47 protein-coding genes are annotated in these 48,545 nt (G+C 45.2%); 20 read left to right on the top strand and 27 right to left on the bottom strand.

All coding sequences use genetic code 11. The annotated features are described in order from the left end of the window. Window positions 1-94 precede the first annotated feature (94 nt). The gene (locus tag ACLFWI_RS02065; RefSeq protein ID WP_446411515.1) at window positions 95-709 is read left to right on the top strand and encodes a CpcT/CpeT family chromophore lyase; all 615 of its coding nucleotides are present in this window, start codon (window positions 95-97) and stop codon (window positions 707-709) included. Window positions 710-802: 93 nt separating this feature from the next. Here the strand turns inward: ACLFWI_RS02065 and ACLFWI_RS02060 are convergent, their stop codons facing one another. Next, window positions 803-1,171, bottom strand: a complete 369-nt coding sequence (locus ACLFWI_RS02060) for an STAS domain-containing protein (protein WP_006101536.1) — start codon at window positions 1,169-1,171, stop codon at window positions 803-805. 121 nt (window positions 1,172-1,292) lie between these two features. On the opposite strand from ACLFWI_RS02060, the gene ACLFWI_RS02055 reads away from it, so the two are divergent. Beyond that, window positions 1,293-1,472, top strand: a complete 180-nt coding sequence (locus tag ACLFWI_RS02055; protein WP_446411514.1) for a hypothetical protein — start codon at window positions 1,293-1,295, stop codon at window positions 1,470-1,472. Between the two features lie 467 nt (window positions 1,473-1,939). On the opposite strand, the gene hemF is transcribed toward ACLFWI_RS02055, so the two are convergent. Next, entirely contained in the window at window positions 1,940-2,974 is a 1,035-nt protein-coding gene (gene hemF / locus ACLFWI_RS02050) for an oxygen-dependent coproporphyrinogen oxidase (protein WP_446411513.1), read from the bottom strand. A 308-nt stretch (window positions 2,975-3,282) separates the two neighbouring features. On the opposite strand from hemF, the gene ACLFWI_RS02045 reads away from it, so the two are divergent. From ACLFWI_RS02045 to ACLFWI_RS02020, 6 genes are all read left to right on the top strand, one after another. Next, complete coding sequence (locus ACLFWI_RS02045) at window positions 3,283-3,765, top strand: SRPBCC family protein (RefSeq protein ID WP_446349601.1); 483 nt, start codon at window positions 3,283-3,285, stop codon at window positions 3,763-3,765. 220 nt (window positions 3,766-3,985) lie between these two features. Beyond that, the gene (locus ACLFWI_RS02040) at window positions 3,986-5,053 is read left to right on the top strand and encodes an Mrp/NBP35 family ATP-binding protein (protein ID WP_006101590.1); all 1,068 of its coding nucleotides are present in this window, start codon (window positions 3,986-3,988) and stop codon (window positions 5,051-5,053) included. A 111-nt stretch (window positions 5,054-5,164) separates the two neighbouring features. Beyond that, the gene (rodA, locus tag ACLFWI_RS02035) at window positions 5,165-6,424 is read left to right on the top strand and encodes a rod shape-determining protein RodA (RefSeq protein ID WP_446411512.1); all 1,260 of its coding nucleotides are present in this window, start codon (window positions 5,165-5,167) and stop codon (window positions 6,422-6,424) included. Between the two features lie 206 nt (window positions 6,425-6,630). Continuing rightward, window positions 6,631-6,816 carry an NAD(P)H dehydrogenase subunit NdhS gene (locus ACLFWI_RS02030; protein ID WP_446408340.1) on the top strand — a complete coding sequence of 62 codons (186 nt, stop codon included), beginning with the start codon at window positions 6,631-6,633 and terminating at the stop codon, window positions 6,814-6,816. Between the two features lie 224 nt (window positions 6,817-7,040). Next, on the top strand, window positions 7,041-7,709 hold the full coding sequence (locus tag ACLFWI_RS02025; RefSeq protein WP_446411511.1) for an HAS-barrel domain-containing protein: 669 nt from the start codon (window positions 7,041-7,043) through the stop codon (window positions 7,707-7,709). 200 nt (window positions 7,710-7,909) lie between these two features. Then, window positions 7,910-10,174: a CHASE2 domain-containing protein gene (locus ACLFWI_RS02020; protein WP_446411510.1), complete on the top strand. Its 2,265-nt coding sequence runs from the start codon at window positions 7,910-7,912 to the stop codon at window positions 10,172-10,174. Between the two features lie 111 nt (window positions 10,175-10,285). Here ACLFWI_RS02020 and ACLFWI_RS02015 read toward each other — a convergent pair whose 3' ends face one another. The 12 genes from ACLFWI_RS02015 to ACLFWI_RS01960 form a co-directional block, all read right to left on the bottom strand. Beyond that, window positions 10,286-11,089, bottom strand: a complete 804-nt coding sequence (locus ACLFWI_RS02015) for an EAL domain-containing protein (protein ID WP_446411509.1) — start codon at window positions 11,087-11,089, stop codon at window positions 10,286-10,288. A gap of 101 nt (window positions 11,090-11,190) precedes the next feature. Further along, window positions 11,191-12,666: an RNA-guided endonuclease InsQ/TnpB family protein gene (locus tag ACLFWI_RS02010; RefSeq protein ID WP_446411508.1), complete on the bottom strand. Its 1,476-nt coding sequence runs from the start codon at window positions 12,664-12,666 to the stop codon at window positions 11,191-11,193. A gap of 414 nt (window positions 12,667-13,080) precedes the next feature. Then, a complete protein-coding gene (locus ACLFWI_RS02005; RefSeq protein ID WP_446411519.1) occupies window positions 13,081-14,262 on the bottom strand; it encodes an aldo/keto reductase in 1,182 nt (393 codons plus the stop codon). Between the two features lie 589 nt (window positions 14,263-14,851). Continuing rightward, entirely contained in the window at window positions 14,852-16,642 is a 1,791-nt protein-coding gene (locus ACLFWI_RS02000; RefSeq protein WP_446411507.1) for an AAA-like domain-containing protein, read from the bottom strand. A gap of 242 nt (window positions 16,643-16,884) precedes the next feature. Beyond that, complete coding sequence (locus ACLFWI_RS01995) at window positions 16,885-17,655, bottom strand: LEVG family PEP-CTERM protein (RefSeq protein ID WP_446411506.1); 771 nt, start codon at window positions 17,653-17,655, stop codon at window positions 16,885-16,887. A 416-nt stretch (window positions 17,656-18,071) separates the two neighbouring features. Then, on the bottom strand, window positions 18,072-19,583 hold the full coding sequence (locus ACLFWI_RS01990) for a pentapeptide repeat-containing protein (protein WP_446411505.1): 1,512 nt from the start codon (window positions 19,581-19,583) through the stop codon (window positions 18,072-18,074). Window positions 19,584-19,868: 285 nt separating this feature from the next. Then, window positions 19,869-20,447: a general stress protein gene (locus ACLFWI_RS01985; protein ID WP_446411504.1), complete on the bottom strand. Its 579-nt coding sequence runs from the start codon at window positions 20,445-20,447 to the stop codon at window positions 19,869-19,871. 132 nt (window positions 20,448-20,579) lie between these two features. Further along, window positions 20,580-20,774: a hypothetical protein gene (locus ACLFWI_RS01980; RefSeq protein ID WP_446411503.1), complete on the bottom strand. Its 195-nt coding sequence runs from the start codon at window positions 20,772-20,774 to the stop codon at window positions 20,580-20,582. A gap of 12 nt (window positions 20,775-20,786) precedes the next feature. Next, window positions 20,787-21,545: a HEAT repeat domain-containing protein gene (locus ACLFWI_RS01975; protein WP_446411502.1), complete on the bottom strand. Its 759-nt coding sequence runs from the start codon at window positions 21,543-21,545 to the stop codon at window positions 20,787-20,789. Between the two features lie 102 nt (window positions 21,546-21,647). Beyond that, window positions 21,648-22,139 carry a GNAT family N-acetyltransferase gene (locus ACLFWI_RS01970; protein WP_446411518.1) on the bottom strand — a complete coding sequence of 164 codons (492 nt, stop codon included), beginning with the start codon at window positions 22,137-22,139 and terminating at the stop codon, window positions 21,648-21,650. Between the two features lie 396 nt (window positions 22,140-22,535). Continuing rightward, window positions 22,536-22,700, bottom strand: coding sequence for a hypothetical protein (locus tag ACLFWI_RS01965; protein ID WP_446407539.1), 165 nt, complete (start codon window positions 22,698-22,700; stop codon window positions 22,536-22,538). Between the two features lie 51 nt (window positions 22,701-22,751). Next, on the bottom strand, window positions 22,752-24,548 hold the full coding sequence (locus ACLFWI_RS01960) for a sodium:solute symporter family protein (protein ID WP_446411501.1): 1,797 nt from the start codon (window positions 24,546-24,548) through the stop codon (window positions 22,752-22,754). 287 nt (window positions 24,549-24,835) lie between these two features. On the opposite strand from ACLFWI_RS01960, the gene ACLFWI_RS01955 reads away from it, so the two are divergent. Beyond that, window positions 24,836-26,794, top strand: a complete 1,959-nt coding sequence (locus ACLFWI_RS01955; RefSeq protein ID WP_446411500.1) for a BamA/TamA family outer membrane protein — start codon at window positions 24,836-24,838, stop codon at window positions 26,792-26,794. Between the two features lie 528 nt (window positions 26,795-27,322). On the opposite strand, the gene ACLFWI_RS01950 is transcribed toward ACLFWI_RS01955, so the two are convergent. The 7 genes from ACLFWI_RS01950 to ACLFWI_RS01920 form a co-directional block, all read right to left on the bottom strand. Beyond that, window positions 27,323-27,676, bottom strand: coding sequence for a slr1659 superfamily regulator (locus ACLFWI_RS01950; RefSeq protein ID WP_446411499.1), 354 nt, complete (start codon window positions 27,674-27,676; stop codon window positions 27,323-27,325). A 58-nt stretch (window positions 27,677-27,734) separates the two neighbouring features. Continuing rightward, window positions 27,735-28,328, bottom strand: a complete 594-nt coding sequence (locus ACLFWI_RS01945; protein ID WP_446411517.1) for a DUF6272 family protein — start codon at window positions 28,326-28,328, stop codon at window positions 27,735-27,737. Between the two features lie 197 nt (window positions 28,329-28,525). After that, a complete protein-coding gene (locus ACLFWI_RS01940; protein WP_446411498.1) occupies window positions 28,526-28,786 on the bottom strand; it encodes a hypothetical protein in 261 nt (86 codons plus the stop codon). 30 nt (window positions 28,787-28,816) lie between these two features. Further along, the gene (locus ACLFWI_RS01935) at window positions 28,817-29,338 is read right to left on the bottom strand and encodes a hypothetical protein (protein ID WP_446411497.1); all 522 of its coding nucleotides are present in this window, start codon (window positions 29,336-29,338) and stop codon (window positions 28,817-28,819) included. A gap of 18 nt (window positions 29,339-29,356) precedes the next feature. After that, window positions 29,357-29,785, bottom strand: a complete 429-nt coding sequence (locus ACLFWI_RS01930; protein ID WP_446410227.1) for a hypothetical protein — start codon at window positions 29,783-29,785, stop codon at window positions 29,357-29,359. A 190-nt stretch (window positions 29,786-29,975) separates the two neighbouring features. Further along, a complete protein-coding gene (locus ACLFWI_RS01925) occupies window positions 29,976-30,158 on the bottom strand; it encodes a CsbD family protein (protein ID WP_446410228.1) in 183 nt (60 codons plus the stop codon). Between the two features lie 259 nt (window positions 30,159-30,417). Next, window positions 30,418-30,801, bottom strand: a complete 384-nt coding sequence (locus ACLFWI_RS01920) for a hypothetical protein (protein ID WP_446410229.1) — start codon at window positions 30,799-30,801, stop codon at window positions 30,418-30,420. A gap of 514 nt (window positions 30,802-31,315) precedes the next feature. On the opposite strand from ACLFWI_RS01920, the gene ACLFWI_RS01915 reads away from it, so the two are divergent. Together ACLFWI_RS01915 and ACLFWI_RS01910 are read left to right on the top strand one after the other, a co-directional pair. After that, a complete protein-coding gene (locus ACLFWI_RS01915) occupies window positions 31,316-32,440 on the top strand; it encodes a tetratricopeptide repeat protein (RefSeq protein ID WP_446411496.1) in 1,125 nt (374 codons plus the stop codon). A 643-nt stretch (window positions 32,441-33,083) separates the two neighbouring features. Further along, window positions 33,084-34,151 (top strand): tetratricopeptide repeat protein, encoded by a 1,068-nt coding sequence (locus ACLFWI_RS01910; protein ID WP_446411495.1) that lies wholly within the window; start codon window positions 33,084-33,086, stop codon window positions 34,149-34,151. 38 nt (window positions 34,152-34,189) lie between these two features. On the opposite strand, the gene ACLFWI_RS01905 is transcribed toward ACLFWI_RS01910, so the two are convergent. Together ACLFWI_RS01905 and ACLFWI_RS01900 are read right to left on the bottom strand one after the other, a co-directional pair. Continuing rightward, window positions 34,190-34,513 carry a DUF6812 domain-containing protein gene (locus tag ACLFWI_RS01905; RefSeq protein ID WP_446411494.1) on the bottom strand — a complete coding sequence of 108 codons (324 nt, stop codon included), beginning with the start codon at window positions 34,511-34,513 and terminating at the stop codon, window positions 34,190-34,192. Further along, complete coding sequence (locus ACLFWI_RS01900; protein WP_446409109.1) at window positions 34,513-34,755, bottom strand: hypothetical protein; 243 nt, start codon at window positions 34,753-34,755, stop codon at window positions 34,513-34,515. Before ACLFWI_RS01900 ends, ACLFWI_RS01905 begins: the two co-directional genes overlap by 1 nt. A 316-nt stretch (window positions 34,756-35,071) precedes the next feature. On the opposite strand from ACLFWI_RS01900, the gene ACLFWI_RS01895 reads away from it, so the two are divergent. From ACLFWI_RS01895 to ACLFWI_RS01880, 4 genes are read left to right on the top strand one after another with little or no spacing between them, the layout of a single operon-like run. Beyond that, window positions 35,072-35,722, top strand: coding sequence for a sigma-70 family RNA polymerase sigma factor (locus ACLFWI_RS01895; protein WP_446409110.1), 651 nt, complete (start codon window positions 35,072-35,074; stop codon window positions 35,720-35,722). Between the two features lie 20 nt (window positions 35,723-35,742). After that, window positions 35,743-36,684: a DUF1822 family protein gene (locus ACLFWI_RS01890; RefSeq protein ID WP_446411493.1), complete on the top strand. Its 942-nt coding sequence runs from the start codon at window positions 35,743-35,745 to the stop codon at window positions 36,682-36,684. A gap of 10 nt (window positions 36,685-36,694) precedes the next feature. Continuing rightward, window positions 36,695-39,034, top strand: a complete 2,340-nt coding sequence (locus ACLFWI_RS01885; protein WP_446411492.1) for a CHASE2 domain-containing protein — start codon at window positions 36,695-36,697, stop codon at window positions 39,032-39,034. Window positions 39,035-39,038: 4 nt separating this feature from the next. After that, window positions 39,039-39,806, top strand: coding sequence for a DUF928 domain-containing protein (locus tag ACLFWI_RS01880; protein ID WP_446411491.1), 768 nt, complete (start codon window positions 39,039-39,041; stop codon window positions 39,804-39,806). A gap of 71 nt (window positions 39,807-39,877) precedes the next feature. On the opposite strand, the gene ACLFWI_RS01875 is transcribed toward ACLFWI_RS01880, so the two are convergent. The 3 genes from ACLFWI_RS01875 to ACLFWI_RS01865 form a co-directional block, all read right to left on the bottom strand. Continuing rightward, entirely contained in the window at window positions 39,878-40,108 is a 231-nt protein-coding gene (locus tag ACLFWI_RS01875; protein ID WP_446411490.1) for a hypothetical protein, read from the bottom strand. 277 nt (window positions 40,109-40,385) lie between these two features. Continuing rightward, window positions 40,386-41,684 (bottom strand): phosphopyruvate hydratase, encoded by a 1,299-nt coding sequence (gene eno, locus ACLFWI_RS01870; protein ID WP_446411489.1) that lies wholly within the window; start codon window positions 41,682-41,684, stop codon window positions 40,386-40,388. Window positions 41,685-42,262: 578 nt separating this feature from the next. Next, window positions 42,263-42,502 carry a helix-turn-helix domain-containing protein gene (locus ACLFWI_RS01865; protein WP_446411516.1) on the bottom strand — a complete coding sequence of 80 codons (240 nt, stop codon included), beginning with the start codon at window positions 42,500-42,502 and terminating at the stop codon, window positions 42,263-42,265. 114 nt (window positions 42,503-42,616) lie between these two features. Between ACLFWI_RS01865 and ACLFWI_RS01860 the strand changes: the two genes are divergently transcribed. After that, on the top strand, window positions 42,617-42,847 hold the full coding sequence (locus tag ACLFWI_RS01860) for a peptide ABC transporter substrate-binding protein (RefSeq protein ID WP_446411488.1): 231 nt from the start codon (window positions 42,617-42,619) through the stop codon (window positions 42,845-42,847). 302 nt (window positions 42,848-43,149) lie between these two features. Beyond that, window positions 43,150-43,392: a hypothetical protein gene (locus ACLFWI_RS01855; protein ID WP_446411487.1), complete on the top strand. Its 243-nt coding sequence runs from the start codon at window positions 43,150-43,152 to the stop codon at window positions 43,390-43,392. A gap of 163 nt (window positions 43,393-43,555) precedes the next feature. On the opposite strand, the gene ACLFWI_RS01850 is transcribed toward ACLFWI_RS01855, so the two are convergent. Continuing rightward, window positions 43,556-46,438: a COG1470 family protein gene (locus tag ACLFWI_RS01850; protein ID WP_446411486.1), complete on the bottom strand. Its 2,883-nt coding sequence runs from the start codon at window positions 46,436-46,438 to the stop codon at window positions 43,556-43,558. A 684-nt stretch (window positions 46,439-47,122) separates the two neighbouring features. Between ACLFWI_RS01850 and ACLFWI_RS01845 the strand changes: the two genes are divergently transcribed. The 3 genes from ACLFWI_RS01845 to ACLFWI_RS01835 all read left to right on the top strand — a co-directional run. Next, window positions 47,123-47,347: a DUF433 domain-containing protein gene (locus tag ACLFWI_RS01845; RefSeq protein WP_446399107.1), complete on the top strand. Its 225-nt coding sequence runs from the start codon at window positions 47,123-47,125 to the stop codon at window positions 47,345-47,347. Then, window positions 47,344-47,544: a DUF5615 family PIN-like protein gene (locus ACLFWI_RS01840; protein WP_446411485.1), complete on the top strand. Its 201-nt coding sequence runs from the start codon at window positions 47,344-47,346 to the stop codon at window positions 47,542-47,544. The genes ACLFWI_RS01845 and ACLFWI_RS01840 overlap by 4 nt, the downstream gene beginning before the upstream one ends. 24 nt (window positions 47,545-47,568) lie before the next feature. After that, on the top strand, window positions 47,569-48,545 hold a 977-nt coding region (locus tag ACLFWI_RS01835; protein WP_446411484.1), incomplete at its 3' end, for a type I restriction endonuclease.

Raw genomic sequence — 48,545 nt, 5'->3', positions numbered from 1 at the left:
CCATCTTACCAGTTTATTTCCACCAGCCCAATTAGTATAATGTTTCTTGGCTTGATCCAACTCAATTTAGTCTGTTAATGTTAATCCTCGACTCATGACTCTACCGCCAGAACTGATTACCCTGGCAAGCTATATGGCTGGTCAATTTGACAACCAACAACAGGCGTTGGCTGAACCAGTCTGGTATGTTCACTTACACCTCTGGCAAAGACCCATTCCCTTATTTAGCGAAGATAGCCTCACCCTCTTTGCCGAACAAGCACCGATTACTAACCTCGATCGCCCCTACCGTCAACGGATTCTGCGGCTGTATCAAAGTGACCAATCCTCCACGGGGTTACAGGTACAGTATTATCAGATCAAAAACCCAGACGCCGTTCGCGGTGCAGGTTGCCACCCCGAATTGTTGCAGCAGCTTACCCGCGAAGATATTATAGGTTTACCCGATTGCCGTCTGAACGTGCAGATGCAGCAAATTGGTTTCAATAATTATGAATTTACCACCACTTCAGCCAGCGATCGCCCTTGTCGCTTTAGTTATCAGGGCAATAATTACCAAGTCTCTCTCGGCTTTGAAGTAACAGCCGATGAATTTCGCAGCTACGATAAAGGCATTGACCCTAGTACCGGAAAAACCACCTGGGGAGCCTTACTCGGTCCATTTCGATTTACCAAACGCCAAGACTTCGCTGGGAAACTGCTAATTTAATCGGTTGAGTTGCTGATTGGGTGGGGACTGTTCTCCTGTACAGGTTGTTTGGGAGTGAGTGAACGACCTACACTTTGGTATGAATTCCTTGCGTCAGGTTGCCATACTCCGAGGTACACCTTCCAAAGCTTCCTGCTCCGTTTCAAAAATTTCAAACACGGAGTCCATCATCGTCACTTCAAACACCAGTTTGGCTTCGGGATGGACATTACAGATGCGAAAGCTACCTTTGACCTTATCCGCATCGCGCATACCCGCGACTAGAGAGGTTAAACCCGAACTGTCAATAAAGTTAACCTGACTGAGATTAACCACCACATGGCGGCTGAGTTTGGAAATGCATTCTTGTAATTTCAGGCGAAATTGCCAAGCTGTGGTAATGTCCAGGCGTCCAATTGGTGCCAAAACAATAACTGTTGTACCATCTTTCGTCGTGTGTGTTTTTTGATCAATATGAATCATATAAAGACCTCCTTGAGCAGCAGTAGCTCCCCTTGACATCACAAGAGGAGCCATACAGGGTTTGGGTATCAATTCCGTTACTTAGGCGTTGGGTGAATTGTTGTTTCAACAAGTAACTTAATTGGGCAACCTACGCTACTTATCCATTACAGAAGACTTACCCAAAGTTCCCCAAAACTGGATATCCTTGGGAGTACGGGCTTGGTTACCAAGCTCCTACGGTTCCTGCTTCATTCTAGCCGTGATGGCACTTAACCAGTCCACAGGCTTAACATCGGGTTTAACTCACCTAGTGGGCTGACACAGCTAAAATTGTGGAATAGATTTGACGTTTAAACCGGGCGCAAGGATGATGCCCCTACAATTCTAATCCACCAAATAAGGTGTGCCACGCCACTATAAAGATTGCCATGGTGGTTTTTGCGTTAGCAATCTCTTCTGTATTGTACATACTCTCAAGTTAGGTCAGGACAAAGTGGACGCTATTTTTGTGCCAAATTTTGGTAAAGAGTTAAAACGGTGGTCAAGTATTTTCGCCAAACCCTTGTGAGAGTAGCGATCCAGAAAATTTTTACCCACAACTTTAAGCTTGCCAGTGTAGTTTCCTGTTTGGAAAAAACATTGTGGATGAATAGGTGAGGTGAATGGTGATAGGTGTTAGGTTTTTTAGCCGACACCCGACACCCGACACCCTTGCTCAACCGAGCTTTTCGCTCTAAGTTGACACCAATGCACTGCCCACCCGCCAAAAATTTAGTACCATTCGATTTAGGTTGAAGGAGTCCAGTTAGTCCAATCTTGAGGTTTGAGGAAAGTTTCGTACAGTTCAGCCTCTGGTGTATTCGGTTCGGGTTGGTAGCCATATTCCCAACGCACTAAGGGAGGGAGAGACATGAGAATCGATTCGGTACGCCCGTTCGTTTGCAAGCCAAAGATCGTTCCTCGGTCATACACCAAGTTAAACTCGACATACCGACCCCGACGATAAAGCTGGAAATTGCGTTCGCGATCGCTATAGTTCATATCCCGCCGCCGCTCGACAATTGGCACATAAGCTGGCAAAAAGGAATGACCGCACTCCTGCACCCAGGCAAACAGTTGTTCCCAGGTTCGGGGTTCTACCGCCCCCAGTTCCTTGCTATAAATGGCTGCTGCTTTTTCTGGGTGGGGACCTTTATACAATTCCCCGGTTCCGTCTTGATAGTCAAAAAACAGTCCGCCAACGCCTCGTGTTTCTTGACGATGTTTGAGATAGAAATATTCATCACACCAGCGCTTGAATACCGGATAGTACTCGCCGTGATGATTGTCACAAGCGGCTTTTAGGGTTTTATGGAAATGAGCCGCATCTTCGCCAAAGGGGTAGTATGGCGTTAAATCGGCTCCGCCACCAAACCACCAAACGGGTCCTGCCTCAAAGTAACGATAATTTAAGTGAACCGTAGGGATATAGGGACTGCGCGGATGTAGCACCATGGATGTACCCGTGGCATAGAAGCCATGACCTGCGGCTTCTGGACGTTGGGTTAAAATCGAGGGCGGTAGCTGATTTCCCCATACTTCAGAAAAATTAACACCCCCCTGTTCAAAGACAGCGCCATCCCGGATTACCCGAGAACGACCCCCGCCTCCTTCTTCCCGCTGCCAAGAATCTTCCTGGAACTGACCCGCACCATCAAGTTCTGCCAAGGACTCACAAATAGTGTCTTGGATCTGTTGCATGAATTGCTTCACTCTATCCCTAGAGTCAGTGGCAGGTAAGGAACGATTAGGATTGGTGGTCGGTGTATGAGCTGCGGTCATAATTTCAATAGTAAATACAGTATTACCTAAACCTGAAGGCTATGGTTAGGCATTTTAAGGGTTCTAGGCTCTATTTTAAAGGTTTATGGTGTCAACTATGCCAACTAATTGCTAAGTAGTCGGACTTTCATTAAAGTCGGGCGGTGGGGATGAGGGAAAAAGGAAGGGGCAATAGGGAACAGCAAGGATTTGAGGCTGGTTAAGATTTCTTAGGACAGGGGACAGAATTTATGTCCAGGTACTTAGCAATACCGTGTCTTGCCGAATTAAGATAAACAATGCTGAAGCGTCGCGATAGGAGGCGTGCTGTGATCCTAAATTTTTCCTTTAAGCTAATCGCAGGTCAAGAGGGGCTTTGGTGCAAATTTTCCCTCTTTCGGACTTATCGCGCCCTCAGTAATGCTCCAGTGGATGTTCTGTGGCAAAAATTAATCAATTTGGCAGATGTCTCCTGGAATCCTTTGCTCTGTAGTACAAATGCACCGAGAGGCTTAATCCCGAAACCGGGCTTGATTTACCAAGTGGTGACGCGCTTGATTCCGATTCCGGTACGAGTGTTTGTCGAACGGGTATTGCCCGGTGAATTAATTAGCGTCCGGATGCTGGCAATTCCGGGGGTGGAAAATCGAGTGACATATCGGGTGGAGTCAGGCTTGTGCGGGACGTATGTGTCCTTTTCGGTGACGATGCGGGGATGGTTATCCCCCTTACTATGGTGGTTTATTCGCCCCTATGCTGCCCGTGTCGCAGCTGAATTAGCTCAAGCGGCAGAACAGGGAGTGGTTGTTTAGAGGCGGAGATGGGGAGAGATAGGGGAGAGGATGAACCATGAACCATGAACCATGAACCATGAACCACGAACAATGAACAATGAACAATGAACCATGAACCATGAACCATGAACCATGAACAATGAACCATCAAAAATGAATGAGCAATGACCTGTAACCTATTAAGATGAATGAAGATGCTTGTCCCAGCACATTGTCACCCTAGGAACTTGTCCTGATTATGGTTGATACCCATTCAGTTTTAGACGTACTACGCCCCGTGCAAGACCCTGAACTGCAAAAGAGTTTGGTGGAATTGAATATGATCCGCAACGTGAAAATCGACGGCGGGACGGTTAGCTTTACACTGGTGTTAACCACACCAGCCTGTCCGTTGCGAGAGTTTATTGTGGAGGATTGCCAAAAGGCGGTGAAGCAGCTTCCGGATGTGGAAGAGGTTGTGGTTGATGTGACAGCAGAGACACCGCAGCAGCAATCGTTACCCGATCGCCAAGGGATTGATGGCGTGAAAAATCTGGTCGCGATTTCCAGTGGTAAGGGCGGTGTGGGTAAAAGTACCGTGGCAGTAAATGTGGCAGTTGCCCTCGCCCAGACGGGAGCCAAGGTGGGTCTGATTGATGCCGATATTTATGGACCCAATACCGCCGCGATGCTAGGATTAGCCGATGCCAAGGTGATGGTGCAACAGGGTCCTCAGGGAGAGGTACTCGAACCTGCCTTTAACCACGGCATTAAATTGGTGTCTATGGCATTTCTGATTGATCCCGATCAGCCAGTGATTTGGCGCGGACCGATGTTAAATGGTATTATTCGCCAGTTTCTGTACCAGGTGAATTGGGGAGAATTGGATTATCTGATTGTGGATATGCCACCGGGCACCGGAGATGCTCAGTTGACCTTAGCCCAAGCTGTACCTATGGCTGGGGCGATTATTGTCACAACACCACAAAATGTTGCCCTGTTGGACTCCCGGCGCGGTTTGAAGATGTTCCAGCAATTGGGGGTTCCGGTATTGGGCATTGTTGAGAATATGAGTTATTTTATTCCACCGGATCTGCCTGATCGCCAGTATGATCTGTTTGGATCAGGAGGCGGCGAAAAAACTGCTCAGGAATTAGGGATACCCTTACTGGGGTGTATTCCCCTAGAAATTAATCTGCGGCAAGGGGGCGATCGCGGCTTACCCATTGTCGTGGCTGAACCGGAGTCGGCATCAGCTCAAGCACTGATCGCGATCGCCAAGGCGATTGCGGCAAAAGTGTCTGTTGCTGCCCTAAGCCGCCATTGAACTAGCCGAGGATTTGATCAGGGATGATCCAAAATAGTTGGGAAAAATTCCTGAACAGGGTATCTTGAGAGCGCTAATTGCTAGAAACGTCAATCGCATTCCCCAACGATTATGTTCCAAAAGTCATTGTCCCGTACCCAAATGCGCTGGCTTATGTTCCTGAGCCGATGGCAGGAACTAGACTGGCAGCTATTATTTGTTACCATAAGTCTCACCTTCCTCGGTGGGGTAATGATTCGCAGCGCCGAAATGAATGAGGGGCTAACCGATTGGTGGTGGCACTGGCTCATTGGGGGTATTGGTTTAACGCTGTGTCTACTCATCGCGCGATCGCGTTACGAAATCTTACTCCAATGGCATTGGATGGTTTATGCGGTGACTAATATCGCGTTGTTTGCGGTGATGATTATGGGGACGACGGCAAATGGCGCACAACGGTGGCTGAATATCCTAGGCTTTCACGTTCAACCATCGGAATTTGCCAAAATTGGCTTGATTATCACCCTCGCCGCGATTATCCACTGGCAACCTGCTTCAACATTAAATGCGGTATTTCGCGTCTTAGCCATTGCGGCAGTTCCCTGGCTATTTGTATTTTTAGAGCCAAACTTGGGAACCTCATTGGTATTTGGTGCGATTACGATGGGAATGCTCTATTGGGGAAATGCTAATCCCGGATGGCTAATCCTATTCATGTCTCCCATCGTTTCCGCGATCATGTTCAATGTGTTTTTGCCCGCGTGGTTTGTCTGGGTAGGAGCGATGATGCTGATTGGTTGGCGGACTTTACCGTGGTCTTTCTTGGGTGGAATTGGGGCATTGGTTGCCAATGCGATTTCAGGGGGATTAGGAAACTTGTTGTGGGGATTGCTTCAAGATTATCAAAAAAACCGACTGATTCTTTTCCTAAATCCGGATAAAGATCCCTTAGGCGGAGGATATCACTTGATTCAGTCTCGAATTGCCATTGGCGCAGGTCAACTCACGGGAAGAGGACTGTATCACGGGACGCAAACCCAACTCCAATTTATTCCGGAACAGCATACCGACTTTATCTTTTCTGTCATTGGTGAAGAACTCGGGTTTATTGGCTGCTTATGCGTCTTATTTACCTTTTGGCTATTGTGTTTACGGTTAGTGATTATTGCCCAAAATGCTAAAGATAACTTTGGCTCACTATTGGCAATTGGTGTCCTATCGATGATTGTGTTTCAAACCGTGATCAACATCGGCATGAATATTGGTTTAGCCCCGATTACTGGGATTCCACTACCGTTGTTAAGTTATGGGCGATCGGCATTAATAGCAAACTTTTTAGCCATTGGATTAGTGGAATCGGTTGCCAATCACCGACACCGATTGAAGTTTTAGTTATTCGTCATTGGTCATTGGTCATTTGTCCTTTGTAAGGGTAGGACTTTGGCAAATGCTCTATATGTAGGGTGTGTTAGCGTAGCGTAACGCACCTTGACTAATATATAGGGTTTAGCTGCGTAAGGTTTGAGGACAAATTAGCTAAACTATCAGCTAGCACATTATAGTAAGCTGAAGAGATAGAGATTTAGGGGTAAAAATTGATGATTCTTCCTGGCTCAATTGTGCGCGTTATCAACGGCGATGACACTTACTACAAATTTGAAGGGATAGTCCAGCGTATCGGTGATGGAAAAGCAGGTGTGCTGTTTGAAGGCGGCAACTGGGATAAAATTGTCACGTTCAATTTATCGGAACTCGAAGAGGTGAACTCTAAAGGCAAAAAATAAACAGATCCTGTGACCTTTGACCAGTTATAGCGAACCAAAATGATTCGTGAACCAGAATAGATTATTTTAAACAGGGGAAAAAGACGGTTTTTATTACCTCTGTTTCCGGTTTAATTCTCTTGTGTGTTCACGTTTCATTAAATCTATATATAAACAAAAAAATAGCCAATGCAGCAGCAGATTTTGTAAAAAATGACAGATGACAAATGACAAAGGACTAAACTATGCGTCTTCCTTTACCCCAGTTTACAGCTGGAGAACGCCCGGATAATCACATTGCGGAAGTCATAGAAACGGCAACTACAGAATTTCTGGCACAATGCCTAGAGCCAGAAGACTTGAGTTTTCCTGTCATGCCACCTTTTGGCAGTTGGGTCAAATCCGTTGATGAAGAATCGGGAAATCAGGTTATGGCAGTCGTTTATCATGCCACAACTAGCCCGATTGATTCAGTTCACCGGGCTGTCGCGTTGGGATTGTCACTGGCAGAATTGCGAGAGCAACAACCACAGATTTTTGCCATGCTGAAAACGGAGTTTCGGGCGGCGATTGTGGGGTTTATACCGCCTGGGGAGGGAGATAATGGTGACCAACCCCCTAGAGGACGAGCCTATCAATATTTGCCTCCTCGTCCGCCGCAAATTCATCAAGCTGTCTATCAATGTCAACCAGACGAGATTATTTACTTTAGTGAACAGTTAGATTTTTTACGCACCCTTCTCTTAGTCACTGGAGCGCCAGTGGAAGCGTTAACGGCGGCAGCGATCCGAGAAATCTATCAAATTCGTAAGGGCGATCGCGACTGGTTAGTTCAAGCAGGGCGAACCTTAAGTGTTTTACTCAAGGATGATTATGACCGTTTGCGGTATATTTTGAGTCAACTGCATTGGTAAGTAGGTAGGCATCATAAAACCCAGACTCCGCACTTCATAATGTAGCACGATGGGTTACAGAGTTGGCTCCGGGAACACTAAGCATAAATACTCACTTTACTGATGGCTGATACCTTGAGATAATTAGCTAGTTACCTATGACTATTTAACCAAGACATTTAAGATAGAAGTAAATTTTAATCATGCAGACATGACATCATTTGTATAAATTCTGTAAGCGGTGGCTTTGGCAATGGCGCGGCGTTTGGATAGTTACCCCAACGGTTACGGGTTTGATCATTCTCCTGCGGTGGACTGGGATGCTGCAAACTTGGGAATGGACAGCTTATGACCAATATATGCGTTGGCGTCCTTCTGAACCCTTGGATCAGCGAATTGGGATCGTGGGGATTGATGAGGCGGATGTGAAAAAAATTGGGCAACTTTCTCGATCTATTCTTCCCGATCAGATTTATGCCCAAGCTATTGCTAAACTAAAAATCCATAACCCTAAAGCCATTGGACTGGATGTTTATCGGGATTTACCCGTACAACCGGGTCATCAGGAATTAGTCCAAGTCTTTGAAACAACCCCCAATCTGGTGGGGATTGAGAAAGTGGTTGGCGATAAGCGCCAGGATGCTGTTGCCGCCCCCCCAGGGTTGAAAGCTAAAGGGCAAGTGGGCGCTAATGATGTCATCTTTGATGCCGATACTAAAGTCCGACGGGCACTGTTACAAGTTGAAGATGCCAATGGAAATGTGATTCCCAGTTTCGGATTTTATCTAGCACTTCTCTATCTTGATGCTCAAGGAATTAGCCCCAAACCAATACCAGGCGAACCCAATACCTGGCGGTTGGGAAAAAGCACGTTTTCTCGCTTCCAAAAAAATGATGGGGGTTATGTCCGCACGGATGCTGGTGGCTACCAAATCTTATTAAATTATCGAGGGAGCAAGGAACACTTTGAAACGATCTCATTGCATGATCTTCTAGAGGATCGTATCCCTCCCGATTGGGGACGCGATCGCATTATTCTGATCGGCTTTGTCGGAGAGAGTTTCCAAGACTGGATTTTTACGCCCTACAGTAGCAGTTGGTTTGCTTTGCCCGAACGCATGTCTGGGGTAGAATTACATGCCAATATTACCAGTCAAATTCTTAGTGCGGCTTTAGAAGGACGCCCCCTGATTCAAACTTGGTCTCAACGGCAAGAAAGCCTGTGGATTTTTTTCTGGTCTACTGTAGGCGCTATTATAACCTGGCAGGGACGCTATCACAACAAAAGGCGACGGATCTGTGTACAACGATTTTTGGGGCTGATCCTGGCAGGGGGTATCCTGTTGGGTAGTACTTATGGGGCGTTTTTAATCGGGTGGTGGATTCCTGTAGTTCCGCCTCTTTTGGCTTTATCAGGTTCAGTGGTGGCGATTACCAGTTATCTTGCCCATCAAGTGGGTAAAATCCGCGAAACCTTTGGACGTTATCTCACCAATGAAGTTGTTGCGAATGTTTTAGAAAATCCTGAAGGGGCTAAATTAGGTGGTGAACGGCGCACGATTACTATATTAACGTCAGATTTAAGAGGGTTTACTGCCCTGACTGAACGTTTAATGCCAGAAGAAGTGGTGAATATTCTCAACTTTTATTTTGGCACGATGACGGATGTGATTACTCAATACCAAGGAACAATTGATGAATTTCTTGGGGATGGAATTTTGGTTTTGTTTGGTGCGCCGACGCTTCGTGAAGATGACGCCCAACGCGCGATCGCTTGTGCCGTGGCGATGCAGTTGGCGATGACATCGGTCAATGAACGCATGAAACATCTGGGTTTATCTCCGTTAACTATGGGCATTGGGATTAATACGGGGGACGTTGTAGTTGGAAATATTGGGTCATCGAAACGAACAAAATATGGAGTAGTGGGTTCTCAGGTTAATTTAGCCTATCGCATCGAATCCTATACGACAGACAGTCAAATTCTTATCTCTCAGTCTACTCTAAATGCTGCGGGAACTTGGGTGAGAATTGATAGCAAGATACTGGTTCAACCTAAAGGATTACCCGAACCTATTCCCATTTATGAAGTGGGGGGAATTGGCCAACCTTACTACTTGTTTTTAGCTAAACCTGATGAGCAATTTCTGCCGTTGGTTGAGCCGATTCGTTTACATTACACTTTTTTGGAGGGTAAGCATGTCAGTGATCTGTTTTTTCGGGGGAGTTTAGTAAAACTTTCTGCCAAAGGTGGCGAAATTAGCTCAGAACAAGTCATGACTCCTTTGACGAATATAAAGATAAATTTACAGGTTGATGATAGGTTAATTTCGGTAAGAGAAGATATCTACGCTAAAGTGTTAGATAAGTCCAGTGATGCTGATTCGTTTTATATTCACTTCACATTTTTGCCGCCGAATGTAGAAGCTATGTTATCTAATCACTATAAGTTATTGCGCCAAATTCAAAACGAAAATCAAGAATAGCGCTCTTACAGCAGATTTCAGGTTGATGAGGTACAGGCTCAATTAAGATCCCCGACTGCGTAGGATAGGAGTTGTCGTGGCTCTGTCTGTTTACAAAAAGCTGATCTAAATCTAAAAAATAGGTGTTCGCTTAAGAATTGGGGTAGGCTTGCCTAAGTAAAACCCTTGGGCATAATCCACACCTAACGCCTGCAAGCGTTCCAGAATCGCCACATTTTCCACGTATTCGGCAATAGTCTTAATTTGCTTCGCCTTCGCCATTTGTACAATAGCAGAGACAATCGCTTCAGAGATAGGATTCTGCACCACATCCCGCACAAACATACCATCAATTTTGACAAAATCTAACGGTAATTCCTTAAGATAGGCTAAACTGGACATGCCTGTACCAAAATCATCCAAAGCAAACTGACAACCCAGGTTTTGTAAACGCTGGATAAATTGCCTGGTTCTGTCTAGGTTGATTAAGGCTACCGTTTCAGTAATCTCAAAGACTAAACTGCTGGGGGGAACCGGATAATTCATCACGGCATTTTCCAGGAAGTCGAGGAAGCTGTCATCATTGACACTGGAACCAGAAAGGTTAAACGCAATAATACACCCACAATAATAATCCCTTGCCCAACAGCCCATACATTTGCTAGGGTGGTAAATGCCACTGAAAAAGGATTCCAGAACCCAACGATCAATAGATGGCATTAATCCTGATTTTTCGGCACAGGGAAGAAAGTAATTGGGTGGGATAATCCTACCATCTTGTCCCACCATTCGGATTAAAATTTCATTGTGAACATGACCCTCGTCTCCGTGAAGGAGAGGGAAAATCGGTTGAAAGTATAAGCAAAACCGATCTTCTATAAGGGCAGTTTGTAAGGCTTGACGACTGGTTGATTCTTGACAGAGATTTTGTTGCACATTTTTCACCTCAAATTTGCCACCTGCTGCTCTTTACCTAAATACTACCAGAAAGGTGGTTTGAGAACAGGTTATAGGGATAAAGCTTGACACTCCCCCTTTTAGAAAAAGGGGGATTCTGCGGAACTCACATTCCACATATCCTGAGAAAACAGTTCTAATTGTCTTCCCAGGTTCCCAGGCACACGACGTTTACCCTTGCGGGTGTCGTGTTTTCTCCTTTTAGGCACTGTTAATTCAGCACTGGGCGTTTCAAACAGATTTAACTGCTTGGGTTTCCCACAGTCCGTGGGTACCTTAATCAAATTCAAACTGTATTCAACAACGGCTTTGTGCTTAATGTTTCGTGCCGCCTGCTTGTCCGCATGATCGAAATGTCCACACTCGGTACAGATAAACCGTTCTCTATCCCGGTTGGCTTTATCGATATGACCACAGGCACTGCACTCTCTGGACGTGTCCCGTGGGTTCACCTTGAACAAGACCTTTCCTGACTTTGCAGCCACGTACTGAATCTTTTCAATCAAATTTCCCCACGAGGCATCTGAAATAGAACGGTTTAATCCCCGTTTAGCTGATTGACCATTGGGCAAAAAGCGTCCTGTCCCTTTCTCTAACTTAGGCTTACATCGTCTCACCATTCCTTGAATGTTGAGGTCTTCTACTACAATAGCGTCAGCTTTCTTTACCAGTTTATTGGCAACCTGCCATTGGTAGGCGTTTCTGCGGTTAACAATTTTACTGTGCAGTTTGGCTACTTCAGCAACCCGTTTTTTTCGGTTAGTAGAGCCTTTTTTGGCTCGACTGACACGGCGTTGGCGAATCAATTGAGTTCGCTTGGTCTTCCGATTAGTGGCAAACCTGGGATTGGGAATATCACTTCCGTCTGAGCAATGTACCAACTTAGTTAACCCCATATCTAACCCGACCGCCGTTTTAACCTCGGAAGTGGGGCGGGGCATAAGCTCTGGAATTGACTTGTCCTCCAGGCGCACACTTATGAACCATCCATCGGTTCGGCGACGAATTGTAACGCTTCTAACGGCAAATCCAACGGGAATAGGGCGGGAATTGAAAAAGCGCATCCAGCCAATTTTAGGCAGATAGACCTTGCTCCCTTTGAACTTAACCCGACCCGGCTTATACTCAAACGACCGAAAGTTACTGCGGTTTTTGAATGCCGGAAAACCCCGCCCATCAAAGAAGTTTTTATAGGCAGTATTCAACCGAGCAATGTTACGTTGCAGTACGTCCGAGTCGATTGACTTGTACCAAGGACGAGCAGCTTTCAGGTCTACCAGTGCGGCATCTTGAATTGTGCCCGCATTGCGTTTTTTACCGCTATGGGTCCAAGGATTCCCTGTTGCGCCATTTTTAACGATGCAGCAGGTTAAAGGGTAAGCCTCAGCCTTAGTCCTTAGACTGCACCATCCTCCCTGAATGAACTGCTGATGATAGGTTTCAATCCGGTCAGCCAAGCACCAGTTATAGGTACTCCGAAGCATATTAAGCCACGATTCCATCTTGGCAGACTGGCTGCCAGATGGACGTAGTTTGTAGACGTAGCTTAAAATCATGGCTAATACGCTATCATTGTTGGTATACTAACAAAAAAATACTCAATATGCCATTCCAAAAGAGAAATAAACTGGGAGCTAAAAAATTTCTGTCCAAACCGTTGGACAAGCAGCCTATATGCTTCAAAGGCTACGAGGGGCAAAAAGCGCAGCTTAAAGCCGTCCCCAACTGGCAAGGACGACTAAGGGAGTATGTTTATCAGCTAATAAACGAAGGCGAATAAAGAAAGCCGTGTCGAACTTCATCCCCCGACTGAAGTACGGGGGCTTCCGTTCTCCCGCTCTTTATCTGTGAATGAGGGGCGAAACAAACTGATGTAGCAATTCTCAATGAGTTATGGAATCTTCTGTTTCCAGTTAAGCGTTCCTTTGACTCACCAAAATATTTACGACTCAAGTCGAATCGCTATTGGTTTATTGTTGGGATAAGCGTTTAACGGTTGCACCCCCTAAGCGCTGATCCGCATCTTCCAGTAAAATAGGAATTGTATCAGCATGGGGACTTTGGTGTAAACATGCCTGAAGATTGATTTTTTTGATTTGATTGGCTTTAGCACCTGGAAACCAGTGTCCTGCATTGGTTAAGAGGTTGTAACGCATTTTAGCATATTCAACCATATCATAAGCGATCGCTAAATTTCTCAGCCACAAAATTACTGGGATATTCACACCGCCAGGGGTTTCCTCGTGGCTGGGTAAACCGATATGCCAAGTTTTGAACCAGTCTTCACCCAGGCGTGCGATCGCGGCGGCTTCTAATCGTGCCACAATCGGGGGTAATATTTCATCAACCTGATCCAATAATTCAACGGCTTTCAAATGTTCATCAAAATCACTAGGGCGAGATGCACCTAAACTCAAGGTATGCACCTGGGGATGAGACAGGCAAAATAAATCATTAAATACCATTGGACTCAAAGGTTGACAAAGTTCAACTAATCGCTGTGGCGGTTTATACAGCATTCCCCCTTTATCCGACGGACTAATAATAAAAACGCCCATATCGTGACGAGTTGCGGCTTCAATTGCCGCCCAATTAAACTGATTGATATAGTACCAGTGCAGATTTACATAATCAAACTGATCCGTCTCAATAGTTTTGATAATTAAATTAGTATCACCGTGGGTAGAAAAGCCAATAAACCGCACTTTTCCTTGGGCTTGTAACTGACGCGCCACATCCATACAGCCCCCAGTCCGAATGCTATCATGGAGCAATTGCGGTGTGTTTATGCCATGAACTCCCAGCAAATCAACATAGTCAAGTTTCAGGAATTTCAAGGATTGCTCAAACTGACGCCGAAATTCTTTGGGATCTGATTTAGGACTAATTTTTGTCTGGACAATTAATTGGTCACGGGGGAATTTGGGCAAAATTTTGCCTAATTGCATTTCTGACGTACCATAACCTCGCGCCGTTTCAATATGATTAATGCCGACTTCGATCGAGCGACGAATGGTTGCTTCTAAGTTGCTTTGATTATCTTTAGGAATTAACCAGGCGGGCATATCTTTCCACTTGAATTGGTATCGCATTCCGCCACAGGAGAATACTGGCATTTGTAGTTCAGTGCGTCCAAATCGTCTGTACTGCATCATAAGTATGATTAGAAGTTAAGTGCTTGAATGGTGAAGTTTAGACCTATTCTCACTTTAGCCAAAATCAAAATATCTAGCAGTTCGTAGTCGGCACTTTAGCGCCTCTGACTGGAGGACTAAAGTCCTCACTACAACCTAGGATGGGGGCGCACTGGCGCTTTACTCATCAGACACGCTTCACGGCTATCAACTGAAAACGGAACATATTACAGCGTTTTTCACGTTTATGGAATACAAAATTGTATCGGCTTACTTTTCAGCGCAATCATCGTCTGTAGTCTACTAACTTGAAAACTGCTGTAAGTAGTCGGACAAAAGAAAACGGGACTGTATTAACTTTTGTAAATCACTCTCAAACCCTTACAAAGGACGTAGCTTGTTTCTCAGGGGAAGCGAGTATGACAATCTCAACCGTTAACTTTAATTGTGTCCACCCACTTAAGTAGTCAGACAAAAGAAAACGGCACTGTACTAAGTTTTGTAAACAAGCCTCAAACCCTTACGAAGGACGAATGACAAATGACGAATGACGATCTCCACCGTTAACTTTAAATGTGTCCACCTACTTATCACCTCTTTCCCAGGCTTAAGCCAAGCGATCGCGAAAATATTGTTGATACAATTGACACCTAGGCGTACAATCATTGCCAAATAGTTTTACCAGTCCCATACTGTTTAATTTAAACGCTTGTTGAGAGGGTAAACGTACTGGCTGAGATGTCATCACTACTGCTTTCATCGCGTCCAATAATTTTGGATAGGTTTGCAAATTCCACAAATGGCGGCGCAAATGATCACTATAAATTCCGGCTTCCGTGGGCGCAGTTTGCTGGATGTCCTCTAATGTCATATCCTGACGAGCAATATGATAAAGTGCCAGTCTTACTAAATAAGGATGTCCACCGACTAACCTGACGAGAGAGTCTACCCTTTCAATCGACCATTCTAAGCCATGGCGTCTAGCTAACTCCATCACCTGTTCCTGATTAAACTCTGGCAACTCAATCGGTAATCCCACATTAAAGGGCGATTTATTCATATCCAAGGGAACATATACTTCCGTAGAATGTACCACCACTAACCGAAATTTCTGCCAAATATCGCGCCGTTTTGCCTCCTCATGCAATGCCCGTAATAATCCAAAAAAGTCATCGGCAATTTCCGGAGAGGCAAAGAGGCGATCCACTTCATCTAATCCTAATGTCAATGATGTAGAAATATGGGGCAGTAAATACTGCTCAAAATAGGCTTTACAGCTTTGATTGCTGCCAATCATATCTGCTAACTGGGCATATTTTGCCAGTTGATCGGGATCGAGTCGCCCCAAGGCTAAACTCACACTGGCACAAAACCATTCTAAGAATGTATTAGAATTTGCCAATATCCGCTGATTTGCCAGTTGTAAACTTAAGGCTACGGTTTGAGAACCCTGCTGTTCTGCATGATGCAGAATTCGCGCCATTAACGAGGTTTTTCCCATTTGTCGCGGGGCTTTAATTCGGATTAAGGAACCCGGTCGAGTTATAGTTTCATAACAAACCGATTCAATGGGCGGGCGATTGATGTAAAAGGTAGAGTCAAGATCAACTTGTCCTTCGGGTAATTCCGGTGCAGCGACAGGGAGGGGCGCATGGAGAGAGGTGCTATTTTGCTGTTGGGGAGTCAGTTTACTCCAGGAAATCGCCAATTGATGATCAGTCGGTAAAGTGGTGCGCCCTTGGCTGAGAACCAGGAGAACCTCTGAGGCGAGAATTGTGGGATCATCATGACAACGCCAATGCCAGGGTTGAGTGCCTTGGAGATAGCCGAGTAAATCGAAAGGTAAGGGCGTACTAATGCCATTTCCATTCTGACAAACGTCCACTAAAATCGGCAAAATTGCGGGTTTTTGCGGCGTGATATGGTGTAATGCTTTAGCCAGCCGAACTTGTTCGAGTACCATTTCGCTAACGGCGGTGGTTTGGGATAATAGCAGCAGCAGGTAATCGGATAGCTTTAAATAGTTATCCAGGGCGGTATTCTGCTGTGCCAAAAACACGTCATGACCCGCTTGACAAATTGCCTGTTGTATTGTTTGCGTCAGATTAAAATGAGGCGGGTATCCACTCATCAGCACTTTAGCTCTGATTTCCCGTACCTCCAAAGCGGGAGATGGAGTCTCCAAATCAGCGATATCCCGCCATTCCTGCCCTAATGCAGCGCACAGTTCCACGAAATTGATATAATCCACGGGTTTGCCGTTGAGGAAGTTGCTCACGGTGGATTGGGAGATACTCAAGGCTTCAGCCAAAAGCTTCTGACTGGGAAAGCCATTTCGCAACAGGGACGATTTAACGCGGGAAACAGAGTGAGAGTGAACTTGGAGCGATCGCGGCATTGTTTAAACCAGCTTGTGATCCTCATTGATCATAAATGCCAATCCCCGTAAAAGTCGATAGGAGAGACGGTTTGCGGATTTTTGGGGAGGGATGCGATCGCAAAGCTCATAGAACACGGCTTTAACTGCCCCAGCCCTAACTGACAGCCAAACTAGGAAAACAAAAAAAACGATACTCTAAGGAAAAGTATTTTTCCCTAGAGTAGATTGTTGCTAAGAACTCTCGTCCTAGTTTTCAGAGACTACGACAAATTCTTGTTGCGCTTGCGTAAACCTAAAGCACCCATCAACCCTAACGCACCTAAACCCAGAGTAGTTGCCGGTTCGGGTATACCTTCTTTCTCTAGCTGGAAGTCAACCCCATCACCAGTCCCAGGTTCTGTATTTTCACCTAAGTCAAGGGTGAGCATACTCACATTTGTGAATGTCTGCTCATAAATATTCATATCTGGGCCTGCAGGTACAACACCCGAAACACTGTCAAAGATACCATCAACAATGAAGCTAGTACCACCTTCCAATTCAGTATCAAACCAGCGAACCGTTAAGGTTTCCAGGGTTTCATCAAAGTTGAACTTGAATGTACCGACTTCTAATTGCCCATTTTCCTTTAGAGGTGTAACACCATCTGCCATCATCGCAGCTGGACGGAACCAATAACCTTCTTGCGGAGTACCCCCATCAGACGGTAAAAACTGTACAGCACCATAAGTATTCAGAGTGCCCGATTTGTCAACAAATAGGCGGCTCTTCGTTCCAGTCGAATCATCAACTAGACTTTCGATACTACCTATCAAGGGAGAAAGGGTTAAGTATGTACAAGGATCGCCAGTTTGTGAGGACGGTGATAAACAAGCACCTAAGCCAACATCAACCTCGCCTTCCTCCTGCGGAACCAACGAAAGAGCTGAAGCAGATGGCGCCATAAACCCTGTAGCTACTGTAGCCGCAGCGACGAGTGAGGCAATTGTACCAGTATGGCGGAAAAAAGTGGAAATTTTTTGAGTATTCATGGAGATGCTCTCCTTTTGTTGTTGCACTAAATTGACTTGAAATGTTACAGGACTAAAACTCAATAATACTGTTGGTTAATAGGGGGACAATCTTCAACTAGCGGAAGGCGGAGAAAAATATGTCGTTGTTTATACTAAACTTGACTATATTTTTTAAGGTGAGGGAGCTGACCTCTAAGTGACCAACAGCACATTCTGATTCTAAACAGGTCTGTTTTTATCTGGTCATAATTTAATTCTAAGGGCAAACCTGTTCAGCGATCGCCTATGATCAATATTTTCATTCAATCTTTAACTATTCCTCCTACTATTCGGCTTTATTGTCAAGCTTGTATAAAGTTTAGGATGGATTGGTCACGACGCTAGACTTTTAGCAATAAAATTTTATATTGATTGGGTACAAAGCTCATTTTTTATTAAAAAATATTAATTTTCTGATACTCTGCTAACGCTGCCAGCAGTACATTGACTAAAGGATGATCAATCAATTCTTTTAATACCTCAGTCTGCACGCCTTTTAAGCCTTCAACGACGGAAGCTTTCAATATCGGATTCTGCTCAATCCTCTCTAGCACCTCGATCACCACCCGTTGTTTTTCCAGAGGCGTATTCGTGGGATAGGTTTGATCGAGCTGCTGGAGTAACTTTTGAATTTTGGTCGCAGTATCAGTCAGTCGTTGCTTTTGTTCTAGGGTATAAGCGGGTGCGATCGCAGAATTTCCAGACGGACAATTTTCCAGGGACTCACCCGGATTAGACGGGTAAGGCGTGAGGGGTTCAACTAACCGTCTTGCCTCTACATTAATCGTTTGACCAGGATTCACGGTTTTCTCCGCCAACCGTGGCAGAATCTCAGTTAAGTTGGCACTCTGCTGACGATAGGTAGCCACTTGCTCATATTTCACCTGTAACTGATAACGATAGTCTTGATCAATCACCTCAAGTTGGGCATCGTACTCGCGATTCAGGAAATGCTCAACCTCCAACCGATTGGCATCGATAGGAATGGCAATCCGGATGGTTAATACCCCATCAGGGCGATTTTCTAAGGATTGAATCGTGAGGATGTTACTCCCATCCTGGGCTTGACAGGCGTGAAAGGCGGCAAAGAATGCTTGCCAATCAATACCATTGCGGAAAATTAAATTAACCGTCTCTAAGGGAACTTGAAAAACCCTCGTGAATTCTCCCGGGGCAAATGTTCCCTGATGGGGACGGCGTTCGTGTTGATTTGTTTGTAAGTAAACATACTCACAAATCACCTCAGCTAAATTTGTCCCGCTATTGATGTGCCAGTCTTCCAGACAGGTGGCGGTGAATATGGCTTGGTGAAAATCGGTGTTGAAGGCTTTGCAGCGTTGTAAGTTGACGCTCCGCAGATTGGCTTGAGAGCAATTAGCACCCTTGAGATTCGTCCCCCTCAGGTTTGCACCGACAAGGTGGGCACCACTGAGATTCGCCCCACTGAGATTCGCCCCACTGAGATTGGTTCCACTCAGTTTAGCGCCAATCAGTTTTGCCCCCACTAAATCAGCACCACTGAGGTTGGCTTTACTCAAATCAGCACCACTAAGATAGATGTTATTCAGGTTCGCACCAATGAGATTGGCACTAATTAAGTCAGCATTTCTGAGATCTGCCGCTGTGAGGTTTGCACCGATCAAATCCGCCTCACTCAAATATGCCTCACTCAAATAGGCTTCACTCAGGTTTGCGCCAATCAGATCCGCTTTACTCAAATCTGCCTGACTTAGATTTGCCCGACTCAAATCCACGCCACTGAGTTTTGCCCCTTTGATGGCAACGCCCTTGCCCGTAGCAAAGCTGAGATTGGGTCGGATATCCGGGTGGTGCGCTTTCCACGCATTCCATACCTCCACCCCTTGCCTGAGTAAGGCAAGATAGTCTTCATTCGTCTGTGGAGACATAAAATCGTTAGACAAGCTCCGCTTTACGCATCCGTTATAGATGGAAGAAACACAATTAACTGAAATGCTTCCATAATAAGGGTTTGGTGAATGGGTTGCCTAGAACTATGCCAATGTACAGGGTGTTAGATAATTCCCGATACCGGGCGCAGGGCGACCCGAGCAAATTAAGGGTTAGGTGGTGTTAATTGGATGCGGCGGGTCGCCCCTACATTAAACAAACGGTGAGGACTTATCCCCACCGTTTCTTAAATCTTATCGGATGAACATTGCCCATCCTTCTACCTACACCCGGCTGCCCATCTGAGGATTGGTATTGACGCCAGGGGTATTATAGATAGCCCAATCCTGAATGCCTCGATTTTGGAAAATGGGTTGCATATTCAGGATCTCGGTTTCTGTACCCTCTACAATCACCACATAATCGCCGACAGAAACTCGTTCGTCATAATATCTCGCCGCATCTTCGGGGATTCCCCAACCAATCAGGGCACCAACTAAACCACCACCAGCGCCACCGATAACGCCTCCTAAAAGAGTATTCGCCAAGACAACTCCTAGTTCTGTAGCTACACCGACTCCAGGAATTGCCAATACACCTAGACCACCAATTAAGCCCAGGAAACCGCCTACCGTACCGCCAGCAGCCGCACCAGCTTTTGCCCCTTCTTTCGCCTGGTTGCCACCGCTTTTATGTAGGTCAGTACCACCAATTTTCTCATTGAGACTGGCATCTTTAGCAATCACGGAAACTCGATCCAGATCAAATCCTCTATCTCTAAGTTCCATGAGCGCATTTTCTGCCTGTTGACGGCTAGGAAAGACGCCAATTGCATGTCTTAATTGTGATTGGGCTACAGCCATATTTTTTCTCCCTATACTTCAAAACCGATCAACCTGCCACAATGCAGGACTCGGATTATTGTTGCGTTGTTATTTACCTTTCTATTTTGATCAGCAGGTACAAAAAGTTCATCAGTCTGTAGAGGGAAGCTGTTAATAGGCAATAGGGAATACGGAACAGGGAGCTGGGGAAGCTGGGGAAGCTGAGGGAGATGGGGAAGCAGGGGAAGCAGGGGAAGCTGGGGAAGCTGGGGAGATAGGGAGATAGGGAGATAGGGAAGAGGATGAACCATCAACAAATGACCAATGACCAATGACCAATGACCAATGACCAATGACCAATGACATAAGACAAATCCCCTAAAACAATCCATCTAGCTCAATTTCCTCAATCATCTGTAAGGCGCGGGGATCGCCCACTCTCAACAGGGCAGCTTTTGCATCTTCCTGCACGCCCATATCTTCATCTTCGGCAAAGGCTTCAATTAAACCGTCAACCGCACCCGCATAGATAGCATTAGAGGGTAGTTCTCGACAAAGCTGTCCTAGTGACCAGGCACAGTTACTGCGTACTGCTGCCATGGGGTCTTGCTTTAAGGCGGTAATTAACGGTGGAATACAGGCAACTATATCTTCATAGTCTAACTTTGCCATTTGTGCCAGGGAACTTGCTGCCCACAAACGCACGGCAGAGATATCTGTACCTAAGGCATCAATCAAGCTGGGCAATGCTTTGCGATCGCGACAATTGCCTAATGCCCAAACGACCCCTTTACGCACATACCCATTCCAATCTCGATTTAGTTGTTCAATTAATGGATCTACGGCTGTCGGGTCGGGATTGCGTCCCAAGGCATAAGCCGCACTAACCCGTACCAACGGACAGACATCCTTTAACAGATTAATCAGATGGGGAATTGCCCGTTCATCTTGAAGTTCACAAAAAGCCCGCGCCGCCAGCATCCGTTGGGGCGTTTCTGGAGCGGTTAGCAGAGCCAGCATCGCTTCTGGATCGGGTTGAGTCGCCTCTGATTGGTGATCAATTGACTCTATTTCATCCAGGGGGCTTTCCAGCTCACCTGCCGTCTCGATTAATCTTAGCTCGTCATTGTCATACATATTTAAAAAAATATCTTATTCCACGGTTATTTGTCATTTGTTATTTGTCCTTTGTTAACTTATCCGTTTCCTAATTTTCGCGGTCGTGAAGGGTGATAACGCTTATCCAGAGAGCGGTTTCACCATCCAAAGGGACTGGGTTTGGAATCCTAACTTATCGTAAAGGCGCACCGCCGATGGATTAGACTGAAACACTTGCAACCCAATTTGGCGATCGCCCCGAACTCTAGCCCAGTTTTCAGCATGATACATCAGTGCCGAACCAATACCCCGACGCCGATGCTCTGGCATGACGTAGAGTAAAAAAACATGGGCATGGCGATCGCCGCTTACCTGATCAATGGCATTTCCCAGCCATAAACCAGCGACAGGTTGATTTGATGGTGCGGCGTCACCTTCAGAATTGGCTAAGTCTACCCACCACAAGGGTGTGTCTTGACAAAAATACCGCCGTACTGTCTCTTCTAAATGAGAAAAATCTTGCTGTTGCGGGAAAAGCTCTTGATAACTCAGTTGGAGAAATTTCAACAAGGTTGCCTTTTCCAATCGAGAGCCAACTCGTAGCTGATAGCCCGGGATTAAAAATTTACGCATCTGATCGCAATAAGGGAGCAGGGGTGTAGTTGTAGGGGCGGGTTTTACCGATAACGTTTCGCAGACAACAGACGCGCCATGGCGTGTCTCTACACTAAACCCGCCCTTTTTCAGGTGAAAGGTAAGGTGGAACGATGGCGAGCAGGGGAAGCTGGGGGAGTTAGGGGGTGCTGAATAAGTGGTGTGGGGGGGTAGCAGGGGAACCAGGGGAAGCAATGTAGAGACGCGCCATGGCGCGTCTGGAAGCTGGGGGAGCAATGATACATTTTCCCTGATAGCGGTGCGACGCGAAGGGTTAAAACTCAAAATTAAACACGAGTCAGGGCGGGTTTTGAACAACAGTTATCATCAACAGCGAGACGAAAGTCCCTAAACCCGCCCCTACACAATCAATACTCAAAACATCCCCAATCCCCTCATACTCACTGAATTGGTATCTTCAATAGGTGCAGGCGCTGCCATATCATTGGGCAAAAAGATGCGAGCGCTAACGGCGAGTAACGCGACGACAAAGACTAAGACGATCAAAAAAGGGGCAATATACTGACGGAAAATAGACATAGGTATCCAATTGGATAAAGATTTGTAACGCCATTCTTATCTATCTTATAACTACTTGGAATCTTGATAGTCTTGATCATCTAATCCCGGTCTAGGCATCGGTACAGCTTTTTTCCGATTAAGCTGACGCAGCAACATTGCCCCACCCACAGCGATGATAAGGGACACCCAACCCGTCAGGGGTTGCAACAGCAGAAATCCTCCGATCGCAAACATAGCACCAAACAACAATAAAATAGCGGCAAATACCCGTTTAATATCCTGTCCCAGGTTTTGAACAGGTAGTAATCCCGTACTTTCCTGTTGACGTTGCCAACCCGGACCGGCTGGACGCACCCGACGATAAAATTCATCTAGAGTTGCCTCGGATTCTGGCGGTGTCACTAACATGGCTGTAATCCATAACACACTGGTAATAACGGTCGTCACCAATAGACGCAAACCAAACTCCTCAATCTGGATAATCGGGACAATACTGGTGGTTAACCCAACAATAAATCCACCCACCATTGCCGTCAGTTCAGCCGCCGCGTTAATCCGCCACCAAAACCAGCGTAGGATTAAGACTAAGCCAGGACCGGTGCCAATGGCGATAACCAAACGAAACACCGTCGCCACATCCTGAGAAAAGAACGCCGCCATAGCACCCAACGCCGTCACCACCACTGAAGCAATCCGCCCCGCTAATACCAACTCTGACTGTTGAGCATTCGGTCTGATAAAGCGCTGATACAGGTCATTAGTTAAATAAGATGCGCCCCAGTTAATCGATGTGGATACCGTACTCATAAACGCAGCCAGTAGAGACGTGACGACTAACCCCAACATCACCGGGGGTAGGAAATCCAGCATCAGTTTAGGATAACCCAATTCTCTGTCTGATAAATCGGGATAGACTACAATCGCCACCAGCGCCACGAGTATCCAGGGCCAAGTTCTAATTACATAATGAAGAATATTAAATAACCAAGCGGCTTTTTCTGCCTCCGCTTCATCCTTAGACGCCGCCAAACGCTGCACGAATTCCCCGCCACCATCACTCCGACGAAATGTCCACCACTGGAGAAAGATATAGGCAAAAAAGGTACTCGCGGTAATTCCCGCCGTTTCACTCCAGCGGAAATTATCAGTTATCGGAAAAAAGGATAAAATATCATGTCCGGTTATCTGATGCACTTTTGGCACAAGGACATGAATTCCACCCACATGATTCACCGCCGCGATCGCGACAACAATTGCTCCGAATAGTGCTAAAAAAAACTGGAAAAAATCGGTTGTTACTACACCCCAAAGCCCCGCAAAGCCTGAGTAAATTAAAACCAAAACGCTAACACCAACCACACTCCAAATTTTCAGATTTTCCCCCGGTTCAATCCCCAAACTCTGCCAAAGTTCCAAGGCATCCACAACTTTAATCATGGCAAGCATAGCGTAGCCAATGGCAATACAGTTAATCGGTACGGCAAATAAAAATGCTTTGGTTCCCCGTAAAATTGCGGCTGTTCGTCCACCATAACGCAGTTCAGTCAATTCGGCGTCGGTGATAATTTCCGAACGTCGCCACAATCGGGCAAAGATATAAATCATCACCAGATGAGCAATGCCAAAACTCCACCATTCCCAGTTTCCGGCAATGCCTCGGTTGCCCACAACCCCGGCAATATAAAGGGGTGTATCAATAGAAAACGTCGTCGCCGCCATACTTGTACCCGCTAACCACCAAGGAAGCGATCGCCCGGATACGAAAAAATCAACTAAACTCCCTGAGGCTTTGCGAGATAGATAAAGTCCTAATCCCATTGAACCAATCAGGTAGAGCAGGACAATCAACCAATCAACCTGTTGCATACTTTTGCGATAACGTTTGACCTGAATTTGATATGATACATCGCTTTTAGGTCAGATAATTTTAGAGGTTAGATTTTCATGTTTGATCAACCTCTCTCAACTTAGTCGGGGCGGGTTTATTCATATCTGGGTGAGGTAAAAAACGATAATAGTGAAACCCGCCCCTACACAGATTGTGTCAGATAGAAAGCTGGCACATCAGTTGGAACTCCACGGGTTCAGCCTCGGTCAGGTTAACCAAACGTAAGACAATTTTCACTAACAAACGGACGATTGAGGCTAATTTTATGCTATATAGAGCTGTTGCCTTTTCCACTTTGGCTGTGCTGGTGGGTAGCGATTTAACTCAGCCAGCGATGGCGACTCCAGATTCCCCGACAACCAACCCACCATCGGAAACCAGAAACTATGTTGTCCCCACAGAAGCCACCTCAGCAACGCCTTCCCCTAGAACCGTCGCCGCTCCAGAAGCGACGCCAACCCCAGAATTTGCCCAATCTGTTCCCACCCTAAATCAATCACAACCGTCTAATGATTTAGTTGTCCTAGCTACAGATGTGCAAGTCGTTGGTGTGTCTGAAGAATTGCAGCAGCTTGTCTTAAAAACGATTAGAACTCGTCCAGGGGGTCAAACCAGTCAAAGTCAATTGGAGCAGGATATTCAAAGAATTTTAGATACAGGCGTATTTGCCAACGCCAGTGTAACGCCAACGACTAATTCCAACGGCTGGGAGGTGGTTTATCAGGTTGAACCCGTTATCGCGCGATCGCTACAACTTTCGGGTAACCAGGTTCTCACTCCAGACGTTGCTAATTCTATTTTTAACACTCAATTAGGTCAACCCGTCAGCCCTGCTAGCCTACGTCAAGGCTTACAACAGTTAGAAGCATGGTATAAAGACAATGGCTATATCTTGGCACAGGTTTTAGATGTGCGATCAACCTCCGATGGTGTGATTACGGTTGAAGTGGCGGAAGGTGTAGTCAGTGACATTAATTTCCGCTTCCTCGACGAAGAAGGCGAACCCACAGAAGGACGAACTCGCGAGGATTTTATTGATCGCGAATTGAACCTACAACCGGGTCAAGTCTTTAATATAGAGGTTGTCCGCCAAGACTTGCAACAACTTTACCAAATGGGATTATTTGATCAGGTAGACATTTCTCTCAATGGTGATGCTAGAAATGTGGATGTTATTTATAATCTGATTGAACGATCAGCTCGTGGGGTAAATGCTGGTGCAGGATATAGCAATGATAGTGGTGTTTTGGGCACTCTCAGCTATAACGACTTCAATCTCGGCGGTGTGAACCAGAAAGTCGGACTGAATGTGCAGTTTAGCCGTCGTGATTTCCAGTTTGATGGCAACTATGGTAGACCGTATCGCGCCAGTAATCCAGAACAACCGGGATATGAGGTGAATACGTTTCGACGTCGTACTGTATCCCAAACATTCAATGATGATGTTAATCTGGCTAATGGGGATGATCCCCGTGAAGGACAGTTTGGCGGTGGTGTAACCCTATCCAAACCCGTGAATCAGGAATGGGATGCGTCGGTAGGAGTTAACTATACCCGCACCAGTATCCGTGATAGTAACGGCGAAGTTAATGCAGTTGATGAATTAGGCAATCGTCTCTCCTTCAGTGATAACGGAATTGATGATTTAGTTACCGTCTCCGCCGGAGTGAGGCGAGACAAACGAGACAATCCCGTCAATCCTACCCAAGGTTCTTTGGCTCGTCTGAGTACAGAACAGTCTGTACCGATTGGTAATGGCAGTATTTTGATGAATCGGCTGGAGGCGAACTACTCCCAGTATGTTCCCGTTGATGTCTTTAATGGCAATAGTCAAGAAGTCTTGGCATTTAACGTTCAGGGAGGAACCACGATTGGTGACTTACCCCCCTATAATGCCTTTAACCTCGGCGGTCAAAATTCGGTGCGAGGCTACGGTACAGGAGATGTCGGAACAGGGCGCAGTTATGTGTTAGCGTCGGCGGAGTATCGGATTCCCATCTTCAATCCAGTGGGCGCGGTTGTCTTTGCTGACTTTGCATCGGATTTGGGTTCGAGTGAAACCGTACCGGGAGAACCGGGTGTGGTGCGGGGTAAACCGGGAAGTGGGTTCGGTTACGGTGCGGGATTGCGCGTCAATTCCCCTGTGGGTATCATTCGCGCCGATTTAGGATTTAATGACCAAGGAGATAGCCGAGTCCAGTTTGGTTTGGGTCAACGATTTTAAGCCTTTGGGATTATCGCGGTTGTAGGGGCGAGTCGCTGCATATAGTAGGCGGTGTGAGAATTAACTTGTCTCGACTCGCCCTTTTCTCAATGCGGTGTTAGATATAGCAACCGCCATGGCTGTTAGGACACATCATTTATGTTCCAGACGCGCCATGGCGCGTCTGGAACAATGGTGCCGAACGTCCTAATCGATGTGTCTATTGCTATAATTTCCCATACCGGGCGCAGGGCAAACCGAGTAAATTAAGGGTTGGGTGGTGTTAATTAGATGCGGCGGGTCGCCCCTACATTTGTACACGGTGTCTGATAATTTCCCATACCGGGCGCAGGGCGACCCGAGTAAATTAAGGGTTGGGTGGTGTTAATTGGATGCGGCGGGTCGCCCCTACATTTGTACACGGTGTTAGATAATTTCCCATACCGGGCGCAGGGCGAACCGAGCAAATTAAGGGTCGGGTGGTGTTAATTAGATGCGGCGGGTCGCCCCAACGAGAACACCAACGCATGTTATAAATCGGGGCTATAATTATTCCAATTCCAACTTTAATCCTGGCATTAATCGCTGTAAATTTTTTAACGATTTTCCTTGCCAAGGAATTTTATCGGAGCCTTTAATTTCGATCTGTATCGTCTTCTTTTTGCGTACATTCAGGACAAATTTAGACAACATGCTAATTCCCGAACTATTGAGAAATTCTAGCTCTCGCAGGTTTAGCGTAATCAGGGAATGGTCTTGCTGAATCATCTCATCGAGGATTTTGATGATCGGTTCGTACTCCTTCATTCCACCCAATCGCAGTGACCCTTCAAAATATACAGTTGCTGTTTCTAGATCACCGATTACCTGGTAATTTTCTCCCTGAACGTTTTGCTTTTTCATGAATAATTTAGCTCCTAAAACTACAAAACATTGATAATACTTATTGAAACTTTTGAGTCTATACCTTAAGTTGCACCATCGTTGTCACCGTAACCACCTCGGGTTCTTTTTGAACGGTTTCAAACTTCCAACCTAACTTGGCAAAATAATCATTTTTCATGGTTAATAACCCCAGTCCAGAAGTTCCCAAGCTTTCATCTTCAGCACTTTTTTCTAACTGACGAATATAGAGTTCATCTAGATCGGATTCAAGTAATTCTTGAATGAAAGATTGGAGCTGATCAATAGATTGTTTGCAAACACTATTAGTTGCAAATAAAACTAAGGTTATTTCTGTCGCAATATCTAAAATATGTAACCCAAATTTAATCGGATAAGATGAACTATTGTCATTAAACTTCATCGCATTTTCCAGCAATTCATTAGCGATATAACTCACCGCTCCTTTTATTTCGACTCGCTTTCCTTCCGGGTCTGGATCTTCGTCAATAGCGGGAAAAAAGGTAGTCAAGTAATCAGCGACAAAATCAGCCGATAAACCATTGTTGCGCCATCGTTGCTGAATGGGCATGGAACTCGGTGAGAAGCCAAGAATTAAAAACTCTTGTTCATTAGACAGATTTTCTTGAAATTCTCCAAATATTTTATGCATAGCCATTATGTCCAATCAAAAGTTATTATTTATTTTCGCCACTCGTACAATAAGGTTATAATAATTTTGGCGGTCGAGTCGGCATGATATTTGACTAAAGAATAGACAGTGATAACTGGATAATCGATTCGTTCCATAAATAAAGAGCATCTGTATAATTGGCTAATCAGTGAATCTCATTGAGACCTCTCAGCTCCTTAAATGGCAGCCGCCTTGCCGGAGCAACCCATCTCTAGGATCTCACAAAATTGCTCGTTTTCATACCGTTTTTGTTGAAGATTATCAGCGGCGATTATTTTATCTGTGTAGAGCAAAATTCTGTCCCCAACGTCTACTATCATGTTAGATTGAATACTTACACAGTCTAAAATCTGCACTTGGTTTGGGAATGCTACCAGCAAAACCAACTCCGTCAGCTCCTGGGTGGGTAATAAAAAAACCTGCTGATGCAGGTTCATAGTAATGAAAAAATAACAATATTGAAGTGATTAGCGACGATGTCCCAACCATTTTGAGGCAATTGCCCCCATAACCGCCCCCACTAAGGGATTGCTGAGGAATTTGACAATGGCAGGTTGATCGGCTAAAACGTCCTGAAAGATATCCGGATGAGAATGATAGGTAAACGTGGCAAGTTTAGCTACATCATCCTCTGTCATCCGACTGGCGTGATGAGTTGAAAGTCCCAGTTGCTTTTCCAAGTCGCGATCGCTCAATCCGCGTTTCTTGAGTTGCTTGAAAAACTCACGCGCCACATCATCCCGTTCCTTGGGCTTAATGTGAGCGATCGCCTGTCGTAGTTCAGGTTCCATCTGACTGGGAGGTATGCGATCGGGATGCAGGGATTTGCCAAATAATTGGCGTCGTTCATCTCGCGAAGAACGTTGTGCAAAGTCATCAAAGTTTTGATACTCTTGTTCTGGTGTTTCTGGCACAGGTTCCAGAGATTCGGTATTACCACCAGCCAAATCCTTCATGATCTGACGTTTATACTGGTCGCTCGTTGCCATCCTTTATTATCTCCTTTTTTATTGATACGTAACTTGATTGGACTGATTATTGTAATTCGCTGTTACAATGAGTTCTTTATCCGGGGCGTATACCAATACTTTCAGATCTCGATTGGGAAAATTTTGGTGGAACCCTTGAACTAAAGACCGGGCTAAATCCTTAACCTCTGGTGGGCGAACTTGAGGGGTAATTACAATCCCTAACTTATCGTTATCGCGCACGTAGGCGTCACTAATTAATCCTTTTGCCGTTTGCACCACCCACTTACCAAACTCTTGACCTGCTGGCGTGTTACCTTGTTCTAATTGTTGATAGGTGACACGGGGATTTAAGGCTGTTGGCGCTTTTGCCTTGGTTTGGTTTGCTTGGCAAGCCGATGTGGTCGCTAGGACTAAAATTAAAGCCAAAGCCGTGAAAAATTGGCGAGTTTTTTTACCTAAACTCACAGTAACCTCCTGATGAAACTAATAGTAGATTTTACATAAATGACCAGAAGGTCTAGATCAAGACTGACTAGACCTTCCGATTCTAGTAAGGTAGGTCGAAATGAATCAGCCAACTCTAATTAGATACGGCTTTTTCGGCGTTCCCAATCGCACCAAACTATCAACCTGCTTACTATTTCTGACAATGCAATTAGTCAATGGCTTGTTTGGCTTTGTCTTTCACGTCTTCAACAGCGTGTCGAGCTTTAGCTTCATTTTGCTTTGCCTTACCTTCTGTCTTATCTTTAGGATCACCCGTGACATTACTCAGGGCTTCCTGTGCCTTACCTTCTAGGTTTTTGGCCGTGGCTTTAGCTTTATCTTCAGTACTCATATTTTATGAATCTCCCAATTATGATGATTATGAATTTGCCCGCAAAATTAGCAAATAATTGTTTAGGCAATTTCTTTGCCGTTACTATCCAATATATCTATATACTTTTTTATAATCGTCAATCTATGGGTAGATTATACTGTTCCCAACTTTATACCTAAAGTAGGAATTGGTTATACCCAATCAGGGTTGACTACTCCCTTTTTAGAACCCCCATACAAAATAGTAGAGACGTTGCCGGCAACGTCTCTACTAAAAATTAATCCAGATAACCCATCATTTGATCAACTTCATCCATGATATTGGAGGCGATGGGGCGATTCCCCATAATCATTTCTGTGTCCGTAAGATTCAGGGTACTCACAGAAATCGGGCGATTTCCAGACACAACCATGACATCTCGGATTTGCATATTACTCGCTGCGATCGGGCGATCACCCATGGATGAAAATGTGCCAACAACTTGTAACTCGCTGGTATCAACAGGACGCCTCCCCCTTATTGAACCTTGAACTTTTAGCGAACTGGTGGCTATGGGACGATTTCCCGGTAGAGGGATTGAAGGTTCAACCAGAGAAACTTCCCCAGCTTGCTGCTTTTGAATAGCTAGCTTTGTTGATTGGGTTTCGTTATCTTTTGCCATAGTTTTTTCCTCGCTTTTTTTAGGGATACTGCTATTAGTTTTACTATTAGCTTTTCTTTGGCTAGTGGCGCTATTTGCCATAAACAATTCCTTTAAATTTCTAACGGCATTGGCTAGGGCGTAGCCGACTTAACCCCCTTTAGGGCATTGTCACTACTCTGACTCAGATTTTTAGAATTATTATAAACGTATATCTATCTTAACGAATAGGTATAAAATAATACAATTTTGTAAAGATTTGCAAAGATAGAGGGAGATCGACTGTGACCATTGAGGCTTGCGTCAGTTCTGTGTCCTATCTGATACGTCGGGGCGACTAATAACCTACGTGATACCGCGAAATGGTTAGCTTAGGTAGCAAGATGTTCAATGTAGTGAGCAAGATGTTCAATGTAGTGAGCAAGATGCAAAGCCTGCGGCATGGCTTCGCTTAACACACTACGACAAGGATGGGAGCCATTATTGACATTAAGGCTTAAATGCCTAACAACAGCTTATCACCCAGGTTACTTCTATGACTGATCCCAAAGCGGTTAAATTCATCGTTCAACAAGGAATGCGCTGTTTGCAGGGGGGAGACTTTGACGCCGCCGTCGCCCTGTTCCAGGATGCGGTGAAGCTTACTCCTGAAAATGGGGAGGCTTGGACGGGGCTAGGACTCGCCCTGGGACATCTACAGCGATATGAAGAGGCGATCGCGAGTTTTGACCAAGCGGGGGTGTTAAATCCCCAGGATGTCCGCATCTGGCTGAATCGCGGTATCGTTCTGTCAGACTGGGGAAAGCCTGAAGCCGCGATCGCGAGTTTTGATCAAGTGATTGAACGAGAACCCACCCATCCCGAAGCCTGGAACTCTCGCGGCACTTCCCTGATGATTCTTTTACGCAACAAAGAAGCCTTGGCGAGTTTCGATCAAGCGATCGCCTGTAATCCTAATTATGATAAAGCCTGGAGTAATCGTGGTAACGTCTTAACCAATCTCGGACGCCACAAAGCCGCCCTCAAGAGTTTTGACAAAGCCCTGCAAATTAGTCCCGATCACCCGGAAATATGGTTCAACCAAGGCTGTCTGTTGATGAAACTCGAAAAACGAGACGATGCGATCGCGTCTTTTAACAAAGCCCTGGAACTCAAACCCAATCATATCGGAAGTTGGATTAATAAAGGGATCGTCGTTTCAGAAATGGGTCGTGAAAAAGAGGCATTACTCTACTACGAGAAAGCTTTAGAATTTGACCCCAACGAAACTCATTGCTGGAATAATCGAGGACTTACTCTGCGGCGATTGGGACGTTTACAAGATGCTGTCGCTAGCTATGATCGGGCGTTAGCCTGTATGCCTGAAAATTATGAAGCGTGGGACAATCGCGGCTATGCTTTAGTTAAGATGGGACGCTATCGGGAGGCGATGGCAAGTTTTGACAAGGCGTTAGCGGTGAATCCTGATCATGTGAATGCGATTTATAACAAGGGGTATTGTTATGCCGCCCAGGGTAAGGTGACATTGGCGGTGAATTATATTGAACAGGCGATTAAGGTGAATCCCCAGAAATATCTGCCCGTGGCGAAAACTGACCCAGATTTGGAACGGTTGCGGAAAAATAAGCGATTTCAGAAGATGATTGGAGGTGGGACGTAAGCCGGGAACTCAAGTTCCGGAACCTAAAGCTAAAACCCGTTTTAACGGGTTTTAATTAAACGGTATTAAGAACAACTTAAAACAAGCCATTAATCTAAATGCTGAAAAATACCGGGAGGATGCACCATTTGAGTCAGATTTGGCTCTATGATATGGCAATTCTGCACATTTATCAGCGAGAATCCGGAAGATACAACGAAATAAATACCAATCTGACATTTGGCAGATTTCCCATTGAAAAATCCCGCACTTTATTGTGCAAAATATTCACAATAGTCCCAGGGCATTTCAATAAGCTTTTCGCGCTTATGTGAGACAATATCAAGCCGAATTGGATCAAGAGAATGAGCAGAATGATAATTTTTTAGCATGTGCATCCCGTTTTTGTCAAGTTATTAACTGATCCGGATTTGGGGGAGTTGGGGAAGAATAAGCAAGTAAAGGCGTTGATTAGACAAGTGAGGAGACAACCCTAAGCCGTGAACGATCGCGGTTCTGATTGCCCTACCCTAAACCCTAAACCCCACATTCTTTACTGACTCCTTTATGTATTGCGCTCAATCGAGAATCGTGAGAACGTTCCCCCTCAACGCTACAACCTGTAAACCCAGGTCAAAAGCCTCTCATAGCAAAAAATACATCGATGAGTACTCTCCTTCTAGAAAACCCTCAAGCCGCAAACGTTAGTTACAACCACCCCTTGGAAGTCACAACCCACGAAGCGTGGTATAACTTGGGTATTATACTGATCCAGTCCGGACAGTTTGAAGAAGCGATCGCGACAGTTGACCAAGTTTTAGAACGTGAACCAGACTTATATCAACTGTGGTATAATCGGGGAATTGCGCTGGATAAGGCGGGACGCCATCAAGAGGCGATCGCTAGCTATGATCAGGCGGTGAAATTGCAACCAGACTTTTATCCGGCTTGGTATAATCGGGGCAATGCGTTGGTGAATTTAAAACAATATGAAGCGGCAAAAGTTAGCTATGATCATGCTCTAAATCTTAAACCGAACCTGCATCAAGCTTGGTACAACCGAGGTAATGTTCTGTTTAGCTTACAATGCTTTCTCGAAGCCATCGCTAGCTATCAAGACGCCCTAAAAGTCAAGCCAGATAAATACGAAGCTTGGTACAATCAAGGACATGCTTGGGTACACTTAAAACAGTTCCAAGAAGCCCTCGCTAGCTATGACGAAGCCCTAAAAATTAAACCCGATGCTCACGAAGCTTGGAATAACCGAGGAGGGGCGCTGTATCGCCTTGACCGTTTTCCAGAAGCCGTGGCGAGTTATAATGAAGCCCTGAAGCTTAAGTATCAACAACCCAGTTCTTGGTATTATCGGGGCAATGCCCTTGTGAACTTAAGATACTTTCAAGATGCCGTAGCGAGTTACGACGAAGCCCTGAAAATTAAGCCCGACAAATATGAGGCTTGGTATAATCGAGGGTATGCGCTTTTGCAATTGGAAGACTACCCAGAAGCCTTGGCTAGTTTCGACAAAACCATAGAGTTTAAATCCGACAATGCTAATGCTTTTTACAACAAAGCTTGCTGTTATGCGTTGCAGGGTAATGTTGATCTAGCTATCGAAAATCTGCAAAAAACCCTTAATCTGAATCCTGCTCAATACCGAGAGTTAGCCAAAAATGACTCTGATTTGGCTAGTCTTCAGCATGATCAGCGGTTTCAGAAATTAATCTATTAACACTCACTCGGTTAAACATGCCCTCGAATCTCTTTCAATTATGAAAAAACAGCAACAGTGTTTATTTTAGAGGGCTGGATAGCCCTGTTCAATGATAATTTAACACCATTCTGCTCAGATTCTTCGCTCGATAAACAAGCGATCGCTGGCTTGTTAATACAAAGAGATGGCATTGTTGCCAAGAGATGCTGATTCTCACTATACACTTCTACATCCGTGAGAGTAATAAAATTACGAGAACTATTCAACAAGTCCGAAATATTAAAACTGGAATGATAGCCATTTAAGGAGAGATCAATGGTCAATATTCCTAAAATTTGAAGTTTATTGACTGTTAAAACTTTAACTCTCAGTTCTCTCATTAACTCACTCCTGCCAAATCAACAATTACCGTATTATCATCCCTGAAAATCAAGAGGTTGTCTGGAAAAGTGCGGGACTCTTGTTGCACCTGACCCTCCATTACCGCATTTTGCAACTTCATAAATGCCCGGAGGTCTTGTGAGTCGTATTTGCTTCTAAGTAACCATCGCAGTTGGTCTTCGGCTTCCCTGGTGAGATAGCGTGTCTTTAGTGCCTGTTGAGCAATCTCACGAATCAACATGATTCTCATCTCCATCTTACCCTTTCATTAAGTTCTCAAGTTCAACAGGTGCATTTTATGCAAAAGTCGGACATTTGTTACAAATTTTTACATAATTGGGGGGTGTTCATGGTTCATGGTTCATATTGGTAATCCTCTTCCCCAGCTTCCAGACGCGCCATGGCACGTCTCTACCGCCGCTTTTGTTAAACTTTTGTAAAGATTTGTTGCACCTTGCATAAAATTGCCCCTGAGTTCGTGAGACCTCTATGAACAGAGTGAAGTCGGTGTATCGACGCAATCCCAGGTAACTGATATACGAACCCTATCCCTATCGATGAATGCCATAGACCAAAAGTTAAAGCAACTGGCACAGGATGCACAGCAGCATCCTCCCCGCAGTAAACAACGACAGCAAGCTTTAGCCAAGCTATTAGGTACTATTCAGCAGTCAGGTAAACTGACTCGTCCCTATCCCAGACAATTCCATGGATTTTATGAGGATATTTATGATGAAGCCAAGCAACGTTTATTTTGTTATATTTGCGAAAGGATTGATGACTATAACCCCAGTTTTGAAGTTTTACAGTGGGTAAACTTTATGCTCAAGCAGCGATTTTTCATGGAAGCTAGTCGTTCCATTATGCCAACCCTGCATAAAGGAATCGATGCCAAACGAGTCAAGCGTTTAACCTTGGATGACTTAGATAAAAACAATCCAGCCGAAGTGAATCCGCAGTTGACGCCTTCCCTGTCGCAAGAAATCATTCACTATCTAGAAACTGACCCAGAAGGACTCTTTAATCAAACCTATACGTCAAATCAACCAGCCGCCAATTTCCAATTTTTAGCTTTGAAACTTTTATCCGGTTATTCCTGGAAAGAAATTTCTGAAGAACTAGGAATTAAAATTTCAACCTTAAGCAGTTTTTACCAGCGTTGCTTAACTAAATTTAGTCCCAAGTTAAGAGAATACTTATCATCATAATCCCTGAGGCACAGAATAAAATGTTCCACACCACGAATGAACCCCTAATGCTGACCGTACCCCTGACGTTAGAAGCCCATCAAATCGCGCAACAGTTTCACCAAAAGCATTGCCCACAAAAGGCAAAACAAGTTTACCTAAATACGTTAGCCGTTTATGCTGTCAAGACCTCTCTACAATGCCTAGAAATTCCGACAAACTGGCAGGCGAGTGATAGTTGGAATCCAATCATGCAAACCCTGACTAATACAGCCGACTTATTGATTAAAGATCTGGGCAAATTAGAATGCCGTCCCGTCTTACCCAGCGCCGCTAGCTGTCATATCCCCGCAGAAGTTTGGTCTGACCGGATTGGTTATGTAGCAGTTGAATTGAATCAAGCCTTAACTGAAGCCAAGTTACTGGGATTTTTACCCAGTGTTAAAACCGAGGAAGTCCCCCTAACTCAACTTATATCACTGGAACATTTATTAGACCATATTAATCCATCTAGACAACCGATACAACTTAATCAATGGCTCCAAAACATTTTTGATGCCGGTTGGCAGACTGTCGAAACATTATTCGACTCCTCGCCAACAGAACTCGCTTTTAATTTTAGAACGTATACACAAATAGCCACCCACTTATCCGAACCATCTGATCTGAAAATCACACGCGGGAAGCGGCTGACATTAGGACGACGATATGATGATGAACAAGTCATATTAGTCATAAATTTGACACCAACCTCCGGATCAGAACTCGATATTTCGGTTGAAATCTATCCAAATAACGGTCAAACCTATCTACCTAAAAATTTGCGACTGATGATTCTCGATGACACGGGAGAAACCGTGATGCAAGCTGAAGCCAGAAGCACTAAGCAAATTCAATTACAGTTTAGTGGAGAACCCGGAGAATGCTTCAAAGTTAGGGTAGCGTTAGCTGATATCAGCATGACGGAAACCTTTATCATTTAAACAATGAACGATGAACAATGAACACTATCCCAAGAAATTAGTAATTTTGAAACTCGATGGTGATTTTCAAAGCCATGGATTTCGGGTCACATTAGCCATTGGTAGAGATGAATCTCCCCCAGATATTGAACTCAAAGGAGTATTAGACGCCGCGCCTGAATTTGCCGATCGCATCCAGTCTCATTGGCAGCATAAGTATCGGTGCATTAGCGCCCCCTATCGAATTAAACCGAAAAAAATTATCTATGATGGTTCAGTAAACCAGCGCCTGAGAGACTGTCAAGACTCGGCGAATGAACTGCGCGATCGCTTGCGAACCTGGTTAGATGGGGAAGGGTTTCGCCCCCTGGATCGACGGTTACGGGAATCTCTCAATCCTCAGGATACGATTCGCTTCTTAATATCCACCAGTGATCCGCACCTGCACAAACTTCCTTGGCATTTATGGGATTTTTTTGACCGTTATCCGAAAGCGGAACTTGCCTTAACCAATCCTCAGTTTGAACGTCCTGCCCAATTTACCCCAAATCAGCGCACGCCTAAGGTCAAAATTTTAGCCATTCTCGGTCATAGCCAGGGAATTGATATTGAGAATGATCGCCAGTTACTTGAAAGTTTACCCCATACAGATATTAAATTTTTAGTCGAAAAAAGCCGCCGAGAGATTAACGACCAACTGTGGGAAAAACATTGGGATATCATTTTTTTTGCCGGACATAGTGAAACCGAAGGGGAAACCGGGCGGATTTATATTAATCAAACCGATAGCTTAACCATTGATGAACTGTGGTATGCGCTAAGAAAAGCTGTTGAACGAGGATTAAAACTAGCTATTTTCAACTCCTGCGATGGCTTAGGATTAGCCCGACAACTGGATGATATTCAGATACCGCAAATGATTGTCATGCGGGAGTTAGTTCCCGATCGCGTGGCGCAAGAGTTCCTCAAGTATTTTCTCACCGCCTTTGCTCAAGGTCAACCCTTCTATTTAGCCGTCAGAGACGCCAGAGAACGATTGCAGGGATTAGAGAGTCAATTTCCTTGTGCCAGTTGGTTACCTGTAATTGTCCAGAATCCCACCCAAATTCCGCCCAATTGGAACGATTGGATTAGCGACACTACCGCCAAACCCATTCAGCGGAAACGGCGAGGTTGGCAATTGGTATTGGGTGCGAGTGTCATGGTTAGCAGTTTAGTCATGGGAGTGCGATCGCTAGGTTGGTTGCAATCGGTAGAACAGCAAGTCTTTGACCAACTCCTGGAAATGCGTCCCACGCCATCCCTTGATCCTCGGTTATTGATGGTTGAGGTAACGGCTAAAGATATCAACAATTTAGGGGGTGAATATCCACTACACGATCGCACCCTGCTAAAACTCCTGCAAAAACTAGAAACTTATCAACCCCGCGCCATCGGCTTAGATATCTTTCGCGATCGCCCTTCAGGGGAAGGGCGGGATAAACTGGTACAATATCTGCAAACAAGCGATCGCGTGATTCCCATTTGTGTTATCCCCTCTCCCCAAATCCCCGAAGGGGTTGCTGCGCCCCCTGAAGTCCCCAAGGAACGCTTAGGATTTGCCGATATTGTTGTTGATCCAGATGGGATTGTTCGCCGTCATCTCATCGCCATGAAACCGCCAGCCGTATCCTCTTGTTCCACCTTCTATTCCCTGAGTTTTCAATTAGCCCGACAATATCTGCAAGCCGAGGGAATCTCACTCCAATTTATTTCAGACGATCAGTGGAAATTGGGTTCAGTGACGTTAACCAATTTAAATGCCCACCCCGGATTTTACCAACAGGGTGTCGGATTGGAAGGGTTTCAAATTTTACTCAATTATCGTTCCCCAGAATATGCCCAAACAATGGTAGAAAGGGTGACATTGAGTGATATTTGGGCAAATCGAGTGAATCCTGATTTTTTGCAGGATAAAATTATTTTAATTGGCATGACCGATCCGACAATTAAAGATGAATTCCGAACGCCGGGTAATCATGAAATTCGGGGGTTATTCCTGCATAGTCAGATGGTTAGTCAGATTATTAATGCGGCTGTGGGAGAACGCCCCTTGCTGACTTTTTTGCCAATCTGGGGAGAAATTGTTTGGGTATGGATTGGGTCAGTTGTTGGGGGTGCGATCGCATGGCACTATCGAGAGTCTCTGTTGCGACTGGGACTAGGATTGGGAATTACTATGATAACGATTAATGGTATTAGCTGGTTTATTTTTATTCAAACTGGCAGTATATTACCCATGGTTCCAGCAACGCTAGCTGTATTCGCGACAAGTGGGAGTCTGCTGGCTTACCAGATATTTAAAACGTCGCGATCCGATGAAACCCCTTAAACCTATGATTGCACAAAAACTTGCTTTAATCCTGGCGATAACAGTTCTTGAATTGACAATTCATCGACCACTGGTTCAAGCACATCCTATTCAAAAATTAGCAAGTCTTAAACAAGATCCACCCGTTCGGGATAGACCGAATGATGATCGCAAACCTGCCGGAACTCGTGGTCCTTGTGAACAGACTGAACAACCGTTTACACCGTTATTACCCATTACCGACTCCGGCGTCAAGTTTTCTGGCTTTACCTTAAAAGAATATCCCACATTTTGGTTTTATATTCCCTATCAGAGTAACACAATTAATCGAGGAGCATTCTTTCTCGAAGATTTACAGCAAGGAAATCGAACCTATCAGGTTAATTTCCAGCTTCCGGAAACACCGGGATTTGTCAGGATTAGCCTACCCAAAACAGCCAATCCCCTAGAGGTTAACAAACAGTATAGTTGGCAGTTCACCCTTTATTGTGCAACGAATGACCCGACAGATTCCTCTCAAATTGTTTGGCATCAAGGCGTGATTGAACGGCTTGATCCTCAGCGTTTAGAAACTAAGATAGCAACGGCTTGGGTGGTTGATCGGATAGAATTTTATCGGGATAATCGCCTTTGGTACGATATCTCAGCCGATTTAGTCCAAATCTATGACTTTCCTCTGGCTTGGCGTTATTTATTAAAAGCCATAGATTTGGAGGAACTCAAAAAAGAACCAATCGCCGGTTCCGTTCAACCCATTGACGATTCTAATAAAATCTTAGGAAACTGGAAATAGGCAATCTGGGGGAGTCATGTTCCAGACGTGCCATAGCGCCTCTGGAAGCTGGGTAAGCTATTTGCTATAAGTTACCGGACAATACAAACACCCCCGACTTGTACGGTACAAGCTTCTGGTTTTTTAACGGGTTCTAAACTCTGAGTCCTGGCATTATAAGTATATTCACCAGCCGGAAAAACACGGTTAGGATCGGCACAATAGCGATAGCTTTGTCCACCTTCGGGATAGGAGATAACGACTAAAGAACTGGTTGCTGGAGGACAGGTATCGAGTACATTTAATCCATAATCGTTTTCCAATTTTTCTGGGCGGGGATCTGTCGTTTGATTTGAGGCGGTTGATTCTATCGGGATAGAGTTCCCCAGATGATAATAACTCAGATGTCGCTAACGCCAGTTGTAGTGGACTGACACAGCTAAAATGGTGGAATAGATTTGACGGTTAAACCGGGCGCAAGCCTTGCGCCCCTACAATTCTAATCTACCAAATAAGGTGTGCCACGCCATTGAATAAAGGGCGCATGTCAATGCGCCCCTACAGGGATTAAATGGCGGGTTGAGTTATGGGAAATAGGGATTATTTGGCAATTTTTGGTCCCATACCAATCGATCCTGCATAGATGGCGCGATCGCCAAGTTCATCTTCAATCCGTAGTAGGCGGTTGTATTTGGCAACTCGTTCACTGCGACAGAGGGAACCGGTTTTGATTTGACCCGCACGAGTGGCGACGGCTAAATCCGCGATCGTGGTATCTTCGGTTTCGCCAGAACGGTGAGAGATAACGGAACGGAAGCCATGGCGAGTGGCGAGTTCGATGGTTTCTAAGGTTTCGGTTAATGACCCAATTTGATTCAGCTTAATTAGGATAGAATTCCCAGCGGCTAAATCAATTCCCTTTTGCAAGCGAGTGGGGTTGGTGACAAATAAATCATCGCCAACTAATTGGATGCGAGACCCAAGTTTTTCCGTCAGCAATTGCCAATTATCCCAATCGTCTTCATGCAAACCATCTTCAATGGAAACAATCGGATATTGACTGACTAATTGATCCAGATAATCAACGAGTTCACTAGGGGCGTGAGATGACCCCTCATAGAGATATTGCCCATCTTTGTAAAATTCACTGGCGGCGACATCCATGGCTAACGCCACCTGTTCCCCTGGTTTATACCCGGCTTTTTCAATTGCGGCAATCAGAAATTCTAATGCGGCTTTATTGGACTCCAAGTTCGGCGCATAGCCCCCTTCATCACCCACACCCGATAGCAGTTTTTTCTCTTTCAAGACTTGAGACAGGGCGGCGAATACTTCAGCCCCCCAACGCAGCGCCTCTTGAAATGAATCAGCACCTACCGGGACAATCATAAACTCCTGAAAGTCCACGTTATTATCCGCATGGGCACCACCGTTAATTACGTTCATTAACGGAACCGGGAGAAGATTGGCAAGGGGTCCACCTAGATAGCGATAGAGGGGAAGTTGCAATTCATTCGCGGCGGCTTTGGCATTGGCGAGAGAAACTGCCAGGATAGCATTGGCGCCCAGTTCATTTTTATTTTGGGTTCCATCCCGATAAATCATCGTCTGGTCAACGGTTGCTTGGTCTAGGGCGTCCATGTCCAGGAGTTCGGGGGTGATTTTCTCTTTGATGTTACGGACTGCCTTGAGGACGCCTTTACCGTTGTAGCGATGAGAATCACCATCTCGCAGTTCGTGGGCTTCAAAGGAGCCGGTAGACGCACCACTGGGAACTTGCGCCAGTCCGATGGCACCACTGGCGAGGCGAACTTCGGCTTCTACGGTGGGACGTCCCCGGGAGTCGAGAATTTCTCTGGCGTCAATGGCTTCAATCGGAGCTTCTGGTTTATCTAACATGCCTTTTCCTCTAAATTACAATGACTTCAGGGTTCAGGATACGTCTGAAGTCGTGGACAAACAAGTGGGCTTAAGGATGTTTTCGATCCCCAGCGCTCATATCCGGACTTATGATAGGGTATGCGATCGCTCTGTTGGTATTAAAAAAATATTCAAACCTTGACATCTGCCAAAAAGTAGGGATACCTGTTGGATACGAATGCGATCGCAGTTTTGTTACAAGGTAATTTACAAAGAATTTGCGGTTATTAGCTTTTCGCGATCGCGTCTATTTTTACAGTCTTTAGAAAGGAGCATCTGATTCATTTGATTCTACCTCATTCTCTGACTTCTCAACACTGTCTACAATGGAGTAACAACAACGTTAACTCTTCATGTTCTGAAAAATTATTACTCCCAACTACTTCTCCTAAATTGGAGAATAGACTTTCATAAAATGGAACATCTGGAATAACAGTCTTAATCGTTTTTCCTTCCGTATCTAGCCGCACAAACTCAACCTCTGCCAGCAACTTTATAACTGGGCGTACTGCTTCGGTAGGAAATATGGTGAGAATTTAATCCACTTGGTACTACTCCTAATCGCCATCCCCAGGCGGATTCCCTAAATATAACCGCACAAACTCTTCCGCCGCCGTCGGATTAATCTGATGCAGCGCATCTCTGAGTTGAATCACCATCTCAGCGCCGGGATCTCTTACTTCATGTACCCAGCGATAAATATTAGAACGTCCAATCCCCATCTTCACCGCCACTTGGTTCTGGCTGATACTGTAAGTCTCTAACACCTGCTTGAGGGCTTTTCCTGCTCTTCCCATGCCCAAAATTGTGTCAGATGTGGATTCAACCGTAAATGACACCGATTGGCATACGTTGCGCTACACTATATGTAGTCCAATCGGTGTCATAGTAACCATAGAAGGTAAACCCTCATGTCTAAAGACTTTCTCCCAGATCCCCAAGAAATCTCAACCACTTCACCCAACCCCGAACGCGAACCTGTACAAATCTTAGTCATGGGTTCCAGCAATGGGATTACCAACATCATCCACAGTCTGTACGCCCACCACTTCGCCCAAATCAGTGAATGGAGTCCCCTGATGCCTGCGCCCGTTCCTGGTAAACTTATGCGGATGCTCATCCGTTACGTTCCCAGGCAATAGCAATGTCAAAAATAAGGCACGGCAATGCCGTGTCCCTACGTGAATATTGAAACCAGAAGCCCTAAATATTGAAGCACATTGTTTTGTAATACAATAAAGGTCAGTAGACCAAGCCAATTATCAGTATCTATACTCAGAGTAATCTATAGATAGTCAACTACCTACGCTAACCCCTTGGGGTATAACGTAGGCTTGCAAGAAATTGTAAGCCGTGTTGACCCCCTCAGTTATAGCGTCCGCCCCCTTGCCGCATTTAAGGTGGAAAATAACAACCTTTAAATAGTTGAGATGAAACTTAAGAAATGAATCCTATAATGCAATCAGCCTTGCGAATTGAAGCTAAAGTTTTACCCGGCAATAAAATCGAAATTGACTTACCCCCTGATACCGCATTAAATACAGTCGGAAACACCATTGAAGTAATTCTTCTGTTGCCAGAAAAGCCAACCCGATCGACGGATAAATCAATTCTGGAAATATTGGCAGAAATTCACTCTCAGCGCCCCTCTAGTCGAAACCTCGAAGAAATTAATCGAGATTTGTAAGCGGAAAGAGATGCATGGGGCAGCTAAACTTGCCTGACTCTTATAGTTTTTATTATAGGTGTTTGACCGGACATGATATTAAAAGCTTTTAATGCAGTAAGCTTTAGCTTACTTTAGCTTTAAGCCGGAAATTTATTTCCCGGCTATAGTTATTCAGCAAGCCCTACCTAAACTTAGGCGGAAGTTCGGCGGGAGGCGGAGAATCTGAACCTGGAGGAAGCGGAGGTGAACCGCCTGGTGGTAAACGTAGAGGTTTTGGTTCAGTTTCAGATGGTGTAGTTCTCGGTGAAGGTGAAGGTGAGGGTGAGGGGGGTGTCTGCATTTGTGAATCAGAAGCGCCTCCCGGTGGAGATAGAGGCGGTAAAATGGGTAACCCGTTAGTCGCGTCTCCGGGTGGGGAAGGTGGAGGTGATAAGGTCATTGCTGGAGGTTCTGGAGGTGGCGGTTGAACCGTTTCAATGGTGACTGAACGGCTTTTTTGCTCCCCGGCTTCATTGGTGACTTGCAATGTAATCGTTTCTGTAGTCGGTTCTGGACTGAGTTCATAGGGTAAAGTGCCTTCGGGTGGCACAGTTCCAGGTGCAGGTAGCAGTTCAACTTTGAGATCTCTACCCCCCTCAACTTTCCAGGATAAGAGTACAGGTATCGATTGATTTTCCGGATTGTCCGGAAGTGTTAACACTAATTTAGGTTGATAAAGAGGTTCTTGTCCCTCGAATATGACTGTCAAATAAACTATCTCAAAGGGAACAGGTTGCGCTTCAACTTTAATCTGCTCGGTTTTTTGAGTTGGTAATTCTTCGGCTTCTCCTTGTTGGGGAACCACAATTAATTCAAAAATATAGGTTCCCGGTTTGTCAACACCTGTGGCAAGATTCATACAAACTAATGCCTCTTTCTGGAATTCACAGGAGTCTTGTAGGGATTTAGGAATCCCTTGGCTAAAGTCAAACGTTTTCATGGGAAAGGTAACAATTCCTTCAGAATTGCGACCCACCAGTTTTAACAGTCTGATTTGTTCGGGGTGACTAATTTTCCAATTCAGTAAAATACCCAGGTTTTCTGGTTGCGGTTGATTTTCAGGTGAGTTATTCTCACTAGCCGTTGGACTAGCTTCCTGATTAGCAGCTTCAGGCGTCGCCTGATTGGTTTCTTCATAGACGGGTTGAGTTGAGGCAAATTCTTCAATCTCAGGAATTGGAAACGGTGTAATTTTGACTGTATTCGTTGTCAGTTCCTCTAATTCCCCCCTCTTTTTCCCTTGGGGAATCACCGTCAGTTCAAACACATAATCCCCCGGTTCGCGAGCATCAGTTGGCACGTTCTGACAATTAAGAATCTCATCAATTGTGCAGAAACGCTCTAACTCATTGGGAATCCCTCGGCTAAAATTGTAGGCAATGGGACCACTGGTGACCACCCCATCTGGCGATACCCCTTGTATTTTTATCGTTTGTAATCGTTGGGGATTAGTAATTTCCCAATTTAGGCGCACACTCTCCCCATAAGCTGCCGAGTAATTTTTGCCCGCTGGAGCAAATTCGATAATTTCTGGGCTGGGTTTGGGTCTAAAAAAGAGAAACCACAGCAGGAATATTAATGCGCCAATCAGTCCGACGATGCCTAAAATGACTAATAAAAATTGCCACCACGGACGCCCTTCCCAAATTAAAGTCCCTTGGAAGCGATTGTTAATTAGGGGGAACTGTTGCAGGTCTTCAATTTCAATAACAAAGTTTAAAACTCGTCCGTAGAATGGTCTACGCCACCACTTCTGGCTGGGTTGCACCTCTAAATTCGCGATCGCATAGCCGCCAGGGGCGAGACGAACTTGGCTAGGTATCAGGGTATAGGTGCAGATATCATCACCATCGGCACTTTTCGCTCTCAGGGCAATGTCGCGGGTAATATTGCCGCCGTTATACAGTTGTAACTCGAAAACACCTAACTGATTGCTGACCTTACCCACTAAGGTGACTAACTCGACAGTTAACAGGTAAATGGGCATTACCTGGAGATAAATGGCATCGAGTAGCACCAAGTCGGGATTATTCAGGGAATAGAGACGCACCGTGGGGGAATAGATACTCGCCCAGGTATCTACAGGTGGCATGATAATGAGCTGGATTTGCCCCTTTTCACCCGGATTCAATTCCAAGCCATCCATAACCCGCACCACTCCGGTGTCGGTATAGCCTTCGGGATAAATCACCCTATACCAAATCGGGGCTAAATCCGGACAGGTTAAGCGAAATTGATCTACGCGATCAGAACGGTTATGAACTAGAACCTGAACCTCTAGAAATTCTCCGGGTTGGACAACAGCCGGGGCGGCGGAATTGGTGAGCGGGAGTAGGGTGAAGGTGGGATCATTAACCCGGATGGCTTCCTGGACAAAGGGTAAGACTTGCAGCCGTGCTTGATGTTGGATTGGCGTGTCTTGCGGGTAATGCTGCTGGGCATCAACCATCAGCAGATAATTATACGTACCTGGTATCGCATCCAGTGGCACCGGAATCTGGAAAACTACCTCACTACTTTGCCCCCGCCCTAACGCCAGACGTTCATAAGGGGAAATACACCACTGGTGCAGGAATTGGGAGGTTTCATCGATATAAATCTCGATTAAGGCACTTTGATTCCCCTCATTGGTAATCGTGACGCACAACTCAAATGTCGAACCGGGTGTAATTGGCGCATCCCCAGAGGGATTGACAATCATGGACAGAGGTTTTCCCGGTGTCAGCGCTTGCTGAATCATCTCGGAAAACTGGCTACCTTGTCGTCTCATTTCACTGCGGTAGTAACGGGGAATGCCTTCTACTTGTATTTCTCGGACGAAACCCTCTTGAACTAACTCATCGAGTTCTATCGCGATCGCCTGTTCATTTTCGTTGATGTGATCGGCGATTTCGGGTAGGGTATGCCCTTCCTCACGACGGATAAACAGAGCAATTTGCCGTTGACGTTCCGGAAGTGCCAAGATATCGGCAATATTTATTGTTTTACCACTATTTGCCGAAGGATTGGATGGATTGCTATTCATAAGTTCCCTTTCCCCTCTGGGTTTGACCTCTCCTCCTGCTGACTTCCAATGGCTAAACCGATTCTTTCTACGTTCAGCATGGGTGGAGCGACAACTGTATTAATGTTTACAGCGTTCACTCTGACAATTAAACCGCAAGCGAGAGCGAATGTCAGCTATTGTCATCTATCCTAGGTAATTAGCCCTCAACTAAAGTTGGGGCTAAAAGCTTAAACCCGTTAAAACGGGTTCAAAGTCATCTATCCTAGGTAATCAGCCCGGAACTAAAGTACTCGAAGAGAAGCCGCTCCGCGTCTACGGGCTAAAAGCTTAAACCCGTTAAAACGGGTTCAAAGTCATCTATCCTAGGTAACCAGCCCGGAACTAAAGTACTCGAAGAGAAGCCGCTCCGCGTCTACGGGCTAAAAGCTTAAACCCGTTAAAACGGGTTCAAAGAGCTACTCAGTAAGCTCGATTCTTAACTTGAGCTTTAGGCGATATTCTGTTTAAGGAGCGTGCCAGAAGCGAAGACAGCGCTGACTACAAACTACGCGATCGCAGGTTGTCCTAGACAGATGAACGGGAGTCGAAATCCGATTACCTAGACCTGAAATGCTGTAGGGTTGGGGGTTTTACGGATATGGGTAGGGAATGCGATCGCGACTTGGGCAAGCTAAAGTTAGTTGTGGATACTCAAGATAACCGATGAATTACCAAGACATCATCACCTTAGAACCCGGAAAGCGTGGCGGTAAGCCCTGCATTAGAGGGATGCGAATCACGGTCTATGATATTTTAGAATACCTCGCATCCGACATGAGCCAAGAGGAAATTCTAGAAGACTTTCCCTATCTGACTAAAACAGACATCCTCGCTTGTCTTTGGTTTGCCGCTCAACGCGAACGCCTTACCGTTACCGTTCAACCGTGAAACTCCTCCTGTTTGATCAAAACCTTTCCCCTCGCCTAGTGACTCGACTAACCGATTTGTATCCCAACTCAGTGCATGTTGATACATTAGGCTTAGGAACATCTTCAGACCGGGATGTTTGGGAATATTCTCGGCTCAACGCCTTCATTATTGTTACCAAAGATGCCGATTTTAGTGAGTTAAGCCATACTGGGTAAAGAACCTCACCACACTACGGCGGTATGGACTTTATCGACCAAATTAAATCTATCTCTCAGCAAATCTTAAAGCTAAGAGAGCAAATTCAGACAGAAGAAGCTACCAAAAGCGCTTTCGTTATGCCTTTCATTAATGCTTTAGGGTATAACGTTTTTAACCCAATGGAGGTTTGCCCTGAATTCACGGCTGACGTACCTGGACTAAAAGGGGAAAAGGTAGATTATGCAATCATCATGGATGAAAAGCCCATCATCTTGATTGAATGTAAATGGTGTGGAGGGAGTCTAGAGAACCCTAAGCATAACTCACAGTTGCACAGATACTTTCATACAACAGAGGCAAAGTTTAGCGTTTTGACCAATGGGATTATCTATCGGTTTTACACCGATACAGAGAAACCCAACATCATGGATGAAAAATCATTTTTTGAGTTCAACATGTTGGACTTCCACGAATCCAATATTAATGAACTCAAGCGTTTTTCCAAATCAAGCTTTAATTCGGGTGAATTGGAAGATGTTGCCAGGAATCTTCTCTATACTAAAGAAATTAAGCGTATCATGACAGAGCAACTGGCTGACCCATCTCCTGAATTCGTTAAGTTTTTTGCCAGTCAAGTCTATTCTGGGAGGCTGGCTGCATCGGTTATGGAAAGGTTCACAGATATAACCAGACGGTCACTAAAAGAATTTATTAACGAGCGCATTACAGAAAGGCTAGCGGCTGCTATTAACACACCAGAAACCTCTACACCATCAACTGAAGGGCAAGAGGTTGAATCTGAATCCTCTTCAGACGAAGGAATAGTGACCACAGAAGAAGAGTTGGAAGCTTTTCATATCGTCAAAGCGATTCTACGTGAAGTTGTAGATATTGGACGTATTGAGTACAAAGACACCAAAAGCTATTTTGGTGTTAATCTAGATGGCAAGGCAACAAAAACTATTTGCCGACTGCGGCTTTTTCCTACAAAAAAATCTATTGCCATTATTGATTCTGA

Origin of the sequence: Coleofasciculus sp., from assembly GCF_046539235.1 — a bacterium.
Lineage (GTDB): Bacteria > Cyanobacteriota > Cyanobacteriia > Cyanobacteriales > Coleofasciculaceae > Coleofasciculus.
The sequence above is the reverse complement of the archived record's forward strand: the minus strand, read 5'-3'. Positions and strand labels throughout refer to the sequence as shown.

Bases quoted from the DNA above. Each gene is read 5' to 3' on its own strand.
- ACLFWI_RS02065 (WP_446411515.1), top strand. From the start codon at position 95: ATGACTCTACCGCCAGAACTGATTACCCTGGCAAGCTATATGGCTGGT.
- ACLFWI_RS02060 (WP_006101536.1), bottom strand. From the start codon at position 1,171: ATGATTCATATTGATCAAAAAACACACACGACGAAAGATGGTACAACA.
- hemF (WP_446411513.1), bottom strand. From the start codon at position 2,974: ATGACCGCAGCTCATACACCGACCACCAATCCTAATCGTTCCTTACCT.
- ACLFWI_RS02040 (WP_006101590.1), top strand. From the start codon at position 3,986: ATGGTTGATACCCATTCAGTTTTAGACGTACTACGCCCCGTGCAAGAC.
- rodA (WP_446411512.1), top strand. From the start codon at position 5,165: ATGTTCCAAAAGTCATTGTCCCGTACCCAAATGCGCTGGCTTATGTTC.
- ACLFWI_RS02030 (WP_446408340.1), top strand. From the start codon at position 6,631: ATGATTCTTCCTGGCTCAATTGTGCGCGTTATCAACGGCGATGACACT.
- ACLFWI_RS02025 (WP_446411511.1), top strand. From the start codon at position 7,041: ATGCGTCTTCCTTTACCCCAGTTTACAGCTGGAGAACGCCCGGATAAT.
- ACLFWI_RS02010 (WP_446411508.1), bottom strand. From the start codon at position 12,666: ATGATTTTAAGCTACGTCTACAAACTACGTCCATCTGGCAGCCAGTCT.
- ACLFWI_RS02005 (WP_446411519.1), bottom strand. From the start codon at position 14,262: ATGCAGTACAGACGATTTGGACGCACTGAACTACAAATGCCAGTATTC.
- ACLFWI_RS02000 (WP_446411507.1), bottom strand. From the start codon at position 16,642: ATGCCGCGATCGCTCCAAGTTCACTCTCACTCTGTTTCCCGCGTTAAA.
- ACLFWI_RS01995 (WP_446411506.1), bottom strand. From the start codon at position 17,655: ATGAATACTCAAAAAATTTCCACTTTTTTCCGCCATACTGGTACAATT.
- ACLFWI_RS01990 (WP_446411505.1), bottom strand. From the start codon at position 19,583: ATGTCTCCACAGACGAATGAAGACTATCTTGCCTTACTCAGGCAAGGG.
- ACLFWI_RS01985 (WP_446411504.1), bottom strand. From the start codon at position 20,447: ATGGCTGTAGCCCAATCACAATTAAGACATGCAATTGGCGTCTTTCCT.
- ACLFWI_RS01980 (WP_446411503.1), bottom strand. From the start codon at position 20,774: ATGTCATTGGTCATTGGTCATTGGTCATTGGTCATTGGTCATTGGTCA.
- ACLFWI_RS01975 (WP_446411502.1), bottom strand. From the start codon at position 21,545: ATGTATGACAATGACGAGCTAAGATTAATCGAGACGGCAGGTGAGCTG.
- ACLFWI_RS01970 (WP_446411518.1), bottom strand. From the start codon at position 22,139: ATGCGTAAATTTTTAATCCCGGGCTATCAGCTACGAGTTGGCTCTCGA.
- ACLFWI_RS01965 (WP_446407539.1), bottom strand. From the start codon at position 22,700: ATGTCTATTTTCCGTCAGTATATTGCCCCTTTTTTGATCGTCTTAGTC.
- ACLFWI_RS01960 (WP_446411501.1), bottom strand. From the start codon at position 24,548: ATGCAACAGGTTGATTGGTTGATTGTCCTGCTCTACCTGATTGGTTCA.
- ACLFWI_RS01955 (WP_446411500.1), top strand. From the start codon at position 24,836: ATGCTATATAGAGCTGTTGCCTTTTCCACTTTGGCTGTGCTGGTGGGT.
- ACLFWI_RS01950 (WP_446411499.1), bottom strand. From the start codon at position 27,676: ATGAAAAAGCAAAACGTTCAGGGAGAAAATTACCAGGTAATCGGTGAT.
- ACLFWI_RS01945 (WP_446411517.1), bottom strand. From the start codon at position 28,328: ATGCATAAAATATTTGGAGAATTTCAAGAAAATCTGTCTAATGAACAA.
- ACLFWI_RS01940 (WP_446411498.1), bottom strand. From the start codon at position 28,786: ATGAACCTGCATCAGCAGGTTTTTTTATTACCCACCCAGGAGCTGACG.
- ACLFWI_RS01935 (WP_446411497.1), bottom strand. From the start codon at position 29,338: ATGGCAACGAGCGACCAGTATAAACGTCAGATCATGAAGGATTTGGCT.
- ACLFWI_RS01925 (WP_446410228.1), bottom strand. From the start codon at position 30,158: ATGAGTACTGAAGATAAAGCTAAAGCCACGGCCAAAAACCTAGAAGGT.
- ACLFWI_RS01920 (WP_446410229.1), bottom strand. From the start codon at position 30,801: ATGGCAAAAGATAACGAAACCCAATCAACAAAGCTAGCTATTCAAAAG.
- ACLFWI_RS01915 (WP_446411496.1), top strand. From the start codon at position 31,316: ATGACTGATCCCAAAGCGGTTAAATTCATCGTTCAACAAGGAATGCGC.
- ACLFWI_RS01910 (WP_446411495.1), top strand. From the start codon at position 33,084: ATGAGTACTCTCCTTCTAGAAAACCCTCAAGCCGCAAACGTTAGTTAC.
- ACLFWI_RS01905 (WP_446411494.1), bottom strand. From the start codon at position 34,513: ATGAGAGAACTGAGAGTTAAAGTTTTAACAGTCAATAAACTTCAAATT.
- ACLFWI_RS01900 (WP_446409109.1), bottom strand. From the start codon at position 34,755: ATGTTGATTCGTGAGATTGCTCAACAGGCACTAAAGACACGCTATCTC.
- ACLFWI_RS01895 (WP_446409110.1), top strand. From the start codon at position 35,072: ATGAATGCCATAGACCAAAAGTTAAAGCAACTGGCACAGGATGCACAG.
- ACLFWI_RS01890 (WP_446411493.1), top strand. From the start codon at position 35,743: ATGTTCCACACCACGAATGAACCCCTAATGCTGACCGTACCCCTGACG.
- ACLFWI_RS01885 (WP_446411492.1), top strand. From the start codon at position 36,695: ATGAACAATGAACACTATCCCAAGAAATTAGTAATTTTGAAACTCGAT.
- ACLFWI_RS01880 (WP_446411491.1), top strand. From the start codon at position 39,039: ATGATTGCACAAAAACTTGCTTTAATCCTGGCGATAACAGTTCTTGAA.
- eno (WP_446411489.1), bottom strand. From the start codon at position 41,684: ATGTTAGATAAACCAGAAGCTCCGATTGAAGCCATTGACGCCAGAGAA.
- ACLFWI_RS01865 (WP_446411516.1), bottom strand. From the start codon at position 42,502: ATGGGAAGAGCAGGAAAAGCCCTCAAGCAGGTGTTAGAGACTTACAGT.
- ACLFWI_RS01860 (WP_446411488.1), top strand. From the start codon at position 42,617: ATGTCTAAAGACTTTCTCCCAGATCCCCAAGAAATCTCAACCACTTCA.
- ACLFWI_RS01855 (WP_446411487.1), top strand. From the start codon at position 43,150: ATGAATCCTATAATGCAATCAGCCTTGCGAATTGAAGCTAAAGTTTTA.
- ACLFWI_RS01850 (WP_446411486.1), bottom strand. From the start codon at position 46,438: ATGAATAGCAATCCATCCAATCCTTCGGCAAATAGTGGTAAAACAATA.
- ACLFWI_RS01845 (WP_446399107.1), top strand. From the start codon at position 47,123: ATGAATTACCAAGACATCATCACCTTAGAACCCGGAAAGCGTGGCGGT.